General features: G+C 45.2%; 71 protein-coding genes and 1 tRNA gene (1 of these 72 only partly in view). 68 read left to right on the top strand and 4 right to left on the bottom strand.

What is annotated here, in order from left to right; genetic code table 11:
• The 46 genes from FGS84_RS25045 to FGS84_RS24825 form a co-directional block, all read left to right on the top strand.
• Window positions 1-88 carry the 3' end of a helix-turn-helix transcriptional regulator gene (locus FGS84_RS25045; RefSeq protein ID WP_009295591.1) on the top strand. It extends 116 nt beyond the left edge of the window, so 88 of the gene's 204 nt are visible here — the last part of the coding sequence; its start codon lies off the left edge, out of view; its stop codon occupies window positions 86-88.
• Window positions 89-102: 14 nt separating this feature from the next.
• A complete protein-coding gene (locus tag FGS84_RS25040) occupies window positions 103-2,196 on the top strand; it encodes a Mu transposase C-terminal domain-containing protein (RefSeq protein WP_009295592.1) in 2,094 nt (697 codons plus the stop codon).
• A gap of 144 nt (window positions 2,197-2,340) precedes the next feature.
• Window positions 2,341-3,315 carry an AAA family ATPase gene (locus FGS84_RS25035; protein ID WP_009295594.1) on the top strand — a complete coding sequence of 325 codons (975 nt, stop codon included), beginning with the start codon at window positions 2,341-2,343 and terminating at the stop codon, window positions 3,313-3,315.
• A gap of 15 nt (window positions 3,316-3,330) precedes the next feature.
• Complete coding sequence (locus tag FGS84_RS25030; protein WP_009295595.1) at window positions 3,331-3,558, top strand: hypothetical protein; 228 nt, start codon at window positions 3,331-3,333, stop codon at window positions 3,556-3,558.
• Window positions 3,530-4,027 (top strand): regulatory protein GemA, encoded by a 498-nt coding sequence (locus FGS84_RS25025; RefSeq protein ID WP_009320362.1) that lies wholly within the window; start codon window positions 3,530-3,532, stop codon window positions 4,025-4,027. The genes FGS84_RS25030 and FGS84_RS25025 overlap by 29 nt, the downstream gene beginning before the upstream one ends.
• On the top strand, window positions 3,990-4,238 hold the full coding sequence (locus FGS84_RS25020; protein ID WP_009295597.1) for a hypothetical protein: 249 nt from the start codon (window positions 3,990-3,992) through the stop codon (window positions 4,236-4,238). The genes FGS84_RS25025 and FGS84_RS25020 overlap by 38 nt, the downstream gene beginning before the upstream one ends.
• Entirely contained in the window at window positions 4,225-4,641 is a 417-nt protein-coding gene (locus FGS84_RS25015) for a hypothetical protein (RefSeq protein WP_179963782.1), read from the top strand. Before FGS84_RS25020 ends, FGS84_RS25015 begins: the two co-directional genes overlap by 14 nt.
• A 14-nt stretch (window positions 4,642-4,655) precedes the next feature.
• On the top strand, window positions 4,656-4,907 hold the full coding sequence (locus FGS84_RS25010) for an AbrB/MazE/SpoVT family DNA-binding domain-containing protein (protein ID WP_009295599.1): 252 nt from the start codon (window positions 4,656-4,658) through the stop codon (window positions 4,905-4,907).
• Window positions 4,907-5,593, top strand: a complete 687-nt coding sequence (locus FGS84_RS25005; RefSeq protein WP_138310983.1) for a hypothetical protein — start codon at window positions 4,907-4,909, stop codon at window positions 5,591-5,593. The genes FGS84_RS25010 and FGS84_RS25005 overlap by 1 nt, the downstream gene beginning before the upstream one ends.
• Window positions 5,594-5,595: 2 nt before the next feature.
• Window positions 5,596-5,766 (top strand): hypothetical protein, encoded by a 171-nt coding sequence (locus FGS84_RS31055; protein ID WP_009295601.1) that lies wholly within the window; start codon window positions 5,596-5,598, stop codon window positions 5,764-5,766.
• 2 nt (window positions 5,767-5,768) lie between these two features.
• Complete coding sequence (locus FGS84_RS25000; RefSeq protein ID WP_009295602.1) at window positions 5,769-7,295, top strand: N-acetylmuramoyl-L-alanine amidase; 1,527 nt, start codon at window positions 5,769-5,771, stop codon at window positions 7,293-7,295.
• A gap of 19 nt (window positions 7,296-7,314) precedes the next feature.
• Window positions 7,315-7,644, top strand: coding sequence for a Mor transcription activator family protein (locus FGS84_RS24995; RefSeq protein WP_009295603.1), 330 nt, complete (start codon window positions 7,315-7,317; stop codon window positions 7,642-7,644).
• Between the two features lie 127 nt (window positions 7,645-7,771).
• Window positions 7,772-8,089, top strand: coding sequence for a hypothetical protein (locus FGS84_RS24990; protein ID WP_009295604.1), 318 nt, complete (start codon window positions 7,772-7,774; stop codon window positions 8,087-8,089).
• A 3-nt stretch (window positions 8,090-8,092) separates the two neighbouring features.
• The gene (locus FGS84_RS24985) at window positions 8,093-8,452 is read left to right on the top strand and encodes a hypothetical protein (protein WP_009295605.1); all 360 of its coding nucleotides are present in this window, start codon (window positions 8,093-8,095) and stop codon (window positions 8,450-8,452) included.
• A 10-nt stretch (window positions 8,453-8,462) separates the two neighbouring features.
• A complete protein-coding gene (locus tag FGS84_RS24980; RefSeq protein WP_009295606.1) occupies window positions 8,463-8,777 on the top strand; it encodes a hypothetical protein in 315 nt (104 codons plus the stop codon).
• Window positions 8,777-9,340 carry a phage protein Gp27 family protein gene (locus tag FGS84_RS24975; protein WP_009295607.1) on the top strand — a complete coding sequence of 188 codons (564 nt, stop codon included), beginning with the start codon at window positions 8,777-8,779 and terminating at the stop codon, window positions 9,338-9,340. Before FGS84_RS24980 ends, FGS84_RS24975 begins: the two co-directional genes overlap by 1 nt.
• Complete coding sequence (gene terL, locus FGS84_RS24970) at window positions 9,333-11,099, top strand: phage terminase large subunit (protein ID WP_009295608.1); 1,767 nt, start codon at window positions 9,333-9,335, stop codon at window positions 11,097-11,099. The genes FGS84_RS24975 and terL overlap by 8 nt, the downstream gene beginning before the upstream one ends.
• Before the next feature lie 15 nt (window positions 11,100-11,114).
• Window positions 11,115-12,704 carry a DUF935 domain-containing protein gene (locus tag FGS84_RS24965; protein WP_009295609.1) on the top strand — a complete coding sequence of 530 codons (1,590 nt, stop codon included), beginning with the start codon at window positions 11,115-11,117 and terminating at the stop codon, window positions 12,702-12,704.
• The gene (locus tag FGS84_RS24960; RefSeq protein ID WP_138310982.1) at window positions 12,704-13,444 is read left to right on the top strand and encodes a phage minor head protein; all 741 of its coding nucleotides are present in this window, start codon (window positions 12,704-12,706) and stop codon (window positions 13,442-13,444) included. Before FGS84_RS24965 ends, FGS84_RS24960 begins: the two co-directional genes overlap by 1 nt.
• A 126-nt stretch (window positions 13,445-13,570) precedes the next feature.
• On the top strand, window positions 13,571-14,638 hold the full coding sequence (locus tag FGS84_RS24955) for a phage protease (protein ID WP_138310981.1): 1,068 nt from the start codon (window positions 13,571-13,573) through the stop codon (window positions 14,636-14,638).
• 3 nt (window positions 14,639-14,641) lie between these two features.
• The gene (locus FGS84_RS24950) at window positions 14,642-15,031 is read left to right on the top strand and encodes a hypothetical protein (protein WP_009295612.1); all 390 of its coding nucleotides are present in this window, start codon (window positions 14,642-14,644) and stop codon (window positions 15,029-15,031) included.
• A 14-nt stretch (window positions 15,032-15,045) separates the two neighbouring features.
• Window positions 15,046-15,948 (top strand): Mu-like prophage major head subunit gpT family protein, encoded by a 903-nt coding sequence (locus FGS84_RS24945; RefSeq protein WP_009295613.1) that lies wholly within the window; start codon window positions 15,046-15,048, stop codon window positions 15,946-15,948.
• A 16-nt stretch (window positions 15,949-15,964) separates the two neighbouring features.
• Window positions 15,965-16,417, top strand: coding sequence for a DUF1320 domain-containing protein (locus FGS84_RS24940; RefSeq protein WP_009295614.1), 453 nt, complete (start codon window positions 15,965-15,967; stop codon window positions 16,415-16,417).
• Window positions 16,418-16,421: 4 nt separating this feature from the next.
• Complete coding sequence (locus FGS84_RS24935; RefSeq protein WP_009320356.1) at window positions 16,422-16,910, top strand: phage virion morphogenesis protein; 489 nt, start codon at window positions 16,422-16,424, stop codon at window positions 16,908-16,910.
• 3 nt (window positions 16,911-16,913) lie between these two features.
• A complete protein-coding gene (locus FGS84_RS24930) occupies window positions 16,914-17,387 on the top strand; it encodes a hypothetical protein (RefSeq protein ID WP_009320355.1) in 474 nt (157 codons plus the stop codon).
• Between the two features lie 12 nt (window positions 17,388-17,399).
• Window positions 17,400-17,612: a hypothetical protein gene (locus FGS84_RS24925; RefSeq protein ID WP_009295617.1), complete on the top strand. Its 213-nt coding sequence runs from the start codon at window positions 17,400-17,402 to the stop codon at window positions 17,610-17,612.
• On the top strand, window positions 17,612-19,030 hold the full coding sequence (locus tag FGS84_RS24920; protein WP_009295618.1) for a DUF2586 domain-containing protein: 1,419 nt from the start codon (window positions 17,612-17,614) through the stop codon (window positions 19,028-19,030). Before FGS84_RS24925 ends, FGS84_RS24920 begins: the two co-directional genes overlap by 1 nt.
• Window positions 19,031-19,047: 17 nt before the next feature.
• The gene (locus tag FGS84_RS24915; protein ID WP_009295619.1) at window positions 19,048-19,494 is read left to right on the top strand and encodes a hypothetical protein; all 447 of its coding nucleotides are present in this window, start codon (window positions 19,048-19,050) and stop codon (window positions 19,492-19,494) included.
• Between the two features lie 39 nt (window positions 19,495-19,533).
• A complete protein-coding gene (locus FGS84_RS24910; protein WP_009295620.1) occupies window positions 19,534-19,929 on the top strand; it encodes a hypothetical protein in 396 nt (131 codons plus the stop codon).
• A 32-nt stretch (window positions 19,930-19,961) separates the two neighbouring features.
• Complete coding sequence (locus tag FGS84_RS24905; RefSeq protein ID WP_138310980.1) at window positions 19,962-20,153, top strand: hypothetical protein; 192 nt, start codon at window positions 19,962-19,964, stop codon at window positions 20,151-20,153.
• A 102-nt stretch (window positions 20,154-20,255) separates the two neighbouring features.
• Window positions 20,256-23,306, top strand: coding sequence for a phage tail tape measure protein (locus FGS84_RS24900; RefSeq protein ID WP_138310979.1), 3,051 nt, complete (start codon window positions 20,256-20,258; stop codon window positions 23,304-23,306).
• A gap of 13 nt (window positions 23,307-23,319) precedes the next feature.
• Complete coding sequence (locus FGS84_RS24895; RefSeq protein WP_009295623.1) at window positions 23,320-23,871, top strand: hypothetical protein; 552 nt, start codon at window positions 23,320-23,322, stop codon at window positions 23,869-23,871.
• Between the two features lie 15 nt (window positions 23,872-23,886).
• A complete protein-coding gene (locus tag FGS84_RS24890; protein WP_009295624.1) occupies window positions 23,887-24,657 on the top strand; it encodes a hypothetical protein in 771 nt (256 codons plus the stop codon).
• Window positions 24,650-24,943, top strand: coding sequence for a hypothetical protein (locus FGS84_RS24885; RefSeq protein WP_009295625.1), 294 nt, complete (start codon window positions 24,650-24,652; stop codon window positions 24,941-24,943). Before FGS84_RS24890 ends, FGS84_RS24885 begins: the two co-directional genes overlap by 8 nt.
• The gene (locus tag FGS84_RS24880; RefSeq protein WP_009295626.1) at window positions 24,943-25,368 is read left to right on the top strand and encodes a hypothetical protein; all 426 of its coding nucleotides are present in this window, start codon (window positions 24,943-24,945) and stop codon (window positions 25,366-25,368) included. Before FGS84_RS24885 ends, FGS84_RS24880 begins: the two co-directional genes overlap by 1 nt.
• Window positions 25,365-26,516 (top strand): baseplate J/gp47 family protein, encoded by a 1,152-nt coding sequence (locus tag FGS84_RS24875; protein WP_138310978.1) that lies wholly within the window; start codon window positions 25,365-25,367, stop codon window positions 26,514-26,516. The genes FGS84_RS24880 and FGS84_RS24875 overlap by 4 nt, the downstream gene beginning before the upstream one ends.
• A gap of 7 nt (window positions 26,517-26,523) precedes the next feature.
• Window positions 26,524-27,825: a hypothetical protein gene (locus tag FGS84_RS24870; protein WP_009295628.1), complete on the top strand. Its 1,302-nt coding sequence runs from the start codon at window positions 26,524-26,526 to the stop codon at window positions 27,823-27,825.
• 1 nt (window position 27,826) lies between these two features.
• A complete protein-coding gene (locus tag FGS84_RS24865; RefSeq protein WP_009295629.1) occupies window positions 27,827-28,207 on the top strand; it encodes a phage tail protein in 381 nt (126 codons plus the stop codon).
• Between the two features lie 14 nt (window positions 28,208-28,221).
• Window positions 28,222-29,145 carry a hypothetical protein gene (locus FGS84_RS24860; protein WP_138310977.1) on the top strand — a complete coding sequence of 308 codons (924 nt, stop codon included), beginning with the start codon at window positions 28,222-28,224 and terminating at the stop codon, window positions 29,143-29,145.
• 240 nt (window positions 29,146-29,385) lie between these two features.
• A complete protein-coding gene (locus FGS84_RS31270; RefSeq protein WP_207671140.1) occupies window positions 29,386-29,793 on the top strand; it encodes a hypothetical protein in 408 nt (135 codons plus the stop codon).
• Entirely contained in the window at window positions 29,735-30,106 is a 372-nt protein-coding gene (locus FGS84_RS24850) for a hypothetical protein (protein ID WP_138310976.1), read from the top strand. The genes FGS84_RS31270 and FGS84_RS24850 overlap by 59 nt, the downstream gene beginning before the upstream one ends.
• On the top strand, window positions 30,099-31,298 hold the full coding sequence (locus tag FGS84_RS24845) for an RNA-directed DNA polymerase (RefSeq protein ID WP_009295632.1): 1,200 nt from the start codon (window positions 30,099-30,101) through the stop codon (window positions 31,296-31,298). Before FGS84_RS24850 ends, FGS84_RS24845 begins: the two co-directional genes overlap by 8 nt.
• Window positions 31,270-31,527 (top strand): hypothetical protein, encoded by a 258-nt coding sequence (locus FGS84_RS24840; RefSeq protein ID WP_009295633.1) that lies wholly within the window; start codon window positions 31,270-31,272, stop codon window positions 31,525-31,527. Before FGS84_RS24845 ends, FGS84_RS24840 begins: the two co-directional genes overlap by 29 nt.
• Before the next feature lie 269 nt (window positions 31,528-31,796).
• The gene (locus tag FGS84_RS24835; RefSeq protein ID WP_138310975.1) at window positions 31,797-32,045 is read left to right on the top strand and encodes a hypothetical protein; all 249 of its coding nucleotides are present in this window, start codon (window positions 31,797-31,799) and stop codon (window positions 32,043-32,045) included.
• Window positions 32,046-32,060: 15 nt separating this feature from the next.
• A complete protein-coding gene (locus FGS84_RS24830) occupies window positions 32,061-32,393 on the top strand; it encodes a hypothetical protein (RefSeq protein WP_138310974.1) in 333 nt (110 codons plus the stop codon).
• Between the two features lie 72 nt (window positions 32,394-32,465).
• Entirely contained in the window at window positions 32,466-33,494 is a 1,029-nt protein-coding gene (locus tag FGS84_RS24825; RefSeq protein WP_138310973.1) for a sigma-70 family RNA polymerase sigma factor, read from the top strand.
• A gap of 671 nt (window positions 33,495-34,165) precedes the next feature.
• On the opposite strand, the gene FGS84_RS24820 is transcribed toward FGS84_RS24825, so the two are convergent.
• Both FGS84_RS24820 and FGS84_RS24815 read right to left on the bottom strand, forming a co-directional pair.
• Window positions 34,166-34,723 (bottom strand): Uma2 family endonuclease, encoded by a 558-nt coding sequence (locus FGS84_RS24820; RefSeq protein WP_138310972.1) that lies wholly within the window; start codon window positions 34,721-34,723, stop codon window positions 34,166-34,168.
• 3 nt (window positions 34,724-34,726) lie between these two features.
• The gene (locus FGS84_RS24815; protein WP_138310971.1) at window positions 34,727-34,930 is read right to left on the bottom strand and encodes a hypothetical protein; all 204 of its coding nucleotides are present in this window, start codon (window positions 34,928-34,930) and stop codon (window positions 34,727-34,729) included.
• Between the two features lie 375 nt (window positions 34,931-35,305).
• Here FGS84_RS24815 and FGS84_RS24810 point away from each other — a divergent pair, with 375 nt between their 5' ends.
• The 8 genes from FGS84_RS24810 to FGS84_RS24780 all read left to right on the top strand — a co-directional run bounded on the left by FGS84_RS24810 (window position 35,306) and on the right by FGS84_RS24780 (window position 39,166).
• Window positions 35,306-35,590, top strand: coding sequence for a hypothetical protein (locus FGS84_RS24810; RefSeq protein WP_138310970.1), 285 nt, complete (start codon window positions 35,306-35,308; stop codon window positions 35,588-35,590).
• A gap of 85 nt (window positions 35,591-35,675) precedes the next feature.
• Window positions 35,676-35,975 (top strand): hypothetical protein, encoded by a 300-nt coding sequence (locus FGS84_RS24805; protein WP_138310969.1) that lies wholly within the window; start codon window positions 35,676-35,678, stop codon window positions 35,973-35,975.
• Between the two features lie 99 nt (window positions 35,976-36,074).
• A complete protein-coding gene (locus FGS84_RS24800) occupies window positions 36,075-36,305 on the top strand; it encodes a hypothetical protein (RefSeq protein WP_138310968.1) in 231 nt (76 codons plus the stop codon).
• 300 nt (window positions 36,306-36,605) lie between these two features.
• Entirely contained in the window at window positions 36,606-36,845 is a 240-nt protein-coding gene (locus FGS84_RS24795; protein ID WP_138310967.1) for a hypothetical protein, read from the top strand.
• A 20-nt stretch (window positions 36,846-36,865) separates the two neighbouring features.
• The gene (locus tag FGS84_RS24790; protein WP_138310966.1) at window positions 36,866-37,117 is read left to right on the top strand and encodes a hypothetical protein; all 252 of its coding nucleotides are present in this window, start codon (window positions 36,866-36,868) and stop codon (window positions 37,115-37,117) included.
• 171 nt (window positions 37,118-37,288) lie between these two features.
• A complete protein-coding gene (locus tag FGS84_RS24785; protein WP_243130069.1) occupies window positions 37,289-38,272 on the top strand; it encodes a site-specific integrase in 984 nt (327 codons plus the stop codon).
• 352 nt (window positions 38,273-38,624) lie between these two features.
• Window positions 38,625-38,786: a hypothetical protein gene (locus FGS84_RS31050; protein ID WP_171042713.1), complete on the top strand. Its 162-nt coding sequence runs from the start codon at window positions 38,625-38,627 to the stop codon at window positions 38,784-38,786.
• A gap of 89 nt (window positions 38,787-38,875) precedes the next feature.
• Entirely contained in the window at window positions 38,876-39,166 is a 291-nt protein-coding gene (locus tag FGS84_RS24780; RefSeq protein ID WP_138310964.1) for a phage holin family protein, read from the top strand.
• A 251-nt stretch (window positions 39,167-39,417) separates the two neighbouring features.
• On the opposite strand, the gene FGS84_RS31045 is transcribed toward FGS84_RS24780, so the two are convergent.
• Window positions 39,418-39,567 carry a hypothetical protein gene (locus tag FGS84_RS31045; RefSeq protein ID WP_171042712.1) on the bottom strand — a complete coding sequence of 50 codons (150 nt, stop codon included), beginning with the start codon at window positions 39,565-39,567 and terminating at the stop codon, window positions 39,418-39,420.
• Window positions 39,568-40,436: 869 nt separating this feature from the next.
• On the opposite strand from FGS84_RS31045, the gene FGS84_RS24775 reads away from it, so the two are divergent.
• The 14 genes from FGS84_RS24775 (at window position 40,437) to FGS84_RS31860 (ending at window position 55,026) form a co-directional block, all read left to right on the top strand.
• The gene (locus FGS84_RS24775; RefSeq protein WP_138310963.1) at window positions 40,437-41,087 is read left to right on the top strand and encodes a GntR family transcriptional regulator; all 651 of its coding nucleotides are present in this window, start codon (window positions 40,437-40,439) and stop codon (window positions 41,085-41,087) included.
• Between the two features lie 207 nt (window positions 41,088-41,294).
• The gene (locus FGS84_RS24770; protein WP_138310962.1) at window positions 41,295-42,266 is read left to right on the top strand and encodes an amidohydrolase family protein; all 972 of its coding nucleotides are present in this window, start codon (window positions 41,295-41,297) and stop codon (window positions 42,264-42,266) included.
• A 68-nt stretch (window positions 42,267-42,334) separates the two neighbouring features.
• Window positions 42,335-43,480: an amidohydrolase gene (locus FGS84_RS24765; protein WP_138310961.1), complete on the top strand. Its 1,146-nt coding sequence runs from the start codon at window positions 42,335-42,337 to the stop codon at window positions 43,478-43,480.
• 15 nt (window positions 43,481-43,495) lie between these two features.
• Window positions 43,496-45,217: a M28 family metallopeptidase gene (locus tag FGS84_RS24760; RefSeq protein ID WP_138310960.1), complete on the top strand. Its 1,722-nt coding sequence runs from the start codon at window positions 43,496-43,498 to the stop codon at window positions 45,215-45,217.
• 92 nt (window positions 45,218-45,309) lie between these two features.
• Window positions 45,310-46,476, top strand: coding sequence for an alpha/beta hydrolase (locus tag FGS84_RS24755; protein ID WP_138310959.1), 1,167 nt, complete (start codon window positions 45,310-45,312; stop codon window positions 46,474-46,476).
• A 33-nt stretch (window positions 46,477-46,509) separates the two neighbouring features.
• Window positions 46,510-47,613 carry a TRAP transporter substrate-binding protein gene (locus FGS84_RS24750; protein ID WP_138310958.1) on the top strand — a complete coding sequence of 368 codons (1,104 nt, stop codon included), beginning with the start codon at window positions 46,510-46,512 and terminating at the stop codon, window positions 47,611-47,613.
• A 127-nt stretch (window positions 47,614-47,740) separates the two neighbouring features.
• Window positions 47,741-48,292, top strand: a complete 552-nt coding sequence (locus tag FGS84_RS24745; protein WP_138310957.1) for a TRAP transporter small permease — start codon at window positions 47,741-47,743, stop codon at window positions 48,290-48,292.
• A gap of 18 nt (window positions 48,293-48,310) precedes the next feature.
• On the top strand, window positions 48,311-49,585 hold the full coding sequence (locus tag FGS84_RS24740; RefSeq protein WP_138310956.1) for a TRAP transporter large permease: 1,275 nt from the start codon (window positions 48,311-48,313) through the stop codon (window positions 49,583-49,585).
• Between the two features lie 21 nt (window positions 49,586-49,606).
• Window positions 49,607-50,251 carry an isochorismatase family cysteine hydrolase gene (locus tag FGS84_RS24735; protein ID WP_138310955.1) on the top strand — a complete coding sequence of 215 codons (645 nt, stop codon included), beginning with the start codon at window positions 49,607-49,609 and terminating at the stop codon, window positions 50,249-50,251.
• 127 nt (window positions 50,252-50,378) lie between these two features.
• The gene (locus FGS84_RS24730) at window positions 50,379-51,257 is read left to right on the top strand and encodes an FAD binding domain-containing protein (RefSeq protein WP_138310954.1); all 879 of its coding nucleotides are present in this window, start codon (window positions 50,379-50,381) and stop codon (window positions 51,255-51,257) included.
• Window positions 51,238-51,735 (top strand): (2Fe-2S)-binding protein, encoded by a 498-nt coding sequence (locus tag FGS84_RS24725; RefSeq protein WP_138310953.1) that lies wholly within the window; start codon window positions 51,238-51,240, stop codon window positions 51,733-51,735. The genes FGS84_RS24730 and FGS84_RS24725 overlap by 20 nt, the downstream gene beginning before the upstream one ends.
• Window positions 51,732-54,092, top strand: coding sequence for a xanthine dehydrogenase family protein molybdopterin-binding subunit (locus tag FGS84_RS24720; protein WP_138310952.1), 2,361 nt, complete (start codon window positions 51,732-51,734; stop codon window positions 54,090-54,092). The genes FGS84_RS24725 and FGS84_RS24720 overlap by 4 nt, the downstream gene beginning before the upstream one ends.
• 256 nt (window positions 54,093-54,348) lie before the next feature.
• A complete protein-coding gene (locus FGS84_RS24715) occupies window positions 54,349-54,723 on the top strand; it encodes a hypothetical protein (RefSeq protein ID WP_138310951.1) in 375 nt (124 codons plus the stop codon).
• A 204-nt stretch (window positions 54,724-54,927) separates the two neighbouring features.
• Window positions 54,928-55,026: a hypothetical protein gene (locus FGS84_RS31860; protein ID WP_138311010.1), complete on the top strand. Its 99-nt coding sequence runs from the start codon at window positions 54,928-54,930 to the stop codon at window positions 55,024-55,026.
• A 58-nt stretch (window positions 55,027-55,084) separates the two neighbouring features.
• On the opposite strand, the gene FGS84_RS24705 is transcribed toward FGS84_RS31860, so the two are convergent.
• Window positions 55,085-55,157, bottom strand: a tRNA-Val gene (locus FGS84_RS24705).
• Between the last annotated feature and the right edge of the window lie 133 nt (window positions 55,158-55,290).

The raw sequence follows: 55,290 nt of genomic DNA, 5'->3' as shown, positions 1-55,290 counted from the left end.
CATCCATAAGATTTTAGTCGGTGAGCGTAGTGGAAAGAAATACATTGAGGCAATATCAAGGATACTGGATATTGAGGTAGCAGCATGAAGGAGGTGAGCTGATTGGCTGAAGTATATGTCACATTGGGAGAAGCTGCTGAACTGGAAAGAGTTAAGTACAACACAATGGTCAAGAGGGTATTAAGGAAGCAAGAGTCCTTTGTGACCAAGACCGAGAAGTCAGAGAATGGCGGAAAAGATGTGGTACTTGTGGCGGTCTCCTCACTTTCAAAGCAGGCAAGGAACGCATGGAAGGAACGGGAGAAGCTGAAATCTTTCACGGAAGAATTTCCGGACAAGAAAGAGGATGAGCAGAAGCCGGAAGTTCCATGGTATGTGAATACAGATGTTGATTGGTACATTGAAAACTACAAGGAGAGATACTACAAGGCTGTGGAGCTTGGGAACGTGGTCAGAAAGTTCCTTCAGTATGACGAAGGAGACCGGACAAAGTACGCTGAAGAGTTTGCACAGAAGTATCTTGGAAAAGGTCAGAGAACACTCTACCGATACACCAAGGCATACCTTGAAGCATCCGCATGGGCGGACAAGCTTGAGAAGGAAGACGGAGCAGGGCGTGAGTTCTTCAAGGTTCTCTGCCTGTGCCGGAAGCCAAAAGAAACCGGATGCTTTCCAAGTATCAAGCCGGAGGTCAAACAGGTTATCAAGAATATATGGTTCAATGAGGACTTTGCCCGAAACCAAGGAACCCGTGAGATGCTGTATGAGAAGCTGACAGCCATTGCCAATATCAACAAGTGGGAGAAGATACCATCCTATCAGACGGTGACAAGGTACATCAGTTACCTCATGGAGGATGAGGGGATGAGGAACGCTTGGTTCCTTGCATCCCGTGGTACCCGTGAGTACAAGAATAAGGTCATGGTGAAAGGAAGCAGAGACACCAAGGGGCTTCAGGTGATGCAGATTGTCATGGGTGATGAGCATACCTTTGACTGTTGGGTGAGCTACAAGCAGCCTAATGGCAAGGTTATAGCCATCAAGCCACACTTGGCTGCATGGGTAGACATGAGGAGCAGGGTCATCATGGGAGATGTGATGTGCAAGGATGCCAACTCTGACATCCTGAAGCAGAGCCTACTCAAAATGATATATTCAGAGCCGGGCGGAGTTCCGGAGTATCTCTACATAGACAATGGTAAGGACTACACAGCCAAGACCATGACAGGAAGAGACAGGAATGACCGGAGCGGCATGAACTTTGACAATGAGACAATGGGCTTCTACAAGAGTATAGGCATCAAGGATGACCACAGGGCTCTTCCTTATGAGCCATGGAGCAAAGGTCAGATTGAGAGGTTCTTCCGTACCGTGTGCAATAAGTTCACACGTTGGATGAAGTCATACACCGGAACACTGACAGGCTCAAAGACCTCTGACAAGGTGGATAAGGACATCAAGCGGATGCTTGAGAGAGGAGAACTCCTGACACTGGAAGAGTTCTATGAGAAGTGGCATGAATGGCTCACAACGGTCTACATGCACACGGAACACTCCGGACTGAAGAAGATGGGAGAGACTTATAAGAAGCCTTATGACTGCTTTATGAATGAGGACAGATACTTCAAGGCGGCACCGCCTAAGAGCTATGCAACCATGCTGATGATGAAGTCAGAGAACGTGCTTGTCCGTAACATTGGCATTACCAAGTGGGGATATGAGTACCGCTCTGATGAGCTTTGTGACTATATCGGGCGGAAGGTTGACATCAAGTATGACCCGGATGATATGGCTGTCCTGTATGTCTTTGACCAAAAGGGCAAGCGTATCTGTGAAGCATATTGTCAGGAGCTTCTTCAGATAGCTCCGAAGGTTACACAGAAAGCTCTTGAGGAGCACCTGAAGATGCAGAAGAGACAGCAGAAGCGTGACCGGGAAAGACTTGAAGAGGCAAGGAGACCGTTTGAGGAACTCAATGAGCAGTATGTTGGCTTCAATGAGACTACAGGTGGTATTGAGCTGATGATAGGTGGAAAGAAGCAGGAGAAGGCTGCAAAGGTCATCACGATACCTACAGACAGAACCTATCAGCAGGGCTTCAGAGCCGAGAAGAGAGAAGAGCCTGAAGCGGACAGCGAATACATGAGCAGGCAGGCAGAAAACGCCCTCAAGAAGCTTAGAGCTATAGGAGGATGATATGGTCAGGATGATATTGATTGGAGCTGCCCTTGTGGTTATGGCAGTTATAGCATTGGTTGAATTGGCGTGGTTGGCATTTTCGATTGCGGCGGCGTACTTGGAAAATATGAAATAAGGTTGAAGGAAAGGAAGGTTGTAAACATGGAAGCATTGAATACCTACAAAACAGAGAAGACATTGGCAGAGCAGATGAATGAGAGACTGGCGGAGATGAAGATGACGAAGGCAGAGGCAGCTCTCAAGATGAACTACTCAAGAGCAGCACTTAGTCAGTACCTCAATGGGAAGTATGCAAGTGACCCTACAGAGCTTGAGAAGAAGGTCAGAGAGTTTCTTGCCGCTACCGGAGGCGTTGCTGAAGGTCAGGAACCGGAGAACAGCGTACCTACAGGAGCAGGCACACTCAAGAAGAAGGTGGAGTTCTTTGAGAGCAGAGACTTTGTGCAGACCATTGGTGTGTGTCAGGCATGTCAGGAGTACATGGGGCTTGGGATAATCGTTGGAAAGTCCGGTCAGGGAAAGACACACGCCCTGAAGAAATATGCAGAGCTTCCAAGGGTGGCATACATTGAGTGTGATGACACAATGGCTTGCCGGGACTTGGTGGAAGCCATTGAGAACGGTATAGGACTCCCAAAGGGTTACGGTGGAACGATATGGAGCAGAGTCAACCGCATCCGTGAGTTTTTCAATACCAATGAAGGGTTCCTACTCATCATTGATGAGGCAGACAAGCTCATCAACAAGTACACACAGAAGAAGATGGAGATACTCCGTGGTATCTTTGACCAGTCGAATGTAGGCATTGTCATAGCAGGAGAGCCGAGACTTGAGACAGAGCTGAAGGGCAATCTTGCCCGGTTTGCTAACAGGATGGACTTCTACTACAAGCTGAAGGGACTGTCAAAGAATGAAGTAGTTGACTACCTTGAAGGATATGAGGTGGATGAGGCTGCCATGGGTGAGATGATAAGCCGGGCAACCAACACACAAAGCGGATGCTTCCGTCTGTTGGACAGAACGCTCAACAACGTGCTCCGTATCCTGAAGCAGAAGGGTGAGACCCGTATAACCATGAAGATTGTGAGTGAAGCATCCAACATGATGATGTTGTAGGAAGGAGAGAGTTCTATGAAGGAGATTAAGATTGCACTTAGTGGAGAGAAGGAAGAGCAGATTGCTCAACATATTATGAAGAGCGTATATGAAGCAATCAATGAGCATGGATACTGTGACATCAATCTGTGTGCAGATACTATCCCGGAGCCTAGAAAGGATATACAGATACCTACATTCCTGACGCAGTATGCAAGAGGCGGAGTCATTGAGAATGGGAACGATAAGAGAAAGAGAGGATAGTATGGCAGGAAATACATCACAGCCAAGTATCAAGAGGGTGTGGGGGATTGCCAAGAGTCCGGAGCTGAAGCTCACGGATGAGGAGCTGCATCTTCTTGTTCAGGCACATACAGGAAAGGACAGTATCAAGGCTCTCAACAAAAGGGAGCTTCAGACTGTCATCCGTGTACTTGGTAACATGAAGGACTCTGCTAAGAAGTCAGAGCGTGGAAGGAACCGATACAGCGGAAGTGAAGTCACAGAGAACCAACGGAAGAAGATATACAAGCTCACACAAGAGCTTGGATGGGACAAGCCTGCAAGGGTCAATGGAATGTGTCAGAAGATGTTTGGTGTCAGTGCGGTTGAGTGGCTGAACTATCAGCAATGCTCAAAGCTCATTGAAGCTCTGAAGAGTATGTTGAAGAGGCAGAAGGAGAAGGAGGAGCAGGATGAGGGATTGCAAGCTAATAGTGACAGTCAGGGATGACAAGGTCAACTTTGAGGGACAGGACATCAGTGTTGAGGAGTTGGCACAGATAGCAGGCTTCCTTCAGGTGTTCGTTGGCATGGAAGGTCTGAAACGTGGACTGGATATGGATGATGTGAAGAACAACATGCTTGACATCCATCTTGCTGCAATGGAAACGCTAGAGGAACAGCTCCGGGCAGGAAAACTTGACCCGGATGACAGCTCATAAGAGGAAGGAGTGGTATATAGTGGCGAAGAATAAACGGTTGACCAATAAGGAGAAGCAGGCAAGGGCAGAGCTCAAGAAGAGGATGCAGGACAAAGGGGTGCTTCCTCCGGATAAGCCGAAGCTGAACCGGAAGAAGTTCATTGATGAAGCAAGGGAAGAGTGGAATGGCAGAAGTAGTGACTGCTTTATATGGGAGCATTACCTCATGGATGCCATCTCCTACATGCTTTGTCAGAGAGAAGGGATGAGCTCAAGAGCCTCACTTGAGGCTGTAGGAGCTGCCAAAGTTCTGAAGCTTGCCATCAGGCTCCGTGAGTTCTCTGAAGAGGTCAGGGAAAAGGGTGAGCATGAGTACAAGTTGGTTGACCAGTACAACTATATCAAGGACATCTTGGATGCCTAGAAAGGAGCAGACAAATGAGTACAGCTTACAAGAAGATGACAAGCCACGGGTCAATCAGTATCCCGGTGGCAATGAGGAGAGAACTTGGCATTGAGCCAAAAGACCCTATGATTGTGGAAGAGCATCAGGGTGAAATCAGAATAAAACCGTACACGCTCCGTTGTAATTTTTGCGGAACGACAGAGGATGTGCATGAGTTTCATGGGAAGGGTATCTGTGAAGCCTGTGCAACAAAAGCATTTGAGAAGTTAGGAGGAGGACAGTAATGGAACAGCAGGCAGTGAAGAGCATGACCAATGAACAGCTCATTGGAGCATGTGTGTGGCTTGACCGTGAACAGAAGAAGAGCCGGGCTATGATGAACAGCTACAAGGCGGAGCTTCAGGCTAGAGGATTGGCTATCATGGAAGACCACAATGTGAAGTATGTGAAGTTTTACGGTGATGAGGGTAGTGCTGCCATCACAGACAGCATGAGCCTTGACATCCTGAACCCGGACAAGCTGAAGGAGCTTGTGGGTGAGGGAGTATACAAGATGAAGGTCAAAGAGGAGACCAAGACAACCTACAAATTTGACAGCAAATTTGAGAAGGCTATGAAGGCAATCTTCACAGGTGACTACACCTTTGAGACCACACTTGAGGAGTTCCTTGATGAAATGAGCATCAAGCCGGATGACAAGCAGAAGAAGCTCCTCCTGAAGAAACTGAAGGGAGAGTTTGAGAAGGACAAGGAGACTCTCATCTCTGTATTGGTTCCTGAAGGGGAAACAGTTCCGGACTTTGACGTGGAGCTGTGGTACATCTACCGTATCAAGAACGGGGAACTCATCAAAGCTTTTCTTCCGGAAGAGATGATTGATGCCATCATTGAGGGCATCCGGAAGAGCATCTTTGTGGAGACCAAGACATCCATCACATTAGACTATGATGACACGGAAAAGGAGGACTAATCATGGCAGAACAGAGCAAGGACATCCTTAGTGAATACACCAAGGACATAACTCCGGAGCAGAGAGCAGAGCTTCAGGAGAAAGTGAGCAACATGACGGAAGAGGAACTCAAAGAGTTCCGCAATAGTTTAGACCCTGACAGCATGGGATTTTTTGGAGAGGAGAGTGTGTAGAAATGGCAGCACCAAAGATTGAGAAGCTCCTGACCCCGTACAATTTCACAAATAAGGATAACGCAGGGCGTATCAAGTACATTGTTATCCATTATGTAGGGGCTCTTGGAGGAGCAGAGGCAAATTGTAAGTATTATGCAAGTAAGTATCTTGGAGCATCAGCACACTACTTTGTAGGCTTTAATGGAGAGGTATGGCAGAGTGTTGAGGATGAGGACATTGCATGGCACTGTGGAGCAAGCAGCTATAAACATGCAGAGTGCAGGAATAGCAACTCTATAGGCATTGAGATGTGTGTCCGCAACAAAGGAAGTCAGTCAGCGGAAAGCAAGGATTGGTACTTTGAAGAGGCAACTGTCAATGCTGCCATTGAACTGACTAAGTATCTGATGCAGAAGTATGGAGTTCCTGCTTCCAATGTTATCCGTCACCATGATGTGACCGGAAAGATATGTCCTAATCCGTATGTGTATAATTCGACAAAGCACACATGGGATGCCTTCAAGAAAGCTATTTCAGGAGGGACAGAGCAGAAGGACAGCATGACCAAGATAACCGGAAAATCTGAAGCTACAGCGGAGCAGATGACAGCATACATCAAGGCAAAGAATGGCAGCGTTGCACAGAGCGTACTTGATATGATACCTCTGTATCTGTCTGAAGGTGAAGCGGAGAATATCCGTGGTGACATTGCATTTGCACAGAGCTGTCTTGAGACAGGCAACTTCACCTTCTCCGGAAGTGCTGTGGAGCTCTCACAGAATAATTTCTGTGGTATGGGAGTGACACAGAACGGAGAGACAGGAAACAGTTTCAAAACGCCACAGCTTGGCATCCGGGCACAGATACAACACCTCAAGGCATACGCCAATACAACGAAGCTGAAGCAGGAATGTGTTGACCAACGCTTTGACCTTGTATCCCGTGGATGTGCTCCTTATGTGGAGTATCTTGGAATACAGGAGAACCCGAAGAGCAAAGGATGGGCGGCAGGAGCTGGATATGGTGAAAAGATACTGAAGATACTGGATGCAATTAAGGAAACCGGAAGCAGTCAGGCAGGAGATGGAAGTCCGAAGCCGGATGAGACCAAGAAGGATGATGACTTCAAGGAGTATCTCATCACAACCACATGTGATGTGCTGAACATCCGCTCCGGTGCAGGAACGGATAACAAGGTGGTAGGAGCTATCCGTGAAGTGGCAGGAAAGAAGAACAAGTACACCATTGTGGAGGAAAAGAACGGATGGGGCAGATTGAAGTCCGGAGCCGGATGGATAAGCCTCTCATACACCAAGAAGGTAGCTGCATCCACAGGCACAACATTCACACCGTATCTCATCACAACCACATGTGATGTACTGAACATCCGCTCCGGTGCAGGAACAGGATACAGTGTAGTAGGAGCCATCCGTGAAGTGACAGGAAAGAAGAACAAGTACACTATTGTGGAGGAAAAGAATGGATGGGGCAGATTGAAGTCCGGAGCCGGATGGATAAGCCTCTCATACACCAAGAAAGCCTCATAATAGTAGGAAGGAGGCTATAATGGTAGCAGATGAACTAACAAGAGCCCTCATTGAAGAGACCACATTAGAGGATATTTCAGAGAGCTACCGCCCTGTGGTGGACATCATAGGGATTGAGAAGTTCATTGAGCTTAGTGAGTATGCCAAAGGAGATGAGCTCTATTTTCCAAAGACAGAGAACATCATAGCTCCGGCAAGAAACAGGCGTATCAAGAAAGAGTGGAACGGATACAACTCAAAGGAGCTTGCAGAGAAGTATAATCTGACAACCAAGCAGATAGGAAACATACTGAAGGATGAGCCAATGATAGGACAGATGAGCATTTTTGACATGAATAATGATGATTGATTTTCCGAAAATGTTTCCCCTAAAGAGTCTTTCATAATGAGTATAAGATAAGAGCATGTACTTAGTACATGCTCTTATTGTTTTGTGCATTATTCTCAAAAAAAATGACAGAAAAGGAGTGGTTTGTATGACGAATTTTACAGTGGATGTATCACAGATTGTCCTCTTTATCGGTGTGATGGCGTTTATCGTCTCCATCATTACGGAGGCACTCAAAAAGTGGACATGGTTTGACAAGAAGGTGCCTACAGCCCTGACGGTCATCATCCTGTCCCTCATCCTCTGCCCGGTCTGCCTGTTGGGACTTGCGGCATATTATGGGGTAGCCATTGAGTGGTTCATGGTATTTGCATCATTCATTGCTGCCTTCATTGTGGCGTTGGTGTCAATGGATGGATGGGAAAGGGTCACAGAGCTTGCAGAAAAGCTCATCAGAAAGAAGTAGCCTATGGATTATGTTATCACGTTCTCTGATGTGATGGCAGGGGTTATCACTCTTGGGCTTGGAGTGATAACCTTCTTCATCAAGGGGTGGTTCAACAACCTCAAGAGCAGCACAGAGGAGATAAAAAAGCAGATTAAAGAGAATGATGACAAAGTAAATAAGAGAATTGACAAGTTGGAAGAGGAGACAGACCGGGATATAGCGAACATCAAACAGGAACTCAATGATATAAAGGGTGATTTTGCTACCACGTTTGTACTCCGTGAAGACTTCTTCCGCTCCATGAACGGAGTGGAGGACAGAATGAGGAGCATTGACAGCAAGATTGACAAGCTCCTAATGCAGAGTAACAGAAAAGAGTGAGGTGAACAACGTGAATGACTTAGAAAAAGCAGAAATCAAGCAGAACAAGGCAATCAGGGGATACATCATCCGGTGCTTGGTGAAGGGATACAACAACACAGCCCTCACAAGGCAGTTATCCAATGCCATGATAGCAGCCGGGCTCATCATATCCCCGGACATCAGCAAGTATCTTGATTATCTTCAGGGAGCCGGATACATCGAATTTACCGAGGAAAAGGTCACAGCCTACAATGCCTATGCCAATGATGCAGTCATCAAGCTCACCAAGGAAGGCGTAGACCTTGCGGAAGGTACGATTGAAGACAATGGGGTTGATATTTGATGGGTGATAAGAGAACCAAGCAGAGAATAACCTCAAAGATTGATGAGCTCCCTGAAGACTTGCGGATGAAAGTGGATGTGATGCTTGCTGACACATCCAATACCTATGAATATATTAGCCAATTCCTGAAGGGAGAGGGCTATGACATATCAAAGTCCAGTGTAGGCAGATATGCCACCCGGACAAATAACGCCATGCAGAGGCTTCTTGAAGCACAGGCACAGACTGACAGGCTGATACAGGTGGTGAAGGAGAACCCGGAAGCGGACTACACGGAAGCTGCCATACTCTTGACCATGAACGGGCTCCTGAACAAGGTGGCAACCGCAGAGGAAGAGTTCAATGAGATGCCACTTGATAAGGCAGGAAGGCTCATTGCTTCACTGTCCCGGACAAAGGTATATAAGGACAGGGTGAAGCAGGACATGAGAAGGAAGGCTGACATTGCTTTCCGTGAAATGGAGTCCGAGATGCTGAAGGTCATCAAGCAGGATGAGAAGTCAGCAGCACAGCTCAAGGAGATACTGGCAAAAGCAAAGGAGCGGATGATGGAAGATGATTGATATTGACAACTGGATGAGGGAGCTTGAGGAAGAGGAAGATATAGAAATCAAGAACAATGAGGAGTATCAGACCAAGCTCTTTGAGGAATATGTACTCCGTGGGTCAGACCATCAGGAGGAAAGAAGAAAACTGAATGAGAGGTATCTGTCCGGGGAGGAGCTCATGGGAGAGCATGGACTTAGAAAAGAACTTGCTGCCTTTGACATGTCATATTTTGGAAGGGCGTATCTTCCACACTACTTCATCCGGAAGTCACCACACTTCCATGAGGAGCTTGATGAGATATGGAGCCGGGGAGTAATGAAAGGAAGGAACCCTCTGAAGGAAGCAAAGGTCATATCAAGACTGAAGGGCTCCCGTCAGGTGGTGGCAGCTCCCCGTGGTCATGCAAAATCAACCAACTTCACATTCAAAGACAGTCTCCATGCCATCCTGTACGCATACAAGCACTACATTCTCATCCTGTCAGACTCTTCAGAACAGGCGGAAGGCTTTCTTGATGACATCAAGACAGAGCTTGAGGACAATGCAAACATTATCATGGACTTTGGCTCCCTGAAGGGAGACAAGGCATGGAGAACCGGAGTGATACTGACCAAGACAGACATCAAGGCGGAGGCAATAGGCTCCGGAAAGAAGGTCAGAGGTAGAAGACACCGGAACTGGAGACCTGACCTCATTGTACTGGATGATATTGAGAATGATGAGAATGTCAACACACCGGAGCAGAGGCGTAAGCTGAAGAATTGGTTTGACAAAGCAGTATCAAAAGCAGGGGATACCTACACAGACATCATGTATATAGGTACCATACTCCACTATGACTCCCTGCTCAACAATGTGCTTCAGAACCCAAGATATAAGACCAAGAAGTACAGGGCTGTCATATCAGAGGCAGTCAATACAAAGCTGTGGGATGAGTGGGAAAGCATCTACACCAACCTCTTCAATGAGAACCATGAGGAGGATGCAAGGACTTTCTATGAAGCCCATGAGGAAGAGATGCTCCTTGGAGCTGAAGTCCTTTGGGAAGAGAAGCTGTCCTACTATGACCTGATGGAGATTAAGGTATCCGAAGGTACAGCATCCTTCAATTCAGAGCTTCAGAATGACCCGATTGACCCGGAGAGTGCAACATTCAATCCTGAATGGTTCGATTATTATGAACCGGAGCTCATGGACTTCTCAAGTCCGGAGTTCGTCTTTGTAGGTGCAAATGACCCGTCACTTGGAAAGAATAAGAAGTCAGATACAAGCTCCATCATCAACCTTGCCCTGTCTACCAAGACCGGGTACATGTATGTGGTGGATGCCTCCGTAGAGAAAAGGAAGCCGGATGTCATCATTGAGGATGTGTTTGAGATGAACCGGAGACTGAAGAGGGACTGCAAGAAGGGCTTCTACAAGTTTGGTGTGGAAGTTGTCCAGTTCCAATACTTTTTCAAGGAGGTCATGGCTGCAAAGTCAGCCGAGGAAGGAGAGTATATCCCGATAGAGGAGATACAGTCAACGGTCAACAAGGTACTCCGTATTGAGTCATTGCAGCCTGTCATCAAGAACAAGTACCTGAAATTCAACCGGGAGCACAAGACACTCCTGAAACAGCTTCAGGAGTTCCCTATGGGAAAGAATGATGATGCTCCTGATGGTCTTCAGATGGCGGTGCAGCTTGCACAGACAGTCAAGGCGGTAGCATCAAAAGCAAATTACAAGACAGTCCTCCGGAGACGTTTCCGGATGGGTAAAGGTGCCTACTAGGAGGTGTGATACAGCATGGCAAAAAGAAAGAAAAGGAACCGGGGCGGAGGAGTACCCTTCAATCCGGATGTAGATACAGGAACAAAAAGACCCGTGACCGCAAGAGTGGCGGTTGGGGATGTCAATGACAAGTTCTCTGATTATCCATCCAACGGACTGACACCACGCAGGCTTGCCCGTATCTTTCGGGAAGCTGATGAAGGGAATGTCAGGGCACAGATGGAGCTCTTTGAGGAGATGGAGGAAAAGGATACACACCTCTTCTCACAGATGCAGACAAGAAAGCTTGCTGTGACGGGTCTTGATTGGGAAGTGCAGCCATTCTCTGAAGATGAGATTGACAAGGAGATAGCGGACTTCATAGATGAGCAGCTCAAGGGAATTGAGAACTTTGATGAAGTGCTCATTGATATGTTGGATGCCATTGGAAAGGGTATCAGCATCATGGAGCTTGCATGGACAGTAGAGGATGGAAGGAATGTCATTGAGGATATTGAGTATGTGCATCCTAAAAAGCTTGTGTGGGATAGTACCACGGATGAGCTGAAGGTATGCACAAGAGAGTATCCTTCCGGTGTGGAGCTTCCGGAGAATAAGTTCGTAGTACATAAGTACAAGGCAAAGTCAGGACACGCAAGCCGGGCAGGAATTATGAGGGTTGTCTCATGGATGTACCTGTTCAAGAACTATGACATCAAGGATTGGGTGAGCTTCTGTGAAGTGTTCGGTATGCCGCTCCGTCTTGGTAAGTATGATGCTTCTGCATCAGAGAGTGACAAGAAGCAGCTCATGGAAGCCATCATCAGTCTTGGAACGGATGCAGCCGGGATTGTGCCGAGCTCCACAATGATAGAGTTCATTGAGTCACAGAAGACCACAAGCGTAGAGATATATGAGAAGCTTGCCCGGTATTGTGATGAGCAGATAAGCAAGGCAATCCTTGGACAGACACTCACATCAGACAGCGGCGGAGGCTCTTATGCACAGTCAAAGACCCATAACGAGGTCAGGCATGACCTGACTGTAGCTGATGCAAAGTCATTAGCTGTGACAATCCGCCGGGACATTATCAGACCGCTTGTAGAGTTTAACTATGGAAGTGAAGCAAACATACCATTCTTTGGCTTTGACTGCCATGAGGTGGAAGACCAGAAGGAAGTAGTTGAAATATACAAGACACTTGCCTGTGATATGGGGCTTGAGATACCAAAGAGCCACATATACAAGAAATTCAACATACCGAAGCCGGAAAACGGTGAGGAAGTCCTGAAGCCGCCGCAGGCAGGAATGATGACAGCACAGCAGCAACCAATGGAAACAACGGAGGAGCTGAAGCTGAAGCAGGAAGAGGGACAGGCAGAACAGAGACAGGTGGACACAATCGTCTCCATTGCTAATAAGCAATCAGAGGACATCTTCCGGGAGATGATGAAGCCTATTTTCAAAATGATTGACAAAGCGGAGGACATGGATGAGCTGCAAAAGGTTCTGAAGGATGAAAAGAAGCTCCGTGAGTTGTATCAGGATATGGAGAGCCCGGAGCTTGAAGACCTGATACAGCAGGGCATCTATCTGTCACACCTGATAGGGAGGTCAATGGACTAATGGATGTATTGTATGGACTGACAAAGGACTTTGTCTTCAAGGAGGCGGTGGCGTTCCTGAAGGGGAAGAGAACACTGACAAGTGAAGAGTATAAGATGCTGTCTGATGAGAGCCGGGCAAAGGCTTTCACGGTGTCAGGATATACAAGTCTTGAAGTCCTTCAGGAGTTTCTTGACTGCCTGACAAAAGCAGCAGAAGAAGGAACCACCAAGGAGCAGTTCCTGGAAGATATGAACAGGTTCCTTGAGGAGCATGGATATGAGGGCATCAATCCTTGGAAGTGTGACAACATCTTCAGGACTAACATGCAGACCGCCCTCAATGCAGGACACTATAAGAGCATGACAAATGAGACCACAATGAAGCTAAGACCATATTGGAGATACCGGACAGCCGGAGACGGACATGTGAGAGAGTCACATGCAGTCATGGAAGGAAGAGTGTACCGGGCAGATGACCCTATATGGGATGTATGGTACCCACCCAACGGGTTCCGGTGCCGCTGCATGGTGGTGAGCTTGTCAAAAAAACAGGTTGAAAGGATGGGATTGCATGTTGAAACAGAGGCACCGTATGATGTGGACTACTCCACCGGAGAGATACTCACAAAGTTTCCTGACAAGGGCTTCTCCAATAACCCGGCAAAGACCGTATGGAAGCCGGACATGACCAATATATCTCCGGAGCTTAGGAAGATGTTTAGGGAGAGAAAACAGCCGGAAGATGGTGAAACAAAATGAGAGCCTTTTTAAGAGGCTGTGAGTGTTCGGATAGGTAAATCTAAGGATATTTACATTGAGAAGCTCTAAGGGGCGTTATAACGCGTTATAACGCTATCAGAAAGCAAAGGAAAGAGGTGAGCGGATATGGCAAAGCTGATTGCATGTGCCGGACAGGGCGTGGAGCTCTCCGGTGTGCCTACAGAAATCAAAATACTTCCCCTTGGAAGAGTACATTCCCAAAAGGGGGACTTCAATGTGGATGATGAGAGCTTTGAGCTCATCCGGAAACAGTTCAAGGACAGAAAGCTTGACCTTGTCATTGATTATGAGCACCAAACACTGTCAGATGTGCAGGCTCCGGCAGGCGGATGGATAAAAGACCTCTACAAAGGTGAAGATGCCATCATTGCAAAGGTGGAATGGACACCAAAAGCAGCCGAGTACCTGAAGAATAAGGAGTACAGATACCTCTCCCCGGTGGTATTGGTGCGAAAAAGAGACCAAAAGGCAACAGCAATACACTCTGTTGCACTTACAAACACACCTGCTATTGATGGGATGTTTGCATTAGTGAACTCCCTTGATATAGAGGACATTTCAGAAGGAGGAAATATCATGGACTTAAAGGAACTTGCAAAGGCATTAGGACTTCCGGAGACCGCAACGGAAGAGGAAATCAAGAAAGCGGTTGAGGATGCTGCAAAAGCAGCAGAGAAGCTCAAAGAAATGGATGGAAAGAAGCCGGGTGAAGGAGATGGGAAGCCGGGAGATGGTGAACCGAAGCCTGAAGGGGCTGACATGGTGGCAAACAGCACCATCCTTTCCATGCTTGGACTGAAGGCGGATGCCAAGACCGAGGATGTGGCAGCTTCCATCATGGCTCTGAAGGCAGGAGCACCGGATACACAGGCTGAACTCCTTGCACTCAAGCAGCGTATGGCTGAAAGAGATGCAGATGAGGAGGTTCAGAAGGCATTGAAGGCAGGAAAAATCACAGCCGCACAGTCTGAATGGGCTAAGTCATACGCCCTGAAGGATATGGAAGGCTTCAAGGGCTTTGTGGACAAGGCTCCTGTAGTAGTTCCGCAGGGCAAGCTTGACCTGAAGGATGCTCCGGCAGCTTCCAACTCTGATGAGGTGGATGTAGCCATCCTCAAGAACATGGGAGTATCCATGGAGGATGTTAAGAAGTACAACAAGAAGGAGGACTAAGAGATGAACAGAGCAGGAAACGAGAGAACCGGGAACCGGATGCTCAACATCCCTGTCAAGGGAGGAGCAGAACTGACAGAGGCAACAATGGCAGCCATCAATTCAGATGGTTATGCAGTAGAGGCAACTGCTTCCGCCGGGCTCCTGATTGCCGGATGTGTGCAGAGATATTGTGACAACCGTAACGGGGCAGATGGTGAGCAGACTGTCAGTGTGAAGCGTGGGACATTCGTATGGGAGAATGATGGAACCATCAAAGAGACTGACATCCTGAAGAAGTGCTACATCAAGGATGAGAAGACAGTGACCATCACAGCGGATGGCTCAAGTGTAGCAGGCACCATCTTAGAGGTAGATGATGATGGCGTTACCGTAGACATAACACAGGTATAAGGAGGACATGAAACATGATTGTTAATCAGGCAAATTTACACGGACTTACAGTGGGATACTCAACAGCTTTCAACAAGAGCTTTGATACCACACAGTCCAATTATCAGAAGGTTGCAACTGTGGTACCGAGCACCACAGGAGAGCAGGATTACAAGTGGCTTGGTCAGATGCCGGGCATGAGAGAGTGGATTGGTGAGAGAGAAGTACAGGCTCTTGCTGCTTATGACTACCTCATCAAGAACAAAAAGTTTGAGATGACCATTGGTGTACCGAGAGATGACATTGAGGATGACAAGTATGGAGTGTATACTCCTCTCTTCTCCAACATGGGAGAAGCTGCTGCATTGCAGCCGGATGAGCTTGTCTTTGGTGCTATGATGAGCGGCTTCAATGAGAAGTGCTATGACGGGCTTTCATTCTTTAATACAGCCCACAAGGTAGGTGATGCGACCTACAGCAACAGAAGCAATAAGAAGCTGTCAAGGGAGTCCTACATGGAAGGAAGAAGCTCCATTATGAGCATCAAGGGAGATAAGGGCAAGAGCCTGAAGCTTGTGCCTGACCTTTTGGTTGTACCTCCGGCATTGGAGGAGACAGCAAGGCTCATCTTGGAAGCAGACCAGATTGACGGTACCACAAACGTGCTGAAGGGAACAGCAAAGCTTCATGTAGAGCCTGCCCTTGCAGAGCATCCGGAGTATTGGTTCCTTCTTTGCACCAACCGCTTCCTGAAGCCTTTCATCTATCAGCTTAGAAAGAAAATCAAGTTCACATCCTTAACAAGAGACACTGATGAGAATGTCTTCATGTTGGATGAGTACCTGTATGGAGCTGATGGAAGAAGCAATGCAGGATATGGTTTTTGGCAGATGGCGTATGGCTCTACCGGAGAAGTAGAAGCACAGGCACAGGGATAAGAAGTAGGTGATTGGAATGTACTGTACTGTTGGAGAGGTTCTTGAAATGATAAAGGATGATATGAAGAATGTCATCATTGGAGATGAGTACATAGAAGATGAGCAGGAGCGTGAAGCTAAGATTGCAACACTATGTGAGTCTGCTATATCTGATGCTTGTGCCGAGATTGACGGGTACCTTGCCAAACGGTACAGAGTTCCCTTCACTAAGACACCACAGGTCATCAACAAATTTGCAAAAGACATATCTGTATACAACCTTGTATCAAGGACAGGTATAGATGAGAGTGACCGGGAGAAGACCTTCCTGAACCGATACAACGCAGCCATCAAGTTTCTGCTTGATGTGGCAAAGGGCATCATAAGCATAGGCGTTGAGGAAAAAGGAGGAAGCAGCGAAGCAGCCAATGGCTTCAAGATGAAGTCTTCAGGCAGGGTGTTCTCAAGGGACAGTATGAGAGGATGGTGATGGGATGTCGTCAATCAGGGCAGAGATGTCCGGAGATACTGATGAGCTGCTCCAACGCCTGAACCGATTGAGCCACCTTGAGACCCGTGGGGTTCTGAACTCCATAGCGGAAGGATTGAGGACTTCCACAGTGGAACGCTTCACGGAGGAGAAGACTCCGGAAGGTACAAGTTGGAAGCCATCCATCCGGGCACAGGAGGAAGGCGGCAAGACGCTCACCAAGACCACACAGCTCAAAACAAGCATCCGGTCAGAAGTGAGTGACAGTGGACTTGCAGTAGGTACCAATGACATCAGGGCTGCCACACACCAATTTGGTGATGAGCGGACAATAAGAGCAAAGAATAAAAAGTACCTCACATTCAAGATTGGTGGACAATGGAAGAGAGTAGCCTCTGTCAAAGTAAGCATACCACCAAGACCGTTCTTGGGTATCAGTGAAGAGGATGAGCAGGACATCAAGGACACCTTGGAGGAAATTTTTGAGGAGTAGGACATGGTAAAGGAAAGGAACTACTTAATAGAAACGCTGAAGAGCTCCGGCATCAAGAGTCAGGTCTACACCAATATGAAAAAGCTGAAGGCAGGAAACGAAGTCCACGTTGGTGCAGTATTGCGAAACGGTGAGACATTCGCACGCTCCGGCTCAAAAAAAACATACATAGACCAAGAGGGGCAGCGGAAGCGTAGAGTGAAGCTGTGGGACAGGAGCACATCACTCCATATAGTGATAGCGGACACATCAGAGGAGAAGGTGGAGGAAATCCTTGAGAACTTTCTCCGAAACCTGAAGAAGGGAATTGATGTGGATGGTAACTGGGTGAATATCGTGGTAGGTGAAGCGGACTGGGTAGAAGAGGGTGACAGTATCCTGAAGGCGAAAGTAGCGGTACAGTTCGACATCACTTTTGAAGGCGGTATCTATCAAGATAGAGACATTAAGCCAATGGACATTGGCTCTGTCGGATAAGGAGGAATAATCATGGCAGAAACAAAACAGGCTGCATCCTTAATGAGCATTGAGGAACTCAAGCAGAAACTTGGTGTATCTGATGCGGTGTTTGAAGGAACGAAGGCAGCAAACGGATGGAAGAGTGGAAGACAGGTGGAAGAGAAAGAGTTCAAAGAAGCCTGTGAAGCCTTCCGGAAAGCCCCGGTTGACGGGAGTAAGAAAGACAAGGAGGCAAAGGGATAATGTTTGGAGATGTAAATGTAAAAGTCGAAGACGGGAACCTTGGGAGAAGCAGCTCCACGGGTACCGGGACATCAATCAAAATCGGCATTTCCAATGTGGAAAGCAAGTCACCTATCCTGATTAGTGGCACAATGAACGCCAAGAAAATCAAGGAGAAGGTTGGCAACACACCTCTTGCTGATGCCTGCATTGATGCGGTTGAGTGGGGAGCATCCTCAATCTATTGCATCCCGGTGAAAGCAGGGACAGCCGGAACCATTGGAAAAATCACGGAAGACCAAAAGGGATACGGTACCTTTGAGGTAAAGGGAAGCCCTAACAATGCCTATGACATTGTGGTTGAGGTAATGGATGCCGGAGAGTGCAATGAGGGAAGCTTCAGATACTCATTGGATGGAGGAAATACCTTCACAGAGGAAATGACAATACCTATCACCGGAGAGGCAGAACTGGCAACTACCGGACTGACTGCAAAGTTCACGGATGCAGAAGGCGGTGACAGCTTTATGGAGGGAGACCGTTTCACATTCTCCACCACATCACCGGCTATGAGCAATGAGTCAGTAATCAGTGCGGTTGAGAGCCTCATCAACAGCCCTCTTATGTTTGAGTTTGTTCATATCGTTGGAGTATCATCCAAGGCTTTGTGGGCTTCTCTGTGTACGATTGCCAATGACTTCCTGACTAAGTACAAGAGACCTCTGTTCTTTGTCTGTGAGGCAAGAGGAAAGAAGGCAGATGAGAGCCTTGAGGATTATGTGAACGCAATGCTTGAGGAACGGAAGGGCATCAACAATATCTACATGCAGGTTGTATGTAGCAATTCCCGTTATCAGAGAATGGATGGAAGGGTTCAGGACATCAACAATGCAGGAATTGTGACCGGACTCTATGGAAGAGCCAAAGAGTCACAGAGCATTGGAGAGGTGAAGAGCTTCCCTATCTCTGAAGCAAAGCTTCTCAAGCTCCTTCCTGAAGGAATTGAGGACTATATTGAGACCTTGGACAAGGCAAAGTATGTGACCATCAGGCAGTACATTGGCAAGGAAGACTACTATGTGACCTCTGCAAATATGATGTCACCTGAAGGTAGTGACTACTCCTATGCTGAAGATGTCAGGGTGTCGAACAGACTTGTCAAGGCTGTCAGGGCAAAGGCACTTGATGAGCTTCAGGTGGAGGTTGACCCCGGAGATATTGAGACAAGCATCACAAACATTCAGGAGCAGCTCAATACACCTGTGGAAGATGCAGTCCGTGATAAAGTCATCAGCTCCGGAAGCGTGACCATTGACACGGAGAACCTCAACATCCTTGTGGATGAGAAGCTTGACATCAATATCACTTATGTACCTATGGGACATGTGAGGGAGATGAACCTCACCTTTGCAGTAGAGAACCCTTATGCAGCATCTTAGGAAGGAGGTAGATACAGATGGCAAATAAGCAGTTAATCAACGGAAAAGTCTATGACTGGTCAAGCGTGACAATCACAGCTTCCGGCATGGAAAACATGGAACCCATGGAAATCTCCTATGACGATGAGCAGGAGAGTGAGCCTATCTATGGCAGGGGCGGAAAGATTAGAGGTTATGGTACCGGAAATCAGAAAAACTCCGTCAAGCTTTCCTTGCTCCGTGAGGACTTCAATGAGATGTGCAGGGTCATCCAGTCCAAGGGATATAAGAACTTCTACAAGTATGTTATCCCGAAGATTGTAGTGAACTATGCAGACGAAGGAGCTGCAACCTGTACGGATGTACTGACCAACATTGTGCTGTCGAAGCGTAGCTTCAAGGCGGCACAGGGAGATAAGTCCATGAAGGTAGACCTTGATGGTATCGCCATGGGCGGCATCAAAATCAATGGTCTTGATGCGTAACTAATAACAAAATAAATGACAAAAACGGAGGTATAAACCATGAATGATACAAGAGAAGAGCAGCTCCTCAATGCAGGAAAGGCTGCTGATGCAGAGAAGAGGACAGATGTGGAGAGCCTGAAGAAGAAATATGCAGCTTCAGATGAGAAGGTCTACACGGTAGTAACAACGGTACAGGTGGATGATGAGACAGAGGATGAGTTCACATTCCTCTTCAAGAAGCCGAAGGCAGCATCCTATGACAGATATGTGAAGACCATGTCCAACTCTGTGACAAAGGCATCTAAGAGCTTTGCTTTTGACAACATCATTGATGAGCAGAGAGACATGCTCAAGGAAACAGTGGAAGAGTATCCGGCAATCACTATCAGCCTTGCAGATAAGCTTCTCCGTATGCTTGGACTGGCAGACACTACATCAGTAAAAAAGCTGTAGAGGATGCCAAGGAGCGGTTCAAGAGCAGCTTTGTGAGCTATGGGAAGATGGTCATATATACCTATCTTCCCAAGGAACTGCTTCCAGAAAGCTTTGAAGACCTGACCTTTGAGGAGTTCTTTGAGCTGTATGGTCAAGCGGACTGTGCAAGAGAGATGAGAATTGAAGATATTGAGACAGGCGTAGCAAAAGGAATAGCAGACAATTTTAGTAATGACGAATAAAAAAGCCCCACAGCCGGAAACTGTGGGACTTGATACACCTCTATGGTCTTGTAAGGAATAGTATATCACATTTTAAGTAAAAAGCAACAGGGAGGTGGTTGCATGGGTATGGAGTCAGTATACAAATTGTCTGTCATCCTGAACTTGGTGGATAATCTTTCCGGTCAGATGAACAGTGTGCAGAGCAGCGTATCCGGTAGTGTAGACAAGCTCAATTCTGCCTTTGGAACCATGCAGAAGGCAGGGGTAGCAATGGCAGGAATAGGTGGAACCATCACCGGGCTTGCCATGAAAACAGTCACAGCCACCTTTGATACACAGAACGCACTTGGAGAGCTTTCCTCTTTGGGAGTGAAAGACCTGAAGGCGGTGGAGGATGCGGCAAAGAGCTTCTCCAACACATGGGCAGGAACAAGCAAAGCGGACTTCATAACGGCATCCTATGATATTAAATCAGGTATAGCATCCTTGACGGATGAAGGCGTGGCACAGTTCACACAACTGGCAGCCCTGACGGGTAAAGCCACAAAATCAACAACGGAAGAGATGGGCTCACTATTTGCCACAGGTTACGGTATCTATAAAGGTTTTTATGATGATATGTCTGACCTTGAGTTTGGTGAGATGTTCTCCGCCGGAATTGCAACAGCAGTTAAGAACTACAAGACATCCGGCTCCGAGATGGCAAGTGCGATATCAGCACTAGGAGCCACAGCTACAAATGCCAATGTCCCACTTGAAGAACAGCTTGCCATAATGGGACAGCTTCAGACTACAATGTCCGGTTCTGAAGCAGCAACAAAGTATAAGTCCTTCCTCAATCAGGCATCCAGTGCCGGAGAGAAGTTGGGACTGACCTTCCTTGATACCAACAATCAGCTACTATCAATGCCGGACATCCTGACAGAGCTGAAGAGTAAATATGGGGAGACCATTGATGCAGTAGAGAAGAGGGAACTGAAGGAAGCCTTTGGAACGGATGAGGCGGTTGCCCTTATAGACCTTTTATACAACAATGTTGAGACCCTTGACAGTGGAATACAGGACTTGCAGGGAAGCATGAAAAACGGAATATCTGTGACGGAGGAGATGGCGGAAGCCATCAACAACACACCGGAGCAGAAGTTCCAAGTGCTGAAGCAACAGATACACAACAATGTGGAGGAACTTGGAAATGGACTACTTCCGGCAGTCAACAATACCATGGACAAAGTGAGCGGACTGATACAGAAGGGTTCCAAGTGGATAAGCAACAATCAGGAAACGGTTCAGAGCATTATGAACATAGCCCTGAAGCTTGGAGTGTTCCTTGTGATAGCAGGAAGCGTGATGGGTGTGATAGGAAGCCTTGGAAAGCTTTTCCTGTCAGCAAAGAACGCTATAGGACTTGTGAAGACCGCAACCTTGGGAATGAATACAGCCTTCCTTGCTTCCCCTATAACGTGGGTGATAGCCGGAATAGTGGCTCTAGTAGCCGCCTTTGTAGTCCTATGGAATAAGTCAGAAGCCTTCCGTGGCTTTTGGATTGGACTATTTGAACAGGTGAAATCATCCTTCATGCAGGCATGGCAGACATTGAAGCCTGCCCTACAAAATCTAGGTCAGAAGTTCATGGAACTGTATCAGGCGGTGCAGCCAATCCTTGAGGTACTAGGTGCTGTCTTAGGTGCAGTCCTGACGGTAGCACTTGGTCATTTCGTTGGTTGTATTCAGGGAATTATATCCGCACTGACCCCGTTGACCAATGCCCTCTCAAGTTTGGTGAGCTTTGTTACCAATGTGGTGAACATGATTGTCTCACTATTCAAGGGCGATTTTTCGGGAGCTCTTGGCTTTGCATCCGCAGCAGTCGGAGACCTGAAGGACTTCTTTTTCAACTGCTTTGATGCCATCCTCTCATTCCTTGGTGGGTTTGCATCCGGATTTTTGGATGTGGTTGGTGGTGCATTGTCGGCAATCGGCATAGATGCAACCGAGACCATAACGAAGATGAAGGACACCATCAAAAACGGGCTTGAAGCGGTGAAGGGCTTCTTTGGAAATATCTTAGGAGCTGCATCCGACACCGTGAAGGAAAAGCTTGGCAATATGAAGGCAGCCTATGAAGAACATGGCGGCGGCATCAAGGGCGTAGCAGCGGCGGCTGTAGAAGGCGTGAAGGGATACTACACAGCAGGCTTCACATTCATTGACAACCTGACGGGCGGAAAGCTCACAAACATCAAGAACCAATTCAGTGAGAAGATGTCCGGTGTGGCAAATGCAGTATCATCCGGAATGTTAGCAGCTAAGAACTATGCAAGCACACAGCTCTCCAATATGCAGGCTGCATATCAGTCAAGCGGCGGAGGCATAAAGGGAATTGTAGCAGCAACAATGACAGGAGTACAGGGTACCTTCAGTACAGCATACTCCGTGATAAACAATCTGACAGGTGGGAAGCTTGAGAGTATACGCTCTACTATAAGCAATAAGATACAGGCGGCAAAGGATACGGTCTCTTCAGTTCTTGACAGTATCAAGTCAGCCTTCTCATCAAAACTTGAAGCGGCAAGGTCTGTAGTGTCCAGTACGATTGAGAAAATCAAAGGAGTTTTCAATTTCTCATGGAAGCTTCCGGACTTGAAGCTGCCACATATTAGTGTAAATGGTGGACAGGCACCTTATGGTATCGGCGGAAAAGGTTCATTGCCATCCTTCTCCATCCAATGGTACAAGGAAGGCGGTATCCTGAACGGAGCAACCATCTTTGGAGCAATGGGAGGGAACCTCTTGGGAGGAGGAGAAGCCGGAGCTGAAGCGGTGCTTCCATTATCCAAACTGTGGAAGCAGATGACAGAGATTGTCAAAGGCGTAGTCAAAGGAGAGAACGAAGAAAGCGGTGATACAGTACAGCAGACCGGGGCAAACATCACAAGTGCTTTGACCTCAAAGGCTGCATCAGTACGAAAGGAAAAGGAAAGCAAGACAACAACCACAAAAGAGACATACACATCAGAGAGATGGGGCAAAGAAGGCGGCACCACCATCCATCAGATTAGCTTCACTGTAGATATAAGCAAGATTAAGGACTTGCCTCTGCTCTACAAGCTGATAGATGAGCTGAAGGATGCACAGAACCGGACAGACAGCCCTACTCCGGCAACAACATAGGAGGTGAGGCGGTATGCTGTATGTGCAGGAAAAGGTAGTGAAGCTTGGAGGTATATATCTTGAAGGTCAGGTCACAAGCGTGGAGGTTCAGGAAGCCGGAAGCGTGTATGTGGCACAGGATGAGAAGGGCAGATACAAGAAGTCACAGCCTGTAGGCTATGAAAATGCCAAGGTGATGATAGACATACTGCTTGAGGACACAAAGACTGCTACCACATTGGAACAGCTCACGGAGATGCAGCGGCTTTTCAAGCCTTATGGTCAGGACAAGCCGAAGCTTCTTCCAATAGTCAATGAAGACTGTGCAGTCCGTGGTATCACAAAGGTATACTTCAAGAACCTCACCTCTAAGAAGGTTATATCAGAGAGCAAACGGATAGCTTCATTGGAACTGTGGGCTCCTGATATAGCCGGGATAAAGGTGAAAAAGAAGACCACAAAGAAAAAGACTACTAAAAAGAGCACAAAGAAGTCAAAGAGTAAGAAATCAAAAAGCAAAAGCCCGGCAAAGGACAGCCGGAACACAAGCAGAGGTAAGAAGGCAGCAAGGGCGGCTGTGAAATAGCAGGAGGTGAGAAGCTTGGGATACAAGAAGCTAATATCCCCGGAGTTCCGGGTGACAGTAGGAGACTATGAGGTGACGGATGGTATAGAGGTTGAGTGTTTCTCAAGCAAAGAGTCTCACATGGACTGGTGCCGGGTGGAATTATCACCACAGCTTCAGGGAGTCCTGAAGTTCAAAGATATGGATGAAGCAAGCGTTGAGCTTGGATATGAGGATGACTTTGACAGCCTGATTGATGGATATGTCAGATGCGGTGACACGGACTACTGGAAGGAAATAATGATAAAAGATGACATGATGAAGCTTGACAGAGTGACCATCAAGGCATCCTTTGTAGACTGTGAGCCGCAGGATGTCATCCGGTATGTATTGGCATGTGCAGGGATTGAGGACTATGTGCTGTCTGATGAACATTATGGGAAGAAAGACCTTTTTGTCATTGACAGAAAGAGCGGTATCAATACCATAGCAGAGGTCAACAGCTCATGGGGCATCAAGAACCCGTTCTTCTTTCAGAAAAAGGTATTCTATTGGGGAACCAAGGAAGAACAGAAAGAGATATATGTACTTGAGGAGGGAGAGACCATCCTGTCCCTGAATAAGTACGGAGACCTTTGGGAGGCGGAGACAATAGCCATCCCTTGGATACACCACAGCCAAGAAGTTGAGGTGCAGCACAGCAAATACAGCGGAATTGTAACAGTAGAGAAGACAATAGTGAGAAGTGATGATACCGGAGCGGTACACATGTATATCTATTTTGCAGGAGGTGAGAAGGATGTCTGACATGATGAAGATGTTTGTGGAGCAGGAGCTTCAAAATCAGATAAAAGAGAACTATCCACACATGCAGTATCCGCCCGGCTTATATGCAAAGGTGGTATCTGTGAGACAGAACGGAGAGCTGTATGAAGCAACTCTCAAAATACTTGACAAAAACAAGCAGCCTGACATCCGCTTCCCGGAGGTACCGAAGGTGAAAACTGACATACCTGTCCTGAAGAATGAGATTGTGGCAATCGTGCTCATGTATGGTGAGTGCAAGCCTTATATCATAGGGAGGTGCTTCTGATGCAGATAACAGGTGCAAATGATGTAGACATCATGCTTGATGAAGATGGTCAGCCTGTATCAGACGGGAACGGGGACACAGCCCTTGTATCGGATGATGAATGTTGGCTTCAGGATATTAAGAATGAGGCAATGACAGAAGAGGGTGAGCTCTTCTATGAGGATGAGGAAGGGGATGCAAGCTATGGGTGGAGCCTGCTTGACTTTATGCAGGGAGAGTATGATGACTTCACACAGATGGAAATACAGCAGCGTATCCGTTCCAAGATGTCCAAAAGGGACTATATTGATGCCGGAAGCATACAGACAACGGTGAACTTTGACGGTCATATATACCATATCAGGATAGCCTTCCGGAGGACAGACAGCAATAGTGAATATAACATTGACATTGAGAGCAATGGCGTGGAGGTGATTGTGGAATGATAGATGAGAGCATTATGGAGAAGATTATCCCTCTCCCGGATGAAGATGAGGAGATGGAAAAGGTACAGGGAGAGCTTGAGGGTGAAGGCTTTCCTATAACGAACTTCAAAAAGGGCGGCATCTTCTATCACCTTTGCCGGATGCTTGTGACCATATACATAGAGCTGAAAGAGCTTGCCCGTACTATCGTGAATGGATGCTTCATCAAACATGCTGAAGGAGACTGGCTGAAGATTAAGGCTGCCGACTATTCCAAACAGCAGAAGGAGACAAAGGCAGCAAGAGGTTATGTGAGCATATACAGGAGTGAATACAACAATGCTCTTCAGGTAACAAAAGGACATTGTTTCAAAACAGAACCGGATGCCGGAGGCAATGAGCTGAAGTTCTATTGCTGTGAGAATACGGTCATTGATGCCGGGGAACCTGTAGGAAGAGTGCTTGTGGAGGCTGAAGCTACCGGAACCTATTACAATATAGCACCGGGAAGAATAACCATATCCATGATACACCTTGATGGTGTGGACTATGTGACAAATGAGGATGACTGGCTCTTTGAGGAAGGAGCTGAAGAGGAAGACCTTGAAGACCTCCGTGACAGATGTATGAGCTCATGGGCGGAGCTTGCAACACGAACTATAGAAGAGAAGCTCCGGAACGCTGCAAAGGCTGTACCCGGTGTACTGGATGCCCGGATTGATGCACAGCATCCAAGAGGTCAGGGCACAGTGGATGTGATTGTCACAGGTGCAGCAGGGGAAGCTTCTCCGGAGCTGATAAGAAAGGTGGGTGAAGCCATTGAGCCGCTGAAGGGAAACTATGAGGACTATCTTGTGAAGTCCAGTGAAGTAGTGAGACAGGACTTTGAGCTTGTGATATACCTTGCTGAAGATGCGGCAACGGATGGAGTGGATGCACAGGCAACAAAACTCATTGAGGACATGATGGCTCTGACAAGGGGAGAAATGAATACCCTATACAGGGACAGCATCATCCAAGTGCTTAGTACAAAGATTGATAACTACAGGAAGACAGACATCTTGCAACCGTCTGATGACATGGTTCTTGAACAGGACAAGGTCATCATGGCAGGAGACATCAATGTGACTGTCCGGAACGTAGTACAGAGTGCAAGGGGGAAGGAGTGATGCCGCCATGATAGAGAACTTTATTGAATACATGTGGTATCTGCTCACTACTCCTCTGAAGAAGCTGAAGAAAGCACTGAATAAGTGGTACATCCTTTGCCGGGTGTTCGGCAAGAGGTTTGATGAAGCAAAGGAAGACATACTCCGGGCAAGGGATGAGGGAATGGTTGCTACATGCAGCCATGAAATGCTCCCGGTACATGGAGCTGATAGAAGGCTCACCCGGTATGAAGGAGAACATCCAGAGAACTTCCGCTCAAGGATAGCCATGTATGAGGAGATATGCAAGCTTGGAGGTACCAATGAGGGAGTGCTGCTTGCGGTGAGGACTCTTGGATATACTTCCCCGGTTCTTGTGAGAGCAAATGACCTGACAGGCTTTTCCCATTTCACACTTGATGGAAGTTGGCTCCTTGATGGGAGCCGGACATTGGAGTCTGATACCATTGAAAACAGATGGGCGGAGTTCTACATAGTAATTGTGATGGATGCGGATGAGGAGCATCCTATCAGTTTTGACATTATGCGGAAGACCGTCAGGAAGTGGAAAGAGGTGGGTGCAAAGGACAACTACTTCTTCAAGTATAACTTGAGCATCAGGCAGCCACACACAGGAAACTTCCTTGAGGTACTGTATAAGAAGCATCTGTTCTATTATGACTACAGGAAGCTTGATGGAATGTGGAAACTGGATGGGAGCTATATGCTTGATGCAGAGATGACTCCCGTTGGTACCCGGATAGGATACCGATATGAGAGCCTTTATGAGCTCCATGAAGCCGGGCTTGCAGTTATGGCATACAATTATGCCTGCCGGATGGTAGAGAGTGCCATCCTGAAGGCGGCATACAGCTTCAGGATGTACTATTTTGAATACCTGAAGACAGATGGCTCATGGATAACAGATGGAAGCCATGTGGTGGATGCAGAGATGTCTCCAAGAGAAATGAGATGGAGCACAACATTCCACCATCAGCATGAAGAGGAGCTGCTCCTGAAGCAGCGGTACAGGATGCAGCCTTGTGAGGAGGAATACAGCATCAGGAAGACATTGGAGCGGTACCGGATGGTCATTGACTACTTTGATTATCTGAAGCTCAACGGGCTTTGGAAGCTGACAGGCTCCCGGCTCATGGATGCACAGAGGACAGAATACACCACCAAGCAGGCATACAGCTTTGGTGTAGAACATACAAGGGAGTTCAGGGTGATATGGCATGAAGAGCACAACCTCATCTTCCTTGATGGAACATGGAGCCTTGATGGTTCCAAGATAATAGATGCTTGGCAAAAAACGGAGGTATTGTAGAATGGCAACAAAAAGCGTGATAACCAAAATCAGAAGAAAAAAGATGGCTGAAGCAAGCCATACAACCGGAACGGTTGCAAAGATAACACACATTGCACTTGGTTCCGGCGGTGTCAATGCGGATGGTACCGTGATAGTACCACTTGCGGAGAATGTAGCATTGAAGAAAGAGGTGGTCAGAAAGCCTTATACTTCATCAACCAAGACTTCAGATACATCCTATGAGTACACCATCAAGCTTGAGGAAGATGAGCTTGTTGGTACATTCATCAGTGAGATGGCACTCATTGATGAGGATGGAGATGTGGTGGCGTTCTCTAATTTCCTTGCAAAAGGTAAGGATGAGACAGAGGTGACATTCACCATTGAAGACAACTATTAAGGAGGAAGAAGAAAATGGCAAATATAACAGCAGCAGAGCATCCGAAACTTGTCCTTGAGATGACAGCAATGGAGAGGACAACTCCGGCACACTATGATGAGTGGAATGTGAGACATCAGCAGCTCCTTGACAATGACAAATACCTCAATGAGCAGTTCATCAATGTCTTTTCTGACAGTGCAGCAGCTCATAATTCCATCTACAGAGGGAAGAATCTGACAAATGTGTATACGGTGGATGAAATATGTCAGCGTATCAGTGCAGGAACCTTTAAGGACTTGTATGTGGGTGATTATTTTGACATAAGCATCACTACAGACTTGGGTGGTGCCGAGACAGTCAGATGTATCTTGGCAGGCTTTGATGTATTTTGGAATAATGGAGATACAGCCTTCACAAAACATCATGCTGTGATTGTACCGAAGGACTGCTTCAAGACAAAATCAGTTATGAATGATACAAATGTGACAACAGGTGGGTATGTAGGCTCTAAGATGTATAAAACGGTTCTTCCTGTATATGCAGCAGCCTTGCAAACAGCATTAAATAATCATATACTTAGTCACAGAGAATTGCTGACAACAGCAGTATCTACAACAGGCAATTCAAACGCAGGAGCAGGCATCACAGGATATGCAAGCAACTGGGAGTGGAAGGATTGCTTAGTTAAACTTATGAGTGAGATACAGGTATATGGTTCCACAGTGCTTAGTTCATCATTCTATGATACAGGATGTGATAATATTCAGTTCCCGTTGTTCCGGTTAGCTCCTAACCTGAAGGTAGCAGGACTTGGACATAACGGAAGTAGATGGTGGTATTGGTTGAGTGCTGTGGTGTCGGCGGCGGCGTTTGCTGGTTGTGTCACTGGTGGTTATAGTAATAATGACTACGCCGCCGGGGATGGTGGAGTCCGCCCGTATTTCTGTATCGGTTAATCTTTAATCTGCCCCCTGTATGGGGGCAGATGACCGGAAGGAGGAAATAGGTTGAGCGTTCTGAAGAACAAAAGAAGTGTATCCAGTTTGGAGTTCTATCATAATGCCATAATGCTCCGGAGAGAAATCACAATGCTGCTCCTCCGGGACTTTGGCATCAAGGACAAGGTGAGGAGTGTCAAGTCATTGTATGGGGTGCCGGGAATGGAGCCGGAGGATGAGCAGAAGTTTCGGGAAATAGTGGAGAAGTATGAAATGAAAGCCACGATAATAGAGGAATATCCGGCATGGCTCATAGACAAGATGAGGAATAACATAATGAATATCCTCCACAACATGATAATGAACATCACACAGGCAAATACGATATATCCAGTATGTGAGAGTGAGTTCTATGACCGGAGAAACTTCCAAAATCATGCCATAGGAAACTGTGAGCAGCTCCTTCAGGAGATGCAATACATTATATCCATCATCCCGGTGGATGCACAGAAGTATATCCGATATGTGGAAATGATTGAGAAGGAGATAGCCCTCCTGAAGGGATGGAGAAAGAGTGACAACAAAATCCTGAAGAAAATCAGGGAGAATGAAGCAGCCAAAGCACAGAAAGAAGGTGCTTCCCAAAAGGCTGAAAAACAAGTATAATTATCCGGGGCAAGCTTTGTATCCAGAGACTTTTCCACCGTTGAGTGCTGTGGTGTCGGCGGCGGCGTTTGCTAATTGTAACAATAATGGTAATAGTAATAATAACAACGCCGCCGGGGATGGTGGAGTCCGCCCGATTTCGTGTATGTATACTAAGTGTAGGCTATGTGCCGATATACGATACAGGAAAGGAAAGCTTGTCCTTCCGAAAGGTAAAGAAGCTCATCTTCTGATAGAGGGAGGATGGGGGAACATCTTGATGCACCCTGATACGTCAGTTGGTGCTAGAAACGAGGTGAAGCTCTATGAATGATATGGAGTCTGTATATGATGCCAACTCCCTACTTGATGCCTTTAACAAGTCAAAGAAGGGAACAGCGTGGAAAGAGTCAGTACAGCGGTATGAAATGAACCTTTTGAGGAATATCAACCAAACTCAAAAGGAGATGAAGGATGGAACCTATGAGCAGAAGGACTTCTATGAGTTCAAGCTGCATGAGAGGGGAAAAACAAGGCATATTAAGTCAATGCACATCTCTGACCGTGTGGTACAGAGGTCAGTCTGTGACAATGTGCTTGTCCCGGAGCTCTCCAAGTACCTGACCTATGACAATGGTGCTTCCATGGAGGGCAAGGGTATCCATTTTGCAAGGAAACGGTTGAGCACACATCTTCACAAGTTCTACAGGAAACACAAGAGCAATGAAGGGTATGTATTACTGATTGATTTTAGCAAATTCTTTGACAATATAGTCCATGATGGTCTGATAAAGGAAATGCGGAAAAAGATTGGTGATAAGGAGACGATGAGCTTTATTGAGAAGCTCATAGATACCTTCAGGGTGGATGTTTCCTACATGACTGATGAAGAATATGCTAACTGTATGAAAACGCTGTATAACGCCTTGGAACATGCTCAAATTGATAAGGCAAAGCTGACAGGCGAAAAGTACATGAGAAAGTCCGTGGGTATTGGAAGCCAAATATCTCAAATATCCGGAGTATACTATCCCACAAGGATAGACAACTACTGCAAGATTGTAAAAGGCATGAAATACTATGGGCGGTACATGGATGACATCTACATCATCCATGAAGACAAGGAGTACCTGAAGGGGCTCCTGAATGACATACAAGGGATATGTGATGAGCTTGGACTCTTTATCAATCCAAAGAAAACACAGATAGTAAAGCTGTCACATGGCTTCACATTCCTTAAAATCAAATATAACCTAACAGAGACAGGAAAGGTACAGGAACGTATCAGCAAGGACTCCGTCACAAGGATGCGGAGAAAGCTGAAGAAGTTCCGGAAGCTCATGGATGCCGGGGAGATGTCCTTTGATGATGTGAGATGTGCCTATGCCTCATGGAAGGGCGGTGTGAGCCACTATGACTCATACAATGTAGTTAAGAGTATGGATAAGCTCTTTGATGAGCTTTTTATCCATCCATTTATTGGAGGAGGACACAGAGATGAGCAAAACAACAATGAGCAAAAATGAGATAGAACAGAAAATAAGAGACCTGAAGACCAAGCTCTCATGTCAGGAGTCTGATATTGGGGACTGGAAGATTGCCAAGTGTATTGAGTATTCTACCCTTGGGATGGAGTCACCTTATGACCTTCAGGAACTCCACAAACAGAGACAGGTCATCCGTGATGAGATTGGAGCCTTGGAAGAGGAACTTGCCAAGTGTGAAGATGAGGATGAAGCCGCTTCTGAAAAGTAGGCGTTATTCACAAAATTATTGTCAAAAAAAGCGGAGGGTTTTTCCCTCCGTTTCGTGCTTATAAATACCGGAAATATTTCCCGAAAAGTTTTGTCAAAAGTTTTGAGAAGTTTTGACAAAAATTTTGAGCGGCTACAAAAATCTCCGCCGGATAAAAAGGTGGCTCAAAGGCCCATAAATACAGGAAATTTTCACTGTAATGTATCCTCCGCTTTTTCCGCCTTAAATCTCCGCCTGTAATGAGATTACCAAAGAAAGGAGAATGAGCAATGAAGATTGAGATTATTAACGGAGTATACACAAGGGATGATGAAGCAGCGGAATTATTAACCAGTTCAGAAGAAGAGTTTGTGGCAGCGCTGGCCCCCAAATTATTAGTTCGGCAGGAACGTAAAAAAGCCAGCGAATTAAAAGCGCAGGAAAAAGAGCGTCAGAAAGCGGAGCGCCAACAGGAGCAGGAACGCCAGAAGCGTATAGCCATGAATCGGTTAATCAATGGCGATAATTTCTGTTTGTAAGGGGAGGCGGCGCACATGGTATTAACAAAATTGTTTCAATCAATAGGGATACCGATTACGGCCAGAAATTTCATGGTAGATTACTGTGATAGCCACGGGAACCACTTTCACAAGCCAATGCAGACCATCACGCCGCCGGAATGTCTGGAGGATGACATAGAGATAGTCACCGGGATACGGGCGGAGCTAAGGCAGCAAGGCTTTACTGTCTGCGGTATATCGGAAGTCCTGGGGGATTTTGAAATGGACGAACTGGAGAACATCTTCAATGGTAGCGGTTACGGCAAGCATCCCATGAGGATATTATACATAGATGTGGATATGGCAATGAAAGAGGCCCATCCATAGTCAGATGGACAGGCCAGGCAGAGGCACACTTCTGTTCGCTTGATAATTTGATTATATAAAGGGGTGTGCCAAATGTCAAACGAACAAAGGGCGAACAGAGGGAAAACATTAAATGAAGCAAGAACGAAGCAAGAGGAATTGACCAATGAACAGCTTGTGATAAGGATTAAGGCCGGGAAGGATGTGGCCGGGAACATGGAGCAGCTGTACACCCAGGTGCGGCGCTTCATCCATGCCGTGGCCTGGAAGTACCGGGACAGCGGGGAGTTGGAGGACCTGGAGCAGGAAGGCTATCTGGCCCTGTATCCTGCCATTGATGGGTACGACCCGGCCCAGGGCGTGAAGTTCCTCACCTATGCGGAATACCACATCCGGCAGCGGATACGCCGATATCTTCAGATGAACGGCAGTTGTTTAAGACTTCCTGTCCACTGCCTGGAGAAGGTGCAGCAGTATAAGCGGTTCCGTAGTTCTTACCAGCAGGAATATGGCCGGGAACCATCAGACAGGGAGGCAGCGGCCTTTATGTGCCTCACCCTGGGACAGATAGAGGATATAAGGGAAAACGCTTGCATAGCCCGCCTGGGAAGCCTGGACAGCCCTGTAAAGGGTATTGACGGCGGGGAGGATACCACCATAGGGGAAATGGTGGCCTCTGCCGAGGATGTGGAAGGGGATGCCCTGGAGCGGATGCAGCAGGAACATCTTAAAGCAGAGTTGTGGGATTGTGTGGTCAGTCTCCCAGGGCAGCAGCCCGAGGTTATCAGGAAGCGCTACCAGGAGAATAAGACCATGGAGGCCATAGGCCGGGAATACGGTACATCAGGGGAGGCGGTGCGCCAGATACAGGCCAAGGCCCTGCGGGAATTGCGCAAGCCCAGGTATGCCAAACGGCTGCGGCCATTCGTACCGGAGTACGACAGGATTTACGGCATGGCCCTGGTGGGGAACGGAGTGGGGAAGTTCAACCGCACCTGGACCAGCAGCATGGAGCGGGTGGCCCTGGATGTGATGGACTGGGAGGAGCGGCGCCGGATGCATCTGGAGTTATTGGCGAGGGTGAGGCAGGAAGTTGTGAAATCGCAACAGGCAGAGGCTTAAAAGGAAATGAACAACAGGAATAGAGGTTTGAATCCGTGAACGGCGAGGGAACAGCGGGAAATAGTAAGGATACTGGGATTTGTGAGGCCCTAAAATGGGATAACGGGACATGGTTACGCGCGCATGTATCCCGAGATTTCGGAGTCCCTAAAAAGGTTTTGGAGTTCCCTTCCACTGCCATACCGGGCTATGGTATTACTAAAAACCTTACAAAACCCAACCTTTATATCAATAAGGGCGATTTTGCAAAACAAACATAAATACTGAGATATACAAGATTACAAAACCACGAATACGATTCTTCCAAAACAAACAAAACCAACGAATGTTAAGAAGTGTCAAGGTTAACAAACGCTAACATTTGCTAACAATGCTAAGATTTGCTAAGGTTTCAAAACGAAACGAATGCATACAAAACAACACGATTGCTAGGGAAAACTAGGGTTTTGATTCGGTAGTACTCCATTACCTTATAGTGTACTCCATTGGTAACACCGTGTAAAAGGTGTGTGCCGGATGCACGGCTTTCCATGCGAACGTTCGGAACGATAATAGCGAGCGTTCGGAACGCTGATGTTGGAATATGATGGAATGTCCGTATATTGGCCGTAGGCAGAGGGATTAAGAAAAAGCAGCAGCCCCGTTATGGTTCTGCTGCAATGTGGATAGTATTAAATGCTTAATTGGCTAAAGTCAATGGAAAAATCCTCATATATGTTGACTTTAACAGAATCGGTAAAACGATAAATGGTGGGTGGTGTTTCGTTAGCCAGGTCATACACTATAACAACCTCCCTGGCCGGGTCTATTATCCAATATTCCCGTACCCCCGCCCCTTGATAAAGAGCCAGCTTTTTGTAATAGTCCATTTGTCGGCTGGAAGGGGAAACAATCTCAATCGTCCAATCCGGTGCGCCGTGGCAGCCTTTATTATCCAATTTGTCTTTATCGCAAATTACGGATATATCCGGCTCCAGGTAATTAGTATTGTTCTTCTCGTCCTCTGCCTGAAGGAACACGGCAAACGGTGCATGGAATACTTCACAGGAGCCGTTTTTGCTGTTGATATAATTGAAAATGGTTCCGTGTAGAAAGGTAGATATTCTTTGGTGGGTAGTGTTCGGCGGTGCCATATAATAAATCTGCCCGTCTATCAGTTCTGCCCGTTCTCCATCCGGCAGGCTGTAAATATCGTCAATGGTATAGATTCTTTCTTTTGGTAATGGCATGGGTTATTCTCCTTCCTGTGGGATGTTGTCAGATTCAAGACGCTGGTCAATCGCTTTCTTTATATAACCGTTAACAGATTCACCAGCAGCAGAGGCAGCAGAGGCAATTTCCTCATACTTCTCTTTTTGAACATCAAGGGGGATTCGTTTAAGATTTTCTTTACGGTATTTAATATTCGCTTTCTTTTGCGCTTCTGTTAATGACACATATTCACCACCTTTTATAATTATAGGTAATAGGGGCTTGAAAAATACAGTTACCTACTCCACCTTATAATGATAGTATATCATAAAGTCAATAATGTGTACACATACAAAAACACCAAATATATACGTACACATTCGGCTATTATTACCATTGATATATACGTACACATATATTATAATATAGTTACAAGGTTAAGGAAAACAAAAGCAGCCGGGGCAGACAATCCCCCACAAACCTATCAATCGTATCTGTGAGCCGCAAGCAATAGACACGCAAGACTGATAGGGGCCGCGGATTTAATTCCGGTGAGGATGCGCCACGGATGGCGAACAATAGCCCGGTAAGAATCCACCAGAAGGAAAGGAGAACACACTATGTCAGAAAGAACATTACTTAAAAAGGTTAATGACCTTAAGGCCCTGGAGGCCCAAAAGAAAGCCATTGAGAAGAAAATGGAGGCCCTGCAGGAGGACATCAAAAAGGAGCTACAGGCCAGGGGCCAGGAGGAAACAGAGGTAGGTGACTGGATGGTCAGATTTAAGGTGGTTATCAGCAATAAGTTTAATGCAAAGGCATTTGCCGCCGACCATCCAAAGCTTTACCAGAAGTACATGGGCCAGTCACAGGCCATGAGATTTACCGTAAACGCACAGGGCTGAGAAAGCAAAGTATCTGGCAGAGGGGAGTAACGGCAATTACATAGAGCCTCTGCCGGGGCCACACACCAGGAAAGGAGATTGCAGGATGGCAGACTATAGCCTATCAAGAACAGAGCAGGAGGTTATTATTGGATTCAATGCGGCAGAGGATACCGCAGAGCTTTACACGGCGGACCCGGTTTGGATGCGTAAACTTGATAAGCTGGTGGCGCAGAACCCGGAACAATTCAAGGAGGGAAGGCGGGAGATATACCAGGACAGGGTAGTTGCCAAGAGGTATATGTTCCCAAAGAGATTCATCACTGTAAGGTCAAAGGATAAAGTTATGAACCTTACAGAGGAACAGAAAGCGGACATAGGAAAGCGGCTGAACGGACGTTGCTAACATTTGATTTATGCCGAAAACTAACGTGTACAGATGTAAGATAACGCTGTGAACCGCTTTCAAGGTAGAAATATCCACCTAAGGCAGGAGCGAACAAAAATGCAACACAGAATCAGGGTATTTAAAAACCCCATGCATCGGCAAATGCACAGGGCTGAAAAAACAATACCCGACCACACACCAATGCAGCAGGGATATTCTGATTATATCACAGAATCATCCCTTTGCAATCAAAAAGTAAAGGAGAATGATGCCATGCAGCAGTTTGTAATTCTCCTGGGAAAGGGAGAATTTAAGCAGATATGCAATATAGCAATGCAGATTTTATAGATGAAATCATAAATGAATTAGAAAGTTACAGCATGGACAGATTACCGCGGGTAAAGAAGCAGTGGATTCACGAGATAAATGTAAGTGATTTTCCGTTTAGAGTAAAGATACTTATGGTCTATATGGCTGGAACTGTTTGTGACTTTGTTATACAGGAGAAAAAGGAACGTAGTGTGTGACCGTAAAGGCATACCATCCCCGGAGGGCTAGAAGGTAAAGGGCGCTTCTCCTGGACACTGACGCCCCACATTAAAACACACAGAATCTTAGAAATGAGAATTTGAACCGGAGGAAAAAATTATGATGTTTAATACAATAGGGAAGATATATGACCAGATAAATGAGGGGATTCTGCCGCCCAGTGTGGAGCTGGAGGCATTTAATGCAGAACTAAATGAAATCCTCAGTCCATTAAAGAGACGTACCGATTTTGAAGAATTGGCCAGTATTTATTATGATATGGCAGCGTGTGCACAACGGTATGGCTTTACATGTGGATTTAAACAGGGTATTGGAATGATGGTCGAGTGCATGACGTGATTCAGAGAGGAAGGTTAGTCATGGTAAGGTTTTTAAAGGAGATATGCCGATTCGTCTATGGGGAACTGACTGAACCGGCGGCGGCCCTGGAGCCATTACGCAAGGAATTGAAACAAGTAATGGAACCTTTGAAAGGGCGGGAGGACTTCGAGGAGCTGGAGGAAATCTGTCTGGAGGTGAGCTGTTGCGGCCAAGAGTTCGGATTTATCAGCGGGTTTAAGTATGGAGTTGCTTTCATGATGGAGTGCCTGGAGTGGCCGGGGCAGGAATAGCGCTCTGGCCTTGGATGGAAAGGATGTGATTGCATGGCAGTGGATAAGAATGGGAAGCCTCTGCCGCCGGGAATCCGGCAGCGAGCCAATGGGAAGTATGAGGGCCGGGTAAAGGTGGATTACCAAAGTCATTCTGTCTATGGAGATACCATTACAGAAGTAAAAAAGAGAATGACGGAACTGTGGTATAAGCTGGAGCATGGGGAGTTTGTGGCAAGTTCAAAGATTACGATTGAGGAGTGGTTTAAAACCTGGATGGAGCAGTATAAGGTAAATCAGGTTAAGACAGGAACGGTTGTAGTCTATAATAATTGTTACAACCGCTATATAAAAGATGCATTAGGAACAAAGAAGCTGACAGAGATTAGAGGGGAGCACATTCAAAAGCTATATAATGATATGATTAAAAAGGATTTTTCTCATACTACTATCCGGCTTGTGTCAGCAACCCTTAGCGGTTGTTTTAAACAGGCAATGAAGAATGGGCTGATAGAGCGCAACCCTGTTCCGCTTGCAACTCTTTCTAAAGCCAAGCCTAAAGGGGGTCATAGGGTACTAACGAAAGAAGAACAGGATACTTTCATGAAATATGCCGAGGACAGTTATTTATATAACTTATTTGCGCTGGCAATCAGGACGGGTTTAAGGGGTGGGGAGTTGCGGGGATTAAAACTTTCGGACATGGACAAGGCGGCCGGATTGCTGCACATACAAAGAACACTCAAGTATGTTACAGGCCGGGGATTCTTTGAAGATACACCTAAAACGGCTACATCCAAGAGAGATATACCCCTTACCAAAGATATGATTACCATTCTGGACAGGCAGAAACAGCTTTATGGTGAAAAGGTGCTAAAAATGGACGGATACATATTTCATCTACCAGATGGCTCGCCTATTAGTGAGAAACGGGTACAGAACGGGATTGACCATGTTGTGAAACGTATTAATGCAGATGGTATAATGTTTGAACGGTTCACACCCCATTGCCTAAGACATACATTCGCCACAAGGGCTATAGAAAACGGGATGAAGCCGCAGACGTTAAAGACTATCCTGGGACATGCCAATCTATCAATGACCATGGATTTATATTCCCACGTACTCCCTACAACCAAGGCGGAGGAAATGGAGCTGATAGCAAAGGCGTTTTAAGAGCCGGGAAACTGCCACTTTTTATACCCACTCTGTACCCACATAACGGTAAATCCACATAACCAAAGACAACAAGAAGTGCCACGAAAATACTGATTCCCAGTACCCCATGGCGCATGATAAACCGCTATAAATAAGGCTTTTCTTAATTAATACTTATCCTCCCCTTTTTAAATCAGCTCCGGCGCAATGGCGTGCCGGGGCTGATTTTTTGCGGGGTGAGTGCTATTTGTTCTCATGCAGCTACTGCGAGAGCGGAATGTCATGTACGCAATCCCGTGTTGGACCCAATTCCATATATGAATACATGTTTCAGACTGCCATGGTACATACTATCCCAGAGGTGATGATTATGAAGCAGGGAGAACAGAAATCCACAAAAGAACTGGAAGAGCAGGCAAAGAATGTCGAGACATTCAATCCACGTTGGCACGACGGAGCGTTTTTGGGGCCTAATACACTGAGACAAAAGGCAGATAGTGATGTTTATGGGAAAATGGAAGGGGAGCCGTAGGGCTTCTCTTTTTTTGCGGTGAAAGTCCTGTCAAATTCTGTTCTGATTAATATACTAATGGTAAGACAAGTAAAAGGAGGGGAACATATATGCAGATAACAGATTATATCAAACCGGAATTGATTGTGGTGGCCCTTGTGCTGTATTTTGCCGGCATGTGGATTAAACAGAGTGAGACGGTAAAGGACAGATTTATCCCTTTAATCAACGGAGGGCTGGGGATTGCCATTTGCGGGATTTATGTCCTTGCCACAAGCACATGCCAGTCAGGGCAGGAAATTTTTATGGCAATATTTACTGCAATCACCCAGGGAATCCTGCTGGCAGGGCTCAGTACGTATGTCAATCAAATCATAAAGCAGATGGGCAGGGATGAGTAGAATGCAGTGTATTGAAGAAATCGCTTATAATTATCATAAACAGGACAAGATATGCGGCATACGGCCATAAAGGCCTGTAAAAAGGGAGGAGCCGGTCAGGATTTCTCCTGCCGGCTGTATTATGAAAAAAAGTCTGATTAGCAATATCAACTTACAATATATAGTATATGGGCCAAATATGAGCAGGCTATAGCGAAAATATGAACGGTTTGTAAGAAATTTGTGAATATAAAAATAGAAAATCAAAAAACCTAATTGGTTTCTGTCATAATCTCTTTCATTTGCTGGGTTACGGGATGGTAGCCGTCATTGCTGAAAAGGCCATTGAATATGCTGTCGCCTAATGCGAATAAGATGATGATAACCCCCAGGATGATGAGCGCTTTTATGAAAAATTTCATTTTGATACCTCCGGTGGTGTTTGATAAGCCAATCTACTGATACTATATCCTAATCATACTACATTATAAATCATGGGGCAATGGTTTGCGGTGGTAAATGAACTGGGGCCAAGTGAAGTGTGAATGCATGGATTATGAAGAGGGAACCGGACGGAATCCACATTTAATCCACGTGTTATCCACATGGATATCCACAATATCCACTGTAGATACAAGATGTTTTATGTGTGGAAGGGGATTATCTATATATGGTAGTTATGGGGTTGTGGATAAGATAGGACGACAGAACATGGGGGTGGAACTGGCAACAGACGGCCCCATTTCAGCGATATTTTGCGTATGGAGCGATTGGTTTTTCTGATATTCATCAACCCAGTGCGCTAACGATGTAACATCTGGTTATCCCAACCTACGAACTGTCAGTGCAGCATTGTTACCAAGCTCGAAATAGAGTTCTATGGTTCTAAGCCGTTCAGTTAAAGAATAAATCAGTAACTTTTTTAAAACAACATGGGTTTATGCCATTATTGTGTCCAGTTTTGGCGGTTATTGCTTGCTTGGTTCTGATAGAAGAGGGCGAGGGGGAAAATATAATGAAAGAGTACTTGTCATAAAGAAGAAAATGGACTAAATTATAGATATGAGTGCAGGCTGTTTTATTAGACAATGATTGAACATTGCGAAGATTGTTTTAATGATGTATGAAACATCCCTGCGCAGATATATAAAGGTAGAATTGATTTTAAGAATATGTTATGATGAAAAAATGTGAATCAAAAGAGTCTGTTATGTATTGCAGAATTGCGACGATAACGGATGAATCGGATTAATGTTCATAACTGAAAATAATGATGGAGAGGTTGAAAAATATGGGAAGGAAGGATAAAAGCCTCGAGGATAAGGCATACAATTACCTGCATGACTTGATAATTCAGCATAAACTGCAGGCAGGCAAGCGTATAATCGAAAGTGATATAGCAGATTGTCTCGGAATGAGCCGAACGCCGGTACGCGCTGCTTTGCGGCGTCTGGAGGATGAAAAGCTGGTTTATAGTTTGCAAAATCTGGGTACATTTGTGGAGCAGTTAACGGTTAAGGATGTTCTGGAAATGAATGAACTTAGGATTATACTCGAAGTTAAGGCGCTGGAATCATGTATCATGAAGGCCAGTGATGAAGAAATTGATGAATGTATTAAAGTGACGGAGTCTATTTCAATAGCGGATTCTGCTCAGGATATCAAGTCTAAAGATGAATATTTTAATAAGTTTATAATTCGTTACTGTGCAAATTCTCGAATACTTGATATTTTGAATTCTCTGAATGCTGAGCTATCCCACCCGCGTCATTTGGTTGCATTTACTGAAAAAAGGCTGAATCTTATGAAGCAGGATCATCTTAAAATACTAAAATATATCAAAGACAGAAATTATACGCGGGCAGCCAAGGCATTGGAAAAGCATCATAATAACAGATATTATGGTTTTATGGAAGAATATATGAAGATGATAATAAAATAAACGTTGATTTCCATATAAGAGGTACTGTGCAGATTAAAGCGCAGTACCTCTTTATTTTGGTATATTAGTGACAGAAAATAAGAATTGTTAAATATAGCCAAAAAAAAATATTAAAAACATAATAAGTACAATATAAATACAATTGATATTGACTTTGTACTTTTTGAGTAGTATACTTTTTATAAAAGACGGGAGGAGATACCGCAAATGATTGTTGATGTACATGCTCATTATATCCCTGCTTGCTTAGCCGAAATTGATAGGTTTAGTGATTTTTTCAAAGTGGAAGAAGACAAAAATGAAAAAAAAATATTTATTAAAAAAAGAGAACTAGGACCATTGAACAGAGGATTGATTAATCTTGATGAACAGCTTATTGATATGGATAAAGCTGGTATAGATATGAGATTTATCTCACTTCCTCCGTTCGTATTGAACTATGAAGACAAGCGATGCACGGATTGGGCACATGAATCAAATAAAGCGTTGTCAAAAGATGTGGCCTTATATAAGGACAGGTTTAGATATCTGGCCACGCTTCCCATGAAGGATATGGATGGCGCCATACGTGAACTGGATAGTGCAATTAATGATTCCTTGTGTTCTGGCGTTGAAATAGCAACTAACATTGCCGGCATGGAGTTGGATGATGAGTATCTGGCACCTTTCTGGCAGATGGCAGACCAAAATGAGGTTTTTGTATTGCTGCATCCCCACTACACAATTAAATCAACCAGGTTAGAGAGATATCACTTGAGGAATTTGATGGGAAATCCTTTGGATACCACTATTGCTGCATTTGCTCTTATGACAGGGGATATAACAAATAAATATCCTGGCGTAAAAATATGCTTCTCTCATTCAGGGGGATATACGCCATATGCGATTGCCAGATTTGAGCATGCAAGAAAGGTTAGGAAGGAGTTCAGAGAGATACACAGAAGCTATGGTGAATGCTGCAAGAGCTTTTACTATGACACTATTTTACATGATGCTGAGACGCTGCAGTTTGTGGAATCGAAAGTAACCTCCTCCCATCTTCTCATGGGAACTGACTATCCTTTTGATATGGGAGATGATGAACCTGTAAATACTGTTTCTTCCATGAGTATAACTAAGGAGGAAATTGCGGACATTTTGGGGGGGAATATTAAACGGCTGATAAAAAAGAATATATAAATTTTTACCAGAAACATGATAAAACGTAACATAAAAAGTATGAGCGGAAACATTTGGAGGTGATTAACATGATAGGTGACGTTTATGAATATGTGAAGACACATCATTCCGGGATATTGGACACGTTTAATACACTTCATTCTATGCCTGAACCAGCATTCAGAGAGCTACATACAGCAGATTATTTAAAGACACAGTTAGCGAAAGCCGGATTTACTGTAAAAGGAGATTTTGCAAAAACAGCTGTGTTAGGTATATGGGATACCGGAAAAAGCGGAGCAGCTATTGGAATAAGGGCAGATATGGATGCGCTTGAACATGAGATTGATGGAAAAGCGGTTTATATTCATTCCTGCGGTCATGATGCTAACTGCACAGCTGTTCTTTGGGCGGCAAAGGCCCTTATGGAAACACAACAGCTAAAGACAGGAAGCCTGAAGGTTTTGTTTCAGCCAGCTGAGGAAACTTTGCAGGGAGCAGAAGCAGTCATTGAATCAGGAGTATTAGATGGTACGGAGTATCTTGTAAGTACACACCTAAGACCTCAGGAGGAGCTGCCGATGGGTAAGGTTTCACCAGCAGTTCTGCACGGGGCATCTGGACATATCAGGGTAAAAGTTTACGGTCATGAAGCCCACGGAGCAAGGCCGCAGCAAGGTGTGAACGCAATTCTGGCTGCTGCAAATATTATAGGGGCAGTTAATGCACTGCAGTTTAATCCCACTATACCGCATTCGATAAAACCAACAAAGATTAGCAGTGGAGCCAATCCGTTTAATGTAATCCCTAATTTTGTTGAAATAATGTTTGATATCAGGGCGCAGACAAACGAGCTGATGGAGATGCAAAAAGAAAATATAATGAGAGCTGCTGTAAAGAGTGCAGAGTCTGCAGGCGCAGAAGCAGAAGCAGAATGGCTTGGCGGTGTGCCGGCGGCAAGCAGATGTGATGAATTGATTACAATCGCGGAAGATGCTATTAAAAAATCATTGGGGGAAGATGCATTAGGCCCTACAATTGTAACACCCGGAGGTGAGGATTTCCATAATTATCCTGTTGCAATTCCAGGGCTAAGGACTACAGTATTAGGAATAGGAGCCGGGTTGACTCCGGGGCTGCATATGTCTGACATGACATTTGACACAAGTGCCATTTTTAATGCTGTTACTGCTATCAGTTCTACAGTTGTTCATATATCAAAGCAAACATTTTAAATCAGGGGGTTAGTCATGAAAGAATATTTAAAGCAGCTGGAAATCATAGAAGACAGCCTTGTGGATAGCGTAGATGGTGAAAAGTTGATGGGGTATACTTCTGACATTGCGAAATGGGTTCGTATTTCCGGAACACAGGAGGAAGTAGACAGTCTATTGTATTGTGAAAAGGTGATGCAGGAAATTGGTTACAATACTAAACTTACATATCATGATGCATTTATCAGCGTTCCTGTTGAGTCACATGTTGAAATGCTGTCACCTAAACAGATGAGTTTTAAATCACTGACGCATTGCTTTACAAAGTCAACGGCGGAAAACGGTATGGAAGGTTTTGCAGTTGAGGCGGATTGTCCTAATATACGTGGATTGATTGTGATGATAGATGGCCTGCCTAATGCTGACCAGGTAAGGGATATGCAGCAAATGGGGGCTGCTGCAGTGATTTATGTACAGGACAATCATTTGCATAATTCACCGGTATCATCTCTTTGGGGGGGCCCCACAGAGAAAACAGAGAAGCTGTTACCGCAAATACCAGTAGTGTCTGTCGTACGCCAGGATGGCGCAGCCATACGGGAGCAAATGAAAAAGGGGACTGTAAAGATATGGATACAGACTGTGGTAGATACAGGCTGGAGAAAAGTTCCTCTTCTTGAGGCAGAAATGAAAGCAGAAGATACGGATGATTTTCTGCTATTCGGAAGTCATATAGATTCTTGGGATTATGGTGCGATGGATAATGGGGCAGCTAATGCTACAATGATTGAATGTGCAAGATTACTTGCCTCAGAACAGAGGTCATGGAAACGGGGCCTCAGACTTGCATTTTGGGCTGGACATTCACAGGGAAAGTTTTTCAGTTCCGCATGGTATGCAGATAATCATTTCGAGGAATTAGAAAAGCACTGTGTGGGCTATGTGTATGTAGACTCGACCGGAGGTAAGGATGCAGTAATTATTGATGAGGCGCCTGTAATGCCACAGACGAAAAAACTTGCAGCATCTGTAATCGAAAAACAGACCGGAGTAACATTTATTGGAAAACGGATAGGACATTTCGCTGACCAATCATTTTACGGTGTGGGGCTTACCTCCATATTTGGGACATTTTCTGAGCAGGATATTGAAAAGACACGGGATATACTTTCATTCCGTACCGGCACACCTAAGCATGCCGGCGGACTTGGCTGGTGGTGGCATACCCGGCACGATACCATGGATATCATTGATAAGGACATTCTTGTAAGGGATACAAAAGTTTATGTTGGAGTAGTGTGGCGGCTCCTTTGTTTTCCTATACTGCCCTATGATTTTAGGGAAGCGGTAAAGGAAATGAAAGAAACGGTTAGGTCCCTTAGCAGTTCCTTGGGGGATAGATTCGATTTAATGCTTCTTGAAGAGCGGATTAACCAGTTGGCAAGCAGGTTGGATAATCTGTATAATCGAATAGAAAATAATGAAGTTTCTATTGAAGATGCAGAAAATATTAATACTATGCTGCTAAAACTTTCGCATAAAATCGTGCGCATAACCTTCCATGGTGAAAACCATTTTGATTTTGACCTTTCAGGAGCAATGTATCCAATTCCATCCCTTAGCGATGGTGTCCGTCTTGCGGATTGCGATAAGGCCTCATACAGGTATTTTGTTCTTCGTACCCAACTGATGAGAGGATACAATCGTGTGATGAGCTACGTGAGTGAAGCGGTAGATTTGCTGAAGGATTATATATAGTATAATAAAATACTCATATGGGGGCAGATGCTTTATACGGTTTTGGGCGGGGTGGCTCATACCGGAGTAAAAATATAAAGGAGGGGTAAAGAATGTCGAAGTACAGACAAAACGAAAGTTGGATAAGTAACAAGTTTGTAGGTCAGCTTGGCATAGAAGCTTTCATGCCTAATGCAAACATGGGGTTAGAAGAAAAGGGCTTCAAGCATGTTGACATACAAAGGGCAAACAGGCGCATGACCTGTTTGCGGGCTATGCCTAAAGCATGGTGCGCTGTGGCTGAGCAGCAAGAAAAGTTAGCTGACGAAGCTGCTGCAAGGGGAAGTGTGGTTACTGCCGGTGCATTTTATCATCGTGCAGCTCTTTATTATGGCAAGGCACAGCTTTATCACCACAAAGATGATGCAATGAAATTGAATCTTCATGCCTCATGCGTACGGTGCTATGAAAAGGCCATAGCTGGTTATGACTACACAATTGAACGTGTTGTGCTGCCTTTTAACGGTAAGAATATTTACGGTATTTTCCATGCGCCGAAAGAAGCTGTGAATCTGCCAACGGTTTTGTTTACTCCAGGAATGGATATGATTAAGGAGGATTATCCAAATCTGAACGATAATTTTTTTGTACGCAGAAACATGTGTGTGCTGGTAATGGACGGTCCTGGTTTTGGTGAAACCCGCGTTCACGGTCTGCCTGTGACGCTTACAAATTTTCCTGAAGCCGCTTCCCTGTTTTTAGATTGGCTTTGTAAACGTCCTGAGGTTAATCCGAATCAAATCGGAGTTTTTGGCGGCAGCATGGGGTCATACTATGGCCCTACAGTTGCGGCGCATGATTCCAGAATTAAGGCCATTGTTGGACTGCTGGGATGCTATCTGGAGAAAGACCTGCAGTTTAATTCCTGTCAGCCAGGTCTTCGCAATAACTTTAAGTATATGTGTGATATATATGATGACGAACAGTTTGATGAGTTTGTAGGAAAAATGACCCTTGAGCGGGTGGTGGATAAATTGAAAGTGCCTTTCCTTATGTCTACAGGCGAGTTTGATGAGATGTGCCCGCCCGAGCTTACGGAACGGTTCTTTAATATGCTGGATTGTCCAAAGGAAATGTGGATTATGGAGGGCGAGTTTCATTCCTGTGCAGGTATGTATCATGAGCTGTTTGCATGGGCGATAGACTGGTTACGTGAGGCGCTGACGAAAGGAAAGCCAGAGAATCTGGCAGTCAAGAAGGTTATTCATGAGCGGTGGTAAGGCAATTGATTTGATAAAAGAGGAGGTAATAGTATGAAGAAGGTCTTATGTATATTGTTGGTAGCAGCGATGATGTCTTCCGTATGCGCTTGTGCGGCTCCTGCTGTGAAGGAGACATCTGCAGAAGTAAAATCCCCCCAGGAGCCAGATGCTACAGAAGGACAGACGACCGAAGCTGTCACAGATTATGAATACCCTGAGATGACAATTATTTTGGCTCATTCAGGTGCAGCCACTGATGCGAGACAGGACGGTGCTCTTGCGATTGAAAAGTATATTGAAGAAACTTCCGGAGGAAAGATTCAAGTAGATGTATATCCGGCTGGTCAGCTGGGGGATTCAAATACTCTTATTGAGTCCGTACAGAATGGTGGAATCCAAATGTGTGTACAGCCTCCTGCAAACGTATGTGCATTTAATCCCCTGCTTTCTATTCTGGATGTTCCATATTTTTTCCCTCCGGACATAGAAAAGGCGCGCGCAGTATTTAAGACAGAAGCAGCAGACACTTTACTGGATACTATGCAGGATTATGATATGGTAGGCTTGGGGTATTGGGTGGATTTATTCAAAGCGTTTACTAGTAATGTACCGTTGCGCACTCCTGATGACTTTAATGGATTAAAATTCCGCGTAATGGCTTCTCCTGTTCTTATGAAGTTTATTGAATCTTTGGGGGGAACAGCGCTTACAATTGATTACCAGGAAACCTTTACAGCATTGCAGACCGGGGCCATTGATGGTCAGGAAGCGGGAATAGGAGCTGGAATTTACAATATGAAGTTTTATGAAGTACAGAAATATATGGAGATTACAAACCATATTCTTGCTTCTCAGCTGGTATTTGCTAACAAAGCCTGGTTTGACGGCCTGGATAATGAGTGTAAGCAATTGGTCATGGACGCTGTAAATGTTGCTGGAAATGATGCTTATCAGGCAGTTAGAAGTGACATAGAGCAGACTGCATTGGATGCCATTGGGGCGCAATGTGAAATTATCAACCTTACCGAGGAAGAATTACAGGCGATGTCTGACGCATGCCGTCAGCCTTGTCTTGATCTTTACATTGAGAGTAACGGCGAAGCAGGTCAAAAGATTCTTGATGCATTCAATGCTGATATTGCAAAGCTTAACTGATAATTTATTGGTAGGCTGTCGCTCAAACAATTTTTCAATTGCAAAAGCGGCAGCCCAATACCTTATATAAGCTTCTGTAAGCGAGGTATCGGCTTGCTAAGATGATGGACAGAAGGGATATGATTTTATGAACAAAACAATTGAAAAGTATAGGGCGTTTGACGTGGTTTTCAAAAAGTTTGAACTTACGTTTTGCGCGTTATCCATATTGTTCGTTACTTCCTTAGTTACTCTGGGAATAATATTAAAGAATTTTTTTGGCTACTCCTTTCCTTGGACAGAAGAACTCTGCCAATATATTATGGTATGGGTAGCATGTATTGGCGGTGTTATCAGTGTTGAAAAACATGAGCACGTTAGTGTTGATATTATATATAATATAATTCCTAAAAAGATACATCCATATTACCAGATGGTGCTTGCTGTGATTTCAACGGTATTTCTGGCTATATTTGCTTATTTTTCCTATCTGGAAGTTATTTCAATTAAGGCGACCGCCCGTACCAGTGTAACGATGCCGTGGTTTCAGATGTGGTGGATGTATCTTGGAACTTTGATTGGATGCGGTCTAATGGCTGTTGAGTATTTTAAGACGATATTTGTTCTCTTCAGGAAAGGGAAGATAAAAGAGAAAGATGACATAGAAATGGAAGACCTGGACAAGCTTGAAACCATGTAATGGGGGAAGGGGGAACTAATGACTGCGGGAATGTTTATTATAGCTCTTTTGGGATGTCTATTCCTTGGTATACCAATTTTTATCGCTATGATGATACCCAGTACATATTATTTATTAAATGTGCTTAATATGCAGCCGATAATGGCGGTATCGTCATTTACAGCAGGTCTTAATAAGTTTTCTACACTATGTCTGCCATTCTTTATTTTGGCGGCAAGTGTAATGGGGAAAGGCCAGATAGGCAGCCGGTTATTGAAGTTCTGTCGGAGTATTGTAGGCCATATGTACGGCGGTATTGGTATGACGGCAATTGTGTGCTGTATAATAATAGGTGCGATATCAGGCGCATCTACAGCGGGCATATTGATTATTGGGGCCCTGATTTATCAGGAAATGATTGACAATGGTTATCCCCGGGGATTCAGCGCCGGACTTATTTGTACTGTTAGTTCGGTAGGGATGCTGATTCCGCCTGGTATAGCGTTTGTAGTATATGCAATGAATACCAATACATCTGTACTTAAGCTGTTCATGGGAGGTTTAAGTTCCGGCATAATTATGGCGACTGTGTTTGCAGTATACGTATATATCTATGCACGCAGGCATGGGGTGCCCAGGCTTCCCAGGATTAATTTTAAGGAATTCTGTGTTGCAGTAAAGGACTCTATTTGGGCACTTGGGCTTCCGATTATTATTATTGGTACAATGTATACCGGTATTTGTACGCCAACAGAGGCCGCGGCAATATCTGCTGTGTATGCAATTTTTGTGGAAATGGTTATATACAGGGATGTGGATTTTAAGATGCTGATTGATATCTGCGGTGATTGTGCAAAAACGGTATGTACAATTTATATATTGCTTGCGGCAGGTCAGCTTCTGGGGTATGTAATGACACTTGCACGAATACCTCAGCTTATGGAGGCGATGCTGGGCAGTACATCCAGATTGATGATATTGCTGGTCATAAATATAATGTTCCTTATTGCAGGTATGTTTATGGGAGCAGGATCCTCAATTGTGATAATTATGCCTATGGTGTATCAGTTGGCGTTAAAGGCTGGAATAGACCCTATTTTTATGGGGAATGTTGTTGTTACTAATTTAGCGATAGGAATGAGTACGCCTCCCTTTGGATTAAATCTGTTTGTAAGCACTAAGGTGATGAAATTGTCTTTCGTAGAGATTGTAAGGTCTTCAATGCCTTTTATAATGTTGACAATAGTAGTACTTGTAATTATCACACTGTTTCCTGGTTTATCCATGTTCCTTCCGAATCTGTTGGTTGAGTAATAGAAATAAAGGAGTTAGCATATGGAAAGTTCAAAGGCTGCACTTATTGTTGTTGATGTGACCCGGGCACATTTTGATTATGATTTTAACTATCTTCCGGTGCCGGAGGATGATTGCGAACGGGTACTTGAGGGTCTTATAAAAGTCATACCAGAGTTCCGAATACGTAATCTTCCTGTGATATTTGTGAGAACAGGTCATAAGATAAACCCTCTGACAGGAGAGACTATGTCTATGGCAAGTCCTTTCTGGCGATATCAGATGGAAAAGAAAATAAGCATTGGAGGCCATATAAGAAGGCCTGTAAATACTGAGAATTCACCTGCCATGGAGATTATGCCGCAGCTTGGTGCAACGAATAATGATATTATAGTTCATAAACAGAGGTACAGTGCATTTATGGGTACCCCACTTGAAATGTATTTAAAAGTGATGGGGATTGATACATTATTTTTTGCTGGTGCAAATACTAATAATTGCGTGCTTTGTACCGCATTTGAGGCATATAATCGGGATTACAGCGTCATTGTCATTGAGGACTGCTGTGCAAGCATGAATGGAAAGGATTACCATGAACTGGCCATAAAACAAATCAAGGCGTCTTTAGGATGGGCAGTGGACAGCGGCTCTGTGGCAGATATACTTGACGGAAGGATTGAATTGTAGCATGACAGCAAAAACATTCTGCTTTGGTGGGGTGTTTTTGCTTGTTTTAATGTGTACGGCGGGCGGGCAGGATGATAAAAGTCTGCAGCCCGTCTGATATCGGGAATCAAAAGAAAGGAATGGCTTCATGGAAACAAAATATTTTCATCCGGACAACCTGGAAGAAGCTGTAACACTTTTGGAGGAGAATGAAGGTGCAGTGCTGGTGAATGGTGGTTCTGATATCATACCGAGTATTTCGGCTGGAAAAATACAGCCCACGGGAATCATTGATTTACGCAATATAAAAAGTATGAACACGATTGCGGATGATGGTCAGTATGTGCATATTGGCGGTAATGTGACTTATCGCCAAATTCAGATTTCAGCCGTGTGCAACAAAATTGGGGGACTGCTTAAATCAGTGAGCTGTATCGGAAGTCCGGCCATACGTTCAGTTGCAACAGCCGCTGGCAACATTGCAACGGCTGCCCCTTCAGCAGACTGCGCGTCCATGCTGTTGGCTCTCAACACAGAATTGGTACTGGTAAGTTCACGGGGGGAACGTATCGTCAAGCAAAAGGATATTTATATTGATGCATATAAAACTGATATAAAGAGAAATGAAATAATAAAGGAGATGCGTTTTCCAAGTTTGGGCTGTAATACAGGCAGTGGATACGCCAGATTTTCACGCAGAAAGTCCCAGGATATTGCTAAGATTATAGCTGGTGCTGTCATTACAATAGATAAGAAAGGCCAATGTGAGGGTGCTTCTATATCATTAGGAGCGCTAAATGCAACAGCAGTTCTGGCGCCCAGCGTCGAAGACAGAATTGTGGGATTAAACCGAGATGATGCAGTTAGTCTTATTATGAAGTTTTTTCCGCGGGAAGCAGGACTGAGAGAAAGTTATTTTAAAAAGTACAAAGAAGAAACCACCTGTTATGCGATTGCTGAGGCTGTACATATGGCTTTTACAGAAACTCAAGGGAGGATATTGCATTATGCCCATAGTACATTTTAATTTAAATGGCAAGACTGTATGCATTGAGGTAGACGGGACGGAACGATTGATTGATACTATACGTAACCGATTTTTATTGACGGGAACAAAGAAGGCATGTAATACGGATGACTGCGGTGCATGCACGGTACTGATTGATAATATGGCAGTCCGTTCTTGTGCATATCTGACCTGCATGGCAGAAGGGAAGAATGTGGTAACAATTGAAGGGCTGGGTACGCCCTGGCATCTCCACCCGCTTCAGAAAGCTTTTATAGATGCAGGAGCGGTGCAGTGCGGTTACTGTACACCGGGTATGATAATGACAGCTTATGCGCTGTTGGAGGAGAAAGAGAATCCCGGTGATGAGGAGATAAGAATGGCAATATCAGGAAATCTATGCCGTTGCACAGGTTACCAAAAGATTGTCAACGCTGTTAAATTGGCAGCAGAGAGAAGGCTGCAGACTGCAAACCACAGTTGGGAGGAAGTTAAGTGATTTTAAATGAGTCATATATTGGACAGAGATATAACAGACCTGACAGTATAAGCAAGGTGACTGGGTATGCAAAGTATACTGCGGATTTGATTGCGGGGAGAACAGATGTGCTTGTGGCAAAAGTTTGCCGGATTGATTGTGCATGTGCAAGCATAAAAACGATAGATGTAGATGAAGCGAAGAAAGTACCTGGAGTTATTGCGGTTTTGACGGCTGATGATTTATTTGACAGTCCTAAATATGGATATATTCTTAAGGATAAGCCAATTTTGGCAAAAGGTGAGATAGTATGTGATTGTGATTCATTGGCTTTTGTAGCGGCAGAAACGGAAGAGGCCGCGAACAAAGCTGTCAGTCTGATAAGCATTGAGTATGATGTTCTGCCGTGGGAGACAAACCCCTGCAGGAATATTTGTCCAGAAGCAAAATTGGTGAGAAAGGAGTATGCCGCCGCAAAGTGTGGAAATGTATCAAATGATGTGCGGGTCGAAAGAGGCGACATGGAGAATTCCTTTTTAAAAACCGCATGTGAAATAAAAGCAGATTTTCGTACACCTATTGTAGAACACGCATCATTGGAACGGGATATCGCAATTGCGGAACCGGATTATATGAATGGTGGATTAACCTTATATTGCCCGGTGCAAAATGTGCATGGTATGCGGGAAGGTATATGCGAAGCGCTTAATTTGCCTGTCAGCAAGATAAGGGTAATCAGCCCTCTGATTGGCGGCGGTTTTGGCGGGAAAGAGTGTTCGTCCGTGGATTGCGGCGTGGTTGCCGGAGTTCTGGCGCTTTTTACAGGACGCCCGGTCGTGTATGAAATGACACGGGAAGAGGTATTTCGTTATACCAGTAAACGGCATCGTAGTTACATAAGATATTATCTTGGTGTGGATGAGGAGGGATGTATTACTGAGATGCAGTCTGAAGCAATTTTCGATAAGGGTGCTTATAAATCAGTGGATGTAATTCCTCATAGGTCTGCGCTGCTGTCAGGGGGGCCTTATTCAATACCAGTTGTGAATGTCAGGAACCGGTCGGTATATACAAATCATGTTTACGGCGGCGCGTTCAGAGGATTAGGCGCGCCTCAACAGCAGTATGCCTTAGAGTGCATTATCGACGATATGGCGCGAACAATAGGGATGGATCCGATTGAATTCAGGCTAAAAAATTTGATTAAAGAAGGTTCTACTACTATATTTTCTCAGAAAATGAATAAAAATGATGTGTCGGGTATACGGCAATGTATTGAGAAAGTGAGGAATGCATTAGATTGGGACAAGCCTTTGGATAACTCGAATCCATATATCAAACGAGGAAGGGGCATAGCATGCTATATGTATGGCACTGGAAGTTCATTTCCAAAGGATGCCGGTCATGTATATCTGGAGTTAAATCTGGATGGTTCCTTAAGTGTAAATGTGGCTCAGAATGAGATGGGGCAGGGACTGATTGCTGCAATGAGTCAGATAGCTGCAGAAGCAATGGGAGTTTCCATAGAAGATGTAAATATAGGGATATCTGATTCCATGTGTGCGCCTGAGGCTGGTCCCACATCTGCATCGAGAGCAACTGTATTTCAGGGAAATGCAATTATCAGTGGTTGTCATTCATTGAAGAAGAGAATGCTGGATGTTGCATCAGGCATTTTAAAGGAATATGCCGATGAATTAGCTATAAAAGACGGTGTGATATTTTCTAAGAAGGATTCAGAAAAAAGAATACTATTAAAATCAGTTGTTTCAGCAGCAAGGGTTTCCCAGGTGCCGTTGGCAGAGGTGGGAAACTGGTATCCACCCATGACTGAAAAGGATATCAATAATCGGAATCAGACTACGCGGTGGGTAACATTTGCATATGGGGCTCATGGCGTCATGGTAGAAGTGGATACTAGAAATGGTATGATTACTGTGTGTAAATCCGTACAGGCAACAGATGTTGGCAAAGCAATTAACCCGGATACCGTCGAAGGACAGATGGATGGCGGAGCTGCACAGGCTTTTGGGTGGGCACTTATGGAGGAGTGTTTTTTAAGGAAAGGAATGGTTAAAGAAGCTTCACTTCATGAATATCTGATTCCCACTTCCATGGATATACCTCATTTAGAATCCATAATTGTGGAATCTGAAAGTGATTTAGGGCCATTTGGCGCCAAAGGGATAGGGGAGCCAACGATTCTAGGCGGAGCTCCGGCAATAAGGAATGCAGTATTGGATGCAACAGGCCTTGCGATGTATGAAATTCCAATGACGCCGGTCAGGGTTATGGAGGCAATTGTACAGGCAGAGTCGGCGACGGATACAGAGAAGAAACCATTTTTCAGGGTACCACTGCAGCCTCTGATATGGTGAAAAGGGATGCTGGAAACGCTATTTGCTGCCGATATCAAATGAGGCTGCTGTCACGCCTGCGTCTGTGTCAAATCTGATAATATGGGCAGCAGAAGGCAGCAATGCTGCAAAAGTAAAGTGAGATGGTAATGATATTTGGCTGTGAGCCATGGAAAGAATACCCGCCATAAGATTATTAATGATTCGCCATGCAAGTGGATTTTTAACAGGCAATATGCTATACTGAGTACCTAATAACGGATGGGAGGGACAGAGGATGAATTTAAAAGAATGTGAACAGCAGCTGAAAGATGTCACAGAGCAGATAAACATGCTTGTGCGTAAACGTGAAGAGGTCCTGCTGAAATGGCAGCAGGCTTTTGATGCAGAAAGCAGCCAGGAGGTTACCTGCATATGTGAAAAAACAGATTCGGGATATGCGATTGTACTGATAAATGGGGAGTCTAAACAGATTGTATCAGAGGTATGGGATATGGATTTCCAGGGCGATTCTGAATCCTATTATAAGCAGGTAGAGCACGGAATCTGGAAACATAAGGCCCTGAATAAGCGTCAGGATGATTTGCCGGATTGGCAGAGAAACCTTATTTTTGCAAAGGCAGCAGAACTCAGAAAAAACATGGTTGGATAGGATGAATGAAAACCTTAGGGCTTATGATTTTGCACAGCATTGGCAAATTGGTTTGAAATTCCAACCCATTAAGACGGGTTTCCAACATGGGATTTCATTAGTTATGATTGACCTCCATATAACTGTCGGGGATATCGAGCCGCATAATGCTTAGGACGATTGGGTACAGAAGGGGAGATTAGGAGGATTAAAGGGAATAGAACCATGCTTTCTGAATGTATTTTCTGTAATGAATATGGGGAGAGAAAAACAAAACTTCATTTTCTCAACAGACCCAGGTGTATTCAAAAGTCCAAACAGTAAACAATCAAAAAAGTGCTGGAGTCCCTTTGAAATAAAGGATTCCGGCACTTTCGGCACATGGAGACAACAGGACTCGAACCTGCGACCCTCTACACGTCAAGCAGATGCTCTCCCAGCTGAGCTATGTCTCCAACGAAACTAATTATATCATATAGTCGGGCAGGATGGCAAGCAGTTCTTGCAATGAATCATAACCCTGAATCGGAATCGTTACTGTTCAGAGGCTAACTTGTAAAGAAAGAACCCATGGTGTAGACTGGAAGC

Source organism: Clostridium sp. 1001271st1 H5, from assembly GCF_005845215.1.
In the GTDB taxonomy this organism is placed as follows: Bacteria; Bacillota; Clostridia; order Lachnospirales; family Lachnospiraceae; genus Enterocloster.
Note: the sequence above shows the minus strand (reverse complement) of the source record. Positions and strands in the feature narration are given on the sequence as shown.

Bases quoted from the DNA above. Each gene is read 5' to 3' on its own strand.
- FGS84_RS24755 (WP_138310959.1), top strand. From the start codon at position 45,310: ATGTCGAAGTACAGACAAAACGAAAGTTGGATAAGTAACAAGTTTGTA.
- FGS84_RS24805 (WP_138310969.1), top strand. From the start codon at position 35,676: ATGGCAGACTATAGCCTATCAAGAACAGAGCAGGAGGTTATTATTGGA.
- FGS84_RS24975 (WP_009295607.1), top strand. From the start codon at position 8,777: ATGGGTGATAAGAGAACCAAGCAGAGAATAACCTCAAAGATTGATGAG.
- FGS84_RS24850 (WP_138310976.1), top strand. From the start codon at position 29,735: ATGAAGCAGCCAAAGCACAGAAAGAAGGTGCTTCCCAAAAGGCTGAAA.
- FGS84_RS24865 (WP_009295629.1), top strand. From the start codon at position 27,827: ATGGCAACAAAAAGCGTGATAACCAAAATCAGAAGAAAAAAGATGGCT.
- terL (WP_009295608.1), top strand. From the start codon at position 9,333: ATGATTGATATTGACAACTGGATGAGGGAGCTTGAGGAAGAGGAAGAT.
- FGS84_RS24760 (WP_138310960.1), top strand. From the start codon at position 43,496: ATGAAAGAATATTTAAAGCAGCTGGAAATCATAGAAGACAGCCTTGTG.
- FGS84_RS24810 (WP_138310970.1), top strand. From the start codon at position 35,306: ATGTCAGAAAGAACATTACTTAAAAAGGTTAATGACCTTAAGGCCCTG.
- FGS84_RS24880 (WP_009295626.1), top strand. From the start codon at position 24,943: ATGCAGATAACAGGTGCAAATGATGTAGACATCATGCTTGATGAAGAT.
- FGS84_RS24745 (WP_138310957.1), top strand. From the start codon at position 47,741: ATGAACAAAACAATTGAAAAGTATAGGGCGTTTGACGTGGTTTTCAAA.
- FGS84_RS24845 (WP_009295632.1), top strand. From the start codon at position 30,099: ATGAATGATATGGAGTCTGTATATGATGCCAACTCCCTACTTGATGCC.
- FGS84_RS24765 (WP_138310961.1), top strand. From the start codon at position 42,335: ATGATAGGTGACGTTTATGAATATGTGAAGACACATCATTCCGGGATA.
- FGS84_RS24995 (WP_009295603.1), top strand. From the start codon at position 7,315: ATGGTAGCAGATGAACTAACAAGAGCCCTCATTGAAGAGACCACATTA.
- FGS84_RS24790 (WP_138310966.1), top strand. From the start codon at position 36,866: ATGGTAAGGTTTTTAAAGGAGATATGCCGATTCGTCTATGGGGAACTG.
- FGS84_RS24900 (WP_138310979.1), top strand. From the start codon at position 20,256: ATGGGTATGGAGTCAGTATACAAATTGTCTGTCATCCTGAACTTGGTG.
- FGS84_RS24920 (WP_009295618.1), top strand. From the start codon at position 17,612: ATGTTTGGAGATGTAAATGTAAAAGTCGAAGACGGGAACCTTGGGAGA.
- FGS84_RS24945 (WP_009295613.1), top strand. From the start codon at position 15,046: ATGATTGTTAATCAGGCAAATTTACACGGACTTACAGTGGGATACTCA.
- FGS84_RS24955 (WP_138310981.1), top strand. From the start codon at position 13,571: ATGGCAAAGCTGATTGCATGTGCCGGACAGGGCGTGGAGCTCTCCGGT.
- FGS84_RS24910 (WP_009295620.1), top strand. From the start codon at position 19,534: ATGAATGATACAAGAGAAGAGCAGCTCCTCAATGCAGGAAAGGCTGCT.
- FGS84_RS24925 (WP_009295617.1), top strand. From the start codon at position 17,400: ATGGCAGAAACAAAACAGGCTGCATCCTTAATGAGCATTGAGGAACTC.
- FGS84_RS24830 (WP_138310974.1), top strand. From the start codon at position 32,061: ATGGTATTAACAAAATTGTTTCAATCAATAGGGATACCGATTACGGCC.
- FGS84_RS25010 (WP_009295599.1), top strand. From the start codon at position 4,656: ATGAGTACAGCTTACAAGAAGATGACAAGCCACGGGTCAATCAGTATC.
- FGS84_RS24915 (WP_009295619.1), top strand. From the start codon at position 19,048: ATGGCAAATAAGCAGTTAATCAACGGAAAAGTCTATGACTGGTCAAGC.
- FGS84_RS24770 (WP_138310962.1), top strand. From the start codon at position 41,295: ATGATTGTTGATGTACATGCTCATTATATCCCTGCTTGCTTAGCCGAA.
- FGS84_RS24825 (WP_138310973.1), top strand. From the start codon at position 32,466: ATGTCAAACGAACAAAGGGCGAACAGAGGGAAAACATTAAATGAAGCA.
- FGS84_RS24840 (WP_009295633.1), top strand. From the start codon at position 31,270: ATGAGCAAAACAACAATGAGCAAAAATGAGATAGAACAGAAAATAAGA.
- FGS84_RS24735 (WP_138310955.1), top strand. From the start codon at position 49,607: ATGGAAAGTTCAAAGGCTGCACTTATTGTTGTTGATGTGACCCGGGCA.
- FGS84_RS24950 (WP_009295612.1), top strand. From the start codon at position 14,642: ATGAACAGAGCAGGAAACGAGAGAACCGGGAACCGGATGCTCAACATC.
- FGS84_RS24775 (WP_138310963.1), top strand. From the start codon at position 40,437: ATGGGAAGGAAGGATAAAAGCCTCGAGGATAAGGCATACAATTACCTG.
- FGS84_RS24895 (WP_009295623.1), top strand. From the start codon at position 23,320: ATGCTGTATGTGCAGGAAAAGGTAGTGAAGCTTGGAGGTATATATCTT.
- FGS84_RS24820 (WP_138310972.1), bottom strand. From the start codon at position 34,723: ATGCCATTACCAAAAGAAAGAATCTATACCATTGACGATATTTACAGC.
- FGS84_RS25025 (WP_009320362.1), top strand. From the start codon at position 3,530: ATGGGAACGATAAGAGAAAGAGAGGATAGTATGGCAGGAAATACATCA.
- FGS84_RS24750 (WP_138310958.1), top strand. From the start codon at position 46,510: ATGAAGAAGGTCTTATGTATATTGTTGGTAGCAGCGATGATGTCTTCC.
- FGS84_RS25000 (WP_009295602.1), top strand. From the start codon at position 5,769: ATGGCAGCACCAAAGATTGAGAAGCTCCTGACCCCGTACAATTTCACA.
- FGS84_RS31860 (WP_138311010.1), top strand. From the start codon at position 54,928: ATGCTTTCTGAATGTATTTTCTGTAATGAATATGGGGAGAGAAAAACA.
- FGS84_RS25020 (WP_009295597.1), top strand. From the start codon at position 3,990: ATGAGGGATTGCAAGCTAATAGTGACAGTCAGGGATGACAAGGTCAAC.
- FGS84_RS24960 (WP_138310982.1), top strand. From the start codon at position 12,704: ATGGATGTATTGTATGGACTGACAAAGGACTTTGTCTTCAAGGAGGCG.
- FGS84_RS25035 (WP_009295594.1), top strand. From the start codon at position 2,341: ATGGAAGCATTGAATACCTACAAAACAGAGAAGACATTGGCAGAGCAG.
- FGS84_RS24885 (WP_009295625.1), top strand. From the start codon at position 24,650: ATGTCTGACATGATGAAGATGTTTGTGGAGCAGGAGCTTCAAAATCAG.
- FGS84_RS24985 (WP_009295605.1), top strand. From the start codon at position 8,093: ATGGATTATGTTATCACGTTCTCTGATGTGATGGCAGGGGTTATCACT.
- FGS84_RS24990 (WP_009295604.1), top strand. From the start codon at position 7,772: ATGACGAATTTTACAGTGGATGTATCACAGATTGTCCTCTTTATCGGT.
- FGS84_RS24780 (WP_138310964.1), top strand. From the start codon at position 38,876: ATGCAGATAACAGATTATATCAAACCGGAATTGATTGTGGTGGCCCTT.
- FGS84_RS24875 (WP_138310978.1), top strand. From the start codon at position 25,365: ATGATAGATGAGAGCATTATGGAGAAGATTATCCCTCTCCCGGATGAA.
- FGS84_RS24930 (WP_009320355.1), top strand. From the start codon at position 16,914: ATGGTAAAGGAAAGGAACTACTTAATAGAAACGCTGAAGAGCTCCGGC.
- FGS84_RS25015 (WP_179963782.1), top strand. From the start codon at position 4,225: ATGACAGCTCATAAGAGGAAGGAGTGGTATATAGTGGCGAAGAATAAA.
- FGS84_RS31055 (WP_009295601.1), top strand. From the start codon at position 5,596: ATGGCAGAACAGAGCAAGGACATCCTTAGTGAATACACCAAGGACATA.
- FGS84_RS24935 (WP_009320356.1), top strand. From the start codon at position 16,422: ATGTCGTCAATCAGGGCAGAGATGTCCGGAGATACTGATGAGCTGCTC.
- FGS84_RS25030 (WP_009295595.1), top strand. From the start codon at position 3,331: ATGAAGGAGATTAAGATTGCACTTAGTGGAGAGAAGGAAGAGCAGATT.
- FGS84_RS24725 (WP_138310953.1), top strand. From the start codon at position 51,238: ATGCCCATAGTACATTTTAATTTAAATGGCAAGACTGTATGCATTGAG.
- FGS84_RS24795 (WP_138310967.1), top strand. From the start codon at position 36,606: ATGATGTTTAATACAATAGGGAAGATATATGACCAGATAAATGAGGGG.
- FGS84_RS24870 (WP_009295628.1), top strand. From the start codon at position 26,524: ATGATAGAGAACTTTATTGAATACATGTGGTATCTGCTCACTACTCCT.
- FGS84_RS24835 (WP_138310975.1), top strand. From the start codon at position 31,797: ATGAAGATTGAGATTATTAACGGAGTATACACAAGGGATGATGAAGCA.
- FGS84_RS25005 (WP_138310983.1), top strand. From the start codon at position 4,907: ATGGAACAGCAGGCAGTGAAGAGCATGACCAATGAACAGCTCATTGGA.
- FGS84_RS24740 (WP_138310956.1), top strand. From the start codon at position 48,311: ATGACTGCGGGAATGTTTATTATAGCTCTTTTGGGATGTCTATTCCTT.
- FGS84_RS24785 (WP_243130069.1), top strand. From the start codon at position 37,289: ATGACGGAACTGTGGTATAAGCTGGAGCATGGGGAGTTTGTGGCAAGT.
- FGS84_RS31050 (WP_171042713.1), top strand. From the start codon at position 38,625: ATGAAGCAGGGAGAACAGAAATCCACAAAAGAACTGGAAGAGCAGGCA.
- FGS84_RS24940 (WP_009295614.1), top strand. From the start codon at position 15,965: ATGTACTGTACTGTTGGAGAGGTTCTTGAAATGATAAAGGATGATATG.
- FGS84_RS24965 (WP_009295609.1), top strand. From the start codon at position 11,115: ATGGCAAAAAGAAAGAAAAGGAACCGGGGCGGAGGAGTACCCTTCAAT.
- FGS84_RS24715 (WP_138310951.1), top strand. From the start codon at position 54,349: ATGAATTTAAAAGAATGTGAACAGCAGCTGAAAGATGTCACAGAGCAG.
- FGS84_RS31045 (WP_171042712.1), bottom strand. From the start codon at position 39,567: ATGAAATTTTTCATAAAAGCGCTCATCATCCTGGGGGTTATCATCATC.
- FGS84_RS24730 (WP_138310954.1), top strand. From the start codon at position 50,379: ATGGAAACAAAATATTTTCATCCGGACAACCTGGAAGAAGCTGTAACA.
- FGS84_RS24860 (WP_138310977.1), top strand. From the start codon at position 28,222: ATGGCAAATATAACAGCAGCAGAGCATCCGAAACTTGTCCTTGAGATG.
- FGS84_RS24800 (WP_138310968.1), top strand. From the start codon at position 36,075: ATGCAACACAGAATCAGGGTATTTAAAAACCCCATGCATCGGCAAATG.